This window comes from Pseudomonas sp. GW821-FHT02B10 (assembly GCF_059421865.1).
On record NZ_JBWKVU010000003.1, the window covers coordinates 259182 to 316852 of the forward strand.

Below are 57671 nucleotides of genomic sequence, written 5' to 3' on the forward strand. Positions count from 1 at the left end.
TACGAGCCAGTCGATAAAGACCAGGTGATGTTCTACCGCGAAGACAAGAAGGGCCAGATCCTCGAGGAAGGCATCAACGAAGCGGGCGCCATGAGCTCCTTCATTGCAGCCGGTACCTCGTACTCCAGCCACAACCAGCCGATGCTGCCGTTCTACATCTTCTATTCGATGTTCGGCTTCCAGCGTATCGGCGACCTGGCCTGGGCCGCTGGCGACAGCCGTACCCGTGGCTTCCTGATCGGCGGTACCGCCGGCCGTACCACCCTCAACGGTGAAGGCCTGCAGCACGAAGACGGTCACAGCCACATGCTGGCGGGCACCATCCCGAACTGCCGTACCTTCGATCCGACCTATGGCTACGAGCTGGCGGTGATCATCCAGGACGGCATGAAGAAGATGACCGAAGAGCAACAGGACGTCTTCTACTACATCACCGTGATGAACGAGTCCTACCAGCAGCCAGCCATGCCGGCCGGTGTAGAGGAAGGCATCATCAAGGGCATGTACCTGCTCGAGGAAGACACCCGCGAAGCGGCGCACCACGTACAGCTGATGGGCTCCGGCACCATCCTGCGCGAAGTCCGTGAAGCGGCGAAGATCCTGCGTGAAGAATTCAACGTGGGCGCGGACGTCTGGAGCGTTACCAGCTTCAACGAACTGCGTCGCGATGGCCTGGCAGTCGAGCGCAGCAACCGTCTGCACCCGGGCCAGAAGCCTAAGCTGAGCTATGTCGAAGAGTGCCTGAGCGGCCGCAAGGGCCCGGTCATCGCCTCTACCGACTACATGAAGCTGTTCGCCGAACAGATTCGTCAGTGGGTCCCGTCCAAGGAATTCAAAGTCCTGGGCACCGACGGTTTCGGCCGCAGTGACAGCCGCAAGAAGCTGCGTCACTTCTTCGAAGTCGACCGTCATTTCGTGGTGTTGGCAGCCCTGGAAGCCTTGGCTGACCGTGGTGACATCGAACCTAAGGTCGTGGCCGAGGCCATCACCAAGTTCGGTATCAACCCGGAAAAACGCAACCCACTGGACTGCTGAGGAGATTTTTTGTGAGCGAACTCATTCGCGTACCTGACATCGGCAGCGGTGAAGGTGAAGTAATCGAACTGTTTGTGAAGGTCGGCGACCGTATCGAAGCCGACCAGAGCATCCTGACGCTGGAATCGGACAAGGCGAGCATGGAAGTGCCGGCGCCCAAAGCCGGCGTCATCAAGAGCCTGAAAGTGAAGCTGGGCGATCGCCTGAAAGAAGGCGACGAGCTGCTGGAACTGGAAGTCGAGGGTGCCGCGCAAGCGGCTCCTGCGCCTGCCGCTGCACCGGCTGCCAAAGCCGAGGCCAAACCGGTTGCCGCTCCTGCTGCCGCGCCAGCTGCTCCTGCCGCTGCTTCGGTTCAGCAAGTGCACGTGCCGGACATCGGTTCGTCGGGCAAGGCCCAGATCATCGAGATCCAGGTCAAGGTCGGCGACAAGGTCGAGGCTGATCAATCGTTGATCACCCTGGAATCCGACAAGGCCAGCATGGAAATCCCTTCGCCTGCCGCTGGCGTGGTCAAGGCCATCAGCGTCAAGCTCAACGACGAAGTCGGCACCGGCGACCTGATCCTGGATCTGGAAGTGGCAGGTGCTGCGGCCCCTGTTGCGGCCGCTCCGGCCCAGGCGGCTGCTCCGGCACCTGCCGCTGCGCCTGCTCCTGCGGCAGCTCCGGCTGCTCCAGTGGCCGACAGCGTCCAGGACATCCACGTCCCGGACATCGGTTCGGCCGGCAAGGCCAAGATCATCGAAGTCCTGGTCAAGGCTGGCGACAGCGTTGAAGCCGACCAGTCGCTGATCACCCTCGAGTCCGACAAGGCCAGCATGGAAATTCCATCGCCTGCCGCCGGCATCGTGGAAAGCGTTGCGATCAAGCTGGACGACGAAGTCGGTACCGGCGACCTGATCCTCAAGCTGAAGGTCAAGGGCGCGGCACCTGCTGCCGCCCCGGCTCCAACTGCCGCGGCTGCGCCAAGCGCTCCGGCACCTGCCGCTGCTGCTCCGGCTGCCGCTGCACCTGCTGCCGCCCCGGCCGCTGCACCTGCCAAGCCTGGCGCCAAAGTTCACGCAGGCCCTGCAGTGCGTCAACTGGCCCGTGAGTTCGGCGTCGAGCTGAGCGCTGTTGGCGCCAGCGGTCCGCACGGTCGCATCCTCAAGGAAGACGTGCAGGTTTACGTCAAAGCGATGATGCAAAAGGCCAAGGAAGCGCCAGCTGCTGGCGGCGCAACCGGTGGCGCGGGCATCCCGCCGATTCCGGTGGTGGACTTCAGCCGCTTCGGCGAGATCGAAGAAGTGCCGATGACCCGCCTGATGCAGGCTGGCGCATCGAACCTGCATCGCAGCTGGCTGAACGTGCCCCACGTCACCCAGTTCGACTCGGCCGATATCACCGAGCTGGAAGCCTTCCGGATCGCCCAGAAAGCCGTTGCAGAGAAGGCCGGCGTCAAGTTGACCATCCTGCCGCTGCTGCTGAAATCCTGCGCGCACCTGCTCAAGGAACTGCCGGACTTCAACAGTTCGCTGGCGCCTAGCGGCAAAGCGATCATCCGCAAGAAGTACGTGAACATCGGCTTCGCGGTCGACACTCCGGATGGCCTGCTGGTACCGGTGATCAAGAACGTCGATCAGAAGAACCTGCTGCAACTGGCTGCCGAAGCCGCTTCCCTGGCTGAAAAAGCCCGGACCAAGAAGCTCTCGGCGGACGACATGCAGGGCGCCTGCTTCACCATCTCCAGCCTCGGTCACATTGGCGGCACCGGCTTCACGCCGATCGTCAACGCACCGGAAGTGGCGATCCTCGGCGTTTCCAAGGCAACCATCCAGCCAGTCTGGGACGGCAAAGCCTTCCAGCCGAAGCTGATGCTGCCGCTGTCGCTGTCCTACGATCACCGCGTGATCAACGGCGCCGCTGCCGCACGCTTCACCAAGCGTCTGAGCGATCTGCTGGCGGATATCCGCACTATCCTGCTGTAAGACTCGGCCGGTTTCCCTGTCATGGGGAAGCCGGCCGTTGCACCCTTTTCGAGCGCCACGCTCGTACCTCAACCCCGTCGATTTGGCGGGGCTTTTTTTTGCCGAAAAATCGCTGTAACCAGCCGCCAAAGCCCGGTAAAACACCAGGAAAGATTAGCTTTCAGAAATCTTCCGTTCTGCCGATAGATTCTTATAGCACTTAGCCTTCATCTCACTTGTCAGTCAGTGCCGCATGATGCAACCTTGCCGCAGGCAACAGTAAAGAGGGCGCGAGCCCGGCGCGATCAGCATTTACCAAGCGAGTTTCCCCATGAAAAGCCAACCCGATGCCGCCAGCCGTATGGTGGCCGAGGTAGTGACGCAGTTGCCCGTGCCCTCGCGGCTCGGCATGCTGCGTTTCGAACGGCTGAATGAAGCGAGCTGGGCCCTGCTGTTTCTCGACCCGAACTGTGAACGCCAATTCGGCCTGCCCGCCGTCGAGCTCTGCGCCCTGGTCGGCTCGCCCTATGCCAGCCTGATGGAGCCGGAAGCCCGTTATCAGTTGCACGATGCGATCCAGCAGCAACTGACCCACAGCCCGCATTACCTGATTCGCTACACCCTGCACACCGCCAAGGGCTCACTCAGCCTGCTGGAACTCGGCGAAGCCTACAAACAACACAATCGACACCTGCTGCGTGGCTATTTTCTGGTGGTCGATGGCCTGCTCGACAACGATCAGCCGCTCTCCGCGCCCGACCTGGAAACCCAGAACAGTCGCCTGCAAATCGCCCTGGAACTCAATCAGCGCGCCCAGCAGGAACAACTCCAGCACCTCGAACGGGTGCGCGCCCAGCAAGACCTGATCCTGCTCCTGGCCCGCCAGCGCTATAGCGCCAACAACTCCCTGCTGGAAGCCGCCGAGCTGATCACCCGCAGCGCCTGCGACATCTACGAGATCGACTACGCCAGCATCTGGAACCTCGAAGGCCAGATGCTGGTGCCCATCTGCGTGTATCACCGTGACCTGCAGGAATACATCCTGCCGGAGACGATCGACGCCAGCGACTTCCCCGACTATCTCGAAGCCCTGCACACCAGCCGGGCCATCGATGCGCACAATGCCATGCGCGACCCGCGCACCCGGGAAATGGCCGAGAGCCTGCGCCCGCGCAATATCAACGCCATGCTCGACGCCAGTATCCGCATCGACGGCCAGGTGGTCGGCGTGCTGTGCCTGGAACAAGTGGGCAACACCCGCGCCTGGCAATCCGATGAAATCGCCTTTGCCGGCGAGCTGGCCGACCAGTTCGCCCAGGTCATCAACAACCACAACCGCCGTACCGCCACCAGCGCCCTGCACCTGTTCCAACGTGCGGTCGAGCAAAGCGCCAATGCCTTTCTGCTGGTCAATTGCGACGGCGTGGTGGAGTACGTCAACCCGAGCTTCACCGCGATCACCCAGTACAGCACCGAGGAAGTCCACGGCCATCGGCTGGCGGAACTGCCGGCGCTGGAGAACCTCAGCGAACTGCTGTTCGACGCGCCCTCCAGCCTGGCCAAGAGCAACAGCTGGCAGGGCGAGTTCAAGAGCCGGCGCAAGAACCTGGAGCCGTACTGGGGCCAGCTGTCGATCTCCAAGGTCTATGGCGACAACCGCGAACTGACCCACTACATCGGCATCTATGAAGACATCACCCAGACCAAGCTGGCCCAGCAACGCATCGAGCGCCTGGCCTACACCGACAACCTGACCAACCTGGGCAACCGCCCCGCCTTCATCCGCAACCTCGACGAACGCTTCGCCCGCGACAGCGACAGCCCCATCAGCCTGCTGCTGGTGGACATCGACAACTTCAAGCGGATCAACGACAGCCTCGGCCACCAGACCGGCGACAAGCTGCTGATCAGCCTGGCCCGGCGCCTGCGTAACAGCCTGAGCCCGAGCGGCAGCCTGGCGCGCTTCGCCAGTAACGAGTTCGCCGTGCTGCTGGACGACACCGACCTGGAGGCCGGCCAACAGATCGCCAGCCAGCTGCTGATGACTCTCGACAAGCCGATGTTCGTCGACAACCAACTCATCAGCGTCACCGGTTCCGTGGGCCTGGCCTGCGCACCGCTGCACGGCCGCGACCCGCAGACCCTGATGCGCAACGCCGGCCTGGCGCTGCACAAGGCCAAGGCCAACGGCAAACATCAGGTGCAGGTGTTTACCGAAGCCCTGAACGCCGAAGCCAGCTACAAGCTGTTCGTGGAAAACAACCTGCGCCGCGCCCTGACCCAGAACGAGCTGGACGTGTTCTACCAGCCCAAGCTGTGCCTGCGCAGCGGACGCCTGCTGGGCCTGGAGGCGCTGCTGCGCTGGAACCATCCGGAAAAGGGCATGATCCGCCCGGACCAGTTCATCAGCGTCGCCGAAGAGACCGGCCTGATCATCCCGATCGGCAAATGGATCGCGCGCCAGGCCTGCCGCATGAGCAAGCAGCTCACCGCCGCCGGCCTGGGCAATCTGCAGGTGGCGATCAACCTGTCGCCCAAGCAGTTTTCCGACCCGGACCTGGTGGCTTCCATCGCCAGCATCCTCAAGGAAGAACAGCTGCCCGCCTCGCTGCTGGAGCTGGAACTGACCGAAGGCCTGCTGCTGGAAGCCACCGAAGACACCCACCAGCAACTCGACCAGCTGAAAAAGCTCGGCCTGACCCTGGCCATGGACGACTTCGGCACCGGCTATTCGTCGCTGAGCTACTTGAAGAAATTCCCGATCGACATCATCAAGATCGATCGCAGCTTCATCCATGAAATCCCCGCCAACCAGGACGACATGGAAATCACCTCGGCGGTGATCGCCATGGCCCACAACCTGAAAATCCAGGTGGTGGCCGAGGGCATCGAAACCGCGGAGCAGCTGTCCTTCCTGCGTCGCCACCGCTGCGATGTCGGCCAGGGCTACCTGTTCGACCGGCCGATCCCCGGCTCGGAGCTGATCGACAAGCTCAAACGTTATCCGCGCGGCCCAATCGCCTGACAGCGCTGTAACACTCGGGCAAACTGCGTGTCTGGTTAATTACTCAATCCCACCCTGACTGAGAGGACTGATCATGGTTCTGCGCTCGGAAATTCTGGTGAACAAAAACGTGCTACCTACCAAAGAACAAGCCCTGCCTGGCCGCGAAACCCCGATGACCGTGCCAGCCGAACACTTCGTCAGCGGCAACCCGCTGCTGGGCCCATTCCCGGGCAACGTGGAATTCGCCATCTTCGGCCTGGGTTGCTTCTGGGGCGCGGAACGCAAGTTCTGGCAGCGCGAGGGCGTGTTCAGCACGTCGGTGGGCTACGCCGGCGGCTTTACCCCGAACCCGACCTACGAAGAAGTCTGCTCGGGCTTGACCGGCCACAGCGAAGTGGTGCTGGTGGTCTACGAGCCGGAGAAAGTCAGCTATCAGGAACTGCTGGCGATGTTCTGGGAACTGCACAACCCGACCCAGGGCATGCGCCAGGGCAACGACATCGGCACCCAGTACCGCTCGGTGATCTATGCCACCAACCCGACCCAGCTGGAGCAGGCCAAGGCCAGCGAAAAAGTGTTCCAGGCCGAGCTGACCAAGGCCGGGCTGGGCGCCATCACCACGGAAATCGAAGAAGCCCCGACCTTCTACTACGCCGAGGCCTACCACCAGCAATACCTGGCGAAGAACCCGGAAGGCTACTGCGGGATCGGCGGCACAGGCGTGACCTGCCCGATCTGACCCGTAGCCGCTGCCGAGGCACGAGGCTGCGATGCGGTCCGCAGGAGCGCCCTCGGGGGCCGCTTCGCGGCCCATCGCAGCCTCGGGCCTCGGCAGCGGCCACACCTCACATTATTCGGCGATCAGCCAATCCATCTGCCAGCCGCCCTGGGTCTGGCCCAGTTTCTGCGCCAGCCACGGCAGCAGCTCGCGCAACTCCTCTTCCAGCCCCCACGGCGGGTTGGCAATCGCCAGGCCCGAGCCGTTCAGGCTGTTGGGCGTATCCAGCGGATGCACCAGCAGTTCCACACGCAGCAGCTTCGGCGCGCCGGTACCGGCCAGGTCCTGGTAGAAGCGGCGCAGCGCCCGCTGATCCTTGACCGGGTACCAGATGGCCGCCACGGTCTGGCGCATCCGGCCGATGGCTTCTTTCAACGACGCGGCGCAACGCTGCATCTCGTCGAGCTGTTCGAACGGCGGGTCGATCAGCATCACCGCGCGCTTCTCGGCCACCGGCAGCAGCGCCCGCGCCACATGCCAGCCCTCGCCCAGGTGGACCGCCACCCGGCGATCGCCCTTCATGTTTTCCTTGAGCAGCAACCCGTCTTCCGGATGCTTCTCGTTGAGCAGCACCCGGTCCTGGGAACGGGTCAGGCGCCGCGCCAGCTCGGGCGAGCCCGGGTAATAACGCAGTTCGCCATCGGGGTTCATCTTGTGCAGCACCGCCATGTAGTCGGCGGTCAGCGCTGGCAGGTCCTGCTCGCCCCACAGGCGCGCGATGCCTTCCAGGTACTCGCCGGTGCGGTTGGCCTGATCGCCCTGGAGGTCGTACAGGCCGATGCCGGCATGACTGTCGAGGTAGGCGAACGGCTGCTCCTTGCGCGACATCAGGGCGATGAGGCGGGTCAGGGTCAGGTGTTTGAAGACGTCGGCGTGGTTGCCGGCGTGGAAGGCGTGACGATAGTTCATGGTTGCTCCTGCGCAGGGGGCGAAGTTTACCCTGTGCCACGGCCGGCGTCAGGTCGTGTCGGGAGCTTCCACGGCGCAGGCACGCCCATAAAAAAGCCCGCATCCCAGGGAATGCGGGCTTTTCGAATCACTGCAGGGTTAGCGCCTCAGCGGCTCCCGATCAGTGGTTGAGCTTGTAGTCTTTCTCGGCGGCCTCGAAACGCTGGACCATGCCGGCGCTCGGTGCGCTCATCTTGCTCACCAGCAGGATGGCCAGGCTGGCGAAGATGAAGCCCGGGATGATTTCGTACAGGCCCAGCACATTGAAGTGCTTCCACAGGATCACGGTCACGGCGCCGACGATGATGCCGGCCAGCGCGCCGTCGCGGGTCATGCCTTTCCACAGTACCGAGATCAGCACCACAGGACCGAAGGCTGCGCCGAAACCAGCCCAGGCGTAGCTGACCAGGCCCAGTACGCGGTTTTCCGGGTTGGCGGCCATGGCGATGGCGACCAGGGCAACCAGCAGCACCATTGCACGACCGACCCACACCAGCTCCAGCTGGGAAGCATGTTTACGCAGGAAGGCTTTGTAGAAGTCTTCGGTCAGGGCACTGGAGCACACCAGCAGCTGGCAGCTCAGGGTGCTCATCACCGCCGCCAGGATGGCCGACAGCAGCACACCGGCGATCCATGGGTTGAACAGGATCTTGGCCAGCTCAATGAACACCCGCTCGTGGTTCTCGGTCACGGGACCGGCCACTTCCGGGTGCGCCGAGAAGTAGGCGATACCGAAGAAGCCCACGGCCACGGTGCCGCCCAGGCACAGGATCATCCAGGTCATGGAGATACGACGGGCATTGGCGATCGACTTGACCGAATCCGCGGCCATGAAGCGTGCCAGGATGTGCGGCTGGCCGAAGTAGCCCAGCCCCCAGCCCATCAGCGAGATGATGCCGATGAAGGTGGTGTTTTTCAGCATGTCGAAGTTGCTTGGGTCCTGGGCTTCGATCGCCAGGAAGGTGGTGTCGACGCCACCGGTGGCCAGCAGCACGATGATCGGCGTCAGCAGTAGGGCGAAGATCATCAGGGTGGCTTGTACGGTGTCGGTCCAGCTCACTGCCAGGAAACCACCAACGAAGGTGTAGGCGATGGTCGCCGCGGCACCGGCCCACAGGGCGGTCTCGTAAGGCATGCCGAAGGTGCTTTCGAACAGACGGGCACCGGCGACGATGCCGGAAGCGCAGTAAATGGTGAAGAACACCAGGATCACGATCGCGGAGATGATCCGCAGCAGCCCGCTCTTGTCCTCGAAGCGGCTGGAGAAATAGTCCGGCAGCGTCAATGCATCGCCGTTGTGTTCGGTTTGTACTCGCAGACGACCGGCGACGAACAGCCAGTTCAGGTAGGCACCGACGATCAGGCCGATGGCGATCCAGCTCTCGGACAGGCCGGACATGTAGATGGCGCCCGGCAGGCCCATCAGCAACCAGCCGCTCATGTCGGAAGCACCGGCGGAAAGCGCGGTCACCACGCTACCCAGGCTGCGGCCACCGAGGATGTAGTCAGAAAGGTTGTTGGTAGAGCGATAGGCCATGAAGCCGATCAGCACCATAGCTGCGATGTAGATCACGAACGTGATCAAGGTTGGATTGCTTGCACTCATTGAGTTACGCCCTGGCTTTGTTTTTATGTAGCGGCGGTCAGCACCATCGCTCTCAAACGGCTACGTTTGAGAGACGACTGGGTACTCCGCGCATTTATGACTGATGTTTCCCCAGGAAAGCCATCAGCCGATGAACCGGTCGCGAGGGCCGGTTGCACCTTGGGCGCGAATGCTATTCAACAACTCAAAGAAGGTGCAACCTGTTTCGCGAGAATAAGTTGCACCCAAGCGATTTTTCCGGCGAACGCCCCGTTTTTGCTCCTTTTTGGAGCAAAAACCCATCGCGACAGAATTAAAAGCACCAAGCAGAAGCGCCGCCCAGGGACCGGAAATTAATTCCTGATGAGCTGCCAATTATTCCGATAAAAAACAGGTTGCACCCGGTTGCACCTCTCTCGGCTCACGGCTAATCTTGCCGCCAGCTGATGCCACGCAACCGTGGTAAACATGAGGATAAAAATATGGCTACCACCACCCTTGGGGTCAAACTCGACGACCCGACCCGCGAACGCCTGAAGGCTGCCGCGACCTCGATCGATCGCACGCCGCACTGGCTGATCAAGCAGGCAATTTTCAATTACCTGGAAAAACTCGAGGGTGGTGCAACCCTGACCGAGCTGAGCGGTTCGACCCGCACCGACGGCGATGACGCTGGCGAAGTGCAGACCGACCACGCCCACCAGTGCTTCCTCGAATTCGCCGAAAGCATCCTGCCGCAATCGGTGCTGCGCGCTTCGATCACCGCTGCTTATCGCCGTCCGGAACCGGAAGTGGTGCCGATGCTGCTGGAGCAGGCGCGCCTGCCGGCCACCATGGCCGAAGCCACCAACAAGCTGGCCGCGACCATCGCCGAAAAACTGCGCAACCAGAAGAGCGCCGGCGGCCGTGCCGGTATCGTCCAGGGCCTGCTGCAGGAATTCTCCCTGTCGTCCCAGGAAGGCGTGGCCCTGATGTGCCTGGCCGAAGCCCTGCTGCGCATCCCGGACAAAGGCACCCGTGACGCGCTGATCCGCGACAAGATCAGCACCGGCAACTGGCAGCCGCACCTGGGCAACAGCCCGTCGCTGTTCGTCAACGCCGCCACCTGGGGCCTTTTGCTGACCGGCAAGCTGGTCGCCACCCATAACGAAGCCGGCCTGACCTCGTCCCTGAGCCGCATCATCGGCAAGAGCGGCGAGCCGATGATCCGCAAGGGCGTCGACATGGCCATGCGCCTGATGGGCGAGCAGTTCGTCACCGGCGAAACCATCGCCGAAGCCCTGGCCAATGCGAGCAAGTTCGAAGCCAAGGGCTTCCGTTACTCCTACGACATGCTCGGCGAAGCGGCACTGACCGAGCACGACGCGCAGAAATACCTGGCGTCCTACGAGCAGGCCATCCATTCGATCGGCAAGGCGTCCCACGGTCGTGGCATCTATGAAGGCCCGGGCATCTCGATCAAGCTCTCGGCCCTGCACCCGCGCTACAGCCGCGCCCAGTACGAGCGCGTGATGGACGAGCTGTACCCGCGCCTGCTGTCGCTGACCCTGCTGGCCAAGCAATACGATATCGGCCTGAACATCGACGCCGAAGAAGCCGACCGCCTGGAGCTGTCGCTGGATCTGCTCGAGCGCCTGTGCTTCGAACCGCAGCTGACCGGCTGGAACGGCATCGGCTTCGTGATCCAGGCCTACCAGAAGCGCTGCCCGTATGTGATCGACTATGTGATCGACCTGGCGCGCCGCAGCCGTCACCGCCTGATGATCCGCCTGGTGAAAGGCGCCTACTGGGACAGCGAGATCAAGCGCGCCCAGGTCGAAGGCCTGGAAGGCTATCCGGTCTACACCCGCAAGGTGTACACCGACGTGTCCTATATCGCTTGCGCCCGCAAGCTGCTGTCGGTACCGGAAGTCATCTACCCGCAGTTCGCCACCCACAACGCCCACACCCTGTCGGCCATCTACCACATCGCCGGTCAGAACTATTACCCGGGCCAGTACGAGTTCCAGTGCCTGCACGGCATGGGCGAACCGCTGTACGAACAGGTAGTAGGCAAGGTTGCCGATGGCAAGCTGAACCGTCCGTGCCGCGTGTACGCCCCGGTCGGCACCCACGAAACCCTGCTGGCCTACCTGGTACGCCGCCTGCTGGAAAACGGCGCCAACACCTCGTTCGTCAACCGCATCGCCGACCAGTCGATCTCCATCCAGGAACTGGTGGCCGACCCGGTCAGCCAGATCGAGCAGATGGCGACCCTGGAAGGCGGCTTCGGCCTGCCACATCCGCGCATTCCATTGCCGCGCGACCTGTACGGCAGCGAGCGCGCCAACTCCGCCGGCATCGACATGGCCAACGAACACCGTCTGGCGTCGTTGTCCTGCGCCCTGCTGGCCACCGCCCACAACCACTGGAAAGCCGCGCCGATGCTCGGTTGCGCCTCCAGCAGCGAAACCCCGGCGCCGGTCTTGAACCCGTCCGATCACCGCGACGTGGTCGGCCACGTACAGGAAGCCACGGTCGAGGACGTCGACAACGCCATCCAGTGCGCGCTGAACGCCGCGCCGATCTGGCAGGCCACACCGCCGGCCGAGCGCGCCGCGATCCTTGAACGCGCCGCCGACCTGATGGAAGGCGAGATCCAGCCGCTGATGGGCCTGCTGGCCCGCGAAGCCGGCAAGACTTTCGCCAACGCCATCGCCGAAGTGCGCGAAGCCGTGGACTTCCTGCGCTACTACGCGGTGCAGGCGCGCAACGATTTCAGCAACGACGCGCACCGCCCACTGGGCCCGGTGGTCTGCATCAGCCCGTGGAACTTCCCGCTGGCGATCTTCAGCGGCCAGGTCGCCGCCGCCCTGGCCGCCGGTAACCCGGTACTGGCCAAGCCGGCCGAACAGACGCCACTGGTCGCCGCACAAGCGGTGCGCCTGATGCTCGAAGCCGGCATTCCGGAAGGCGTGCTGCAACTGCTGCCGGGCCGTGGCGAAACCGTCGGTGCCCGCCTGGTCGGCGACGATCGGGTCAAGGGCGTGATGTTCACCGGTTCCACCGAAGTCGCGCGCCTGCTGCAACGCAACGTCGCCGGCCGCCTGGACGCCCAGGGCCGGCCAATCCCGCTGATCGCCGAAACCGGTGGCCAGAACGCGATGATCGTCGACTCCTCGGCCCTGACCGAACAAGTGGTGATCGATGTCGTCTCCTCGGCCTTCGACAGCGCCGGCCAGCGTTGCTCGGCCCTGCGCGTGCTGTGCCTGCAGGAAGACTCCGCCGACCGCGTGATCGAAATGCTCAAGGGCGCCATGGCGGAAAGTCGCCTAGGCAACCCGGAGCGCCTGTCCGTGGACATCGGCCCGGTGATCGACGCCGAAGCCAAGGCCGGCATCGAGAAACACATCCAGGCCATGCGCGACAAAGGCCGCAGCGTGTATCAGGTGGCGATCGCCGATGGCGAAGAGATCAAGCGCGGCACCTTCGTGATGCCGACTTTGATCGAGCTGGAAAGCTTCGACGAGCTGCAACGGGAGATCTTCGGCCCGGTGCTGCACGTGGTGCGCTACAAGCGCAAGGACATCGACCAGCTGATCGCGCAGATCAACGCTTCCGGCTACGGCCTGACCCTGGGCGTGCATACCCGCATCGACGAAACCATCGCCAAGGTGATCGACAACGTCAACGCCGGTAACGTCTACGTCAACCGCAACATCGTCGGTGCCGTGGTCGGCGTGCAGCCATTCGGCGGCGAAGGCCTGTCGGGCACCGGCCCGAAAGCCGGCGGTCCGCTGTACCTGTACCGCCTGCTGTCGACCCGTCCGACCGACGCCATCGAGCAGTCGTTCGCCCGTGGCGACGCCCTGAATGCCCCGGATGTGCGCCTGCGTGACGCCATGAGCAAGCCGCTGAACGTCCTGCAAGCCTGGGCCGACAGCAACAAGCTGGCGGACCTCAGCGCCCTATGCGTACAGTTCGCGGCGCAGTCGCAGAGCGGTGTCACCCGCGTGCTGGCGGGCCCGACCGGCGAACGCAACAGCTACGCCATCCTGCCGCGCGAACACGTGCTGTGCCTGGCGGAAGTCGAAGGCGACCTGCTGACTCAACTGGCTGCGGTCCTGGCCGTGGGTGGTTCGGCGGTCTGGTCGGAAGGTGAACCGGGCAAGGCGCTCTACGCCCGCCTGCCTGCGGAGGTGCAAGCGCGCATCCAGCGCGTGGCCGACTGGACCAAGGACGACGTGGTGTTCGATGCGGTCCTGCATCACGGCGACTCCGACCAGCTGCGCGCGGTCTGCCAGCAAGTGGCCAAGCGCGCCGGCGCCATCGTCGGGGTTCACGGCCTGTCGCAAGGCGAAACCTCGATTGCCCTGGAACGCCTGGTGATCGAACGCGCCTTGAGCGTCAACACCGCGGCGGCCGGCGGTAACGCCAGCCTGATGACCATCGGCTGAAACCGATAGTCAGCGGCATGAAAAAGGGCGCCCTCACCGGCGCCCTTTTTTTGCCCGATGCAATCCCTGTAGCCGCTGCCGCAGGCTGCGATCGGCCGGAACGGCCGTAGTGATTTCATTGCCGCCGAAGTCCCTGCGGGACTTATCGCAGCCTTCGGCAGCGGCTACAGGGGCTGTGCCTGTTTGGCGTCTTTATCACCCGCATCAATCTTGCTATTCAGCGTTTATTCACCCGCCTAGACTCGGCGCATTCCCTATAAAGCAGGTAGGCCGCCATGTCCGAGACGTTGCTCAGTTCCCGCAATCTGGCTTTCGAGCTGTATGAAGTCCTCGATGCCGAGGGTCTGACCCAGCGCGAGCGATTCGCCGAGCACAACCGGGAAACCTTCGACGCCGCCCTCGGCACCGCGCGCAGCATCGCCGAGAAATTCTTTGCCCCGCACAACCGCAAGGGCGACGAAAACGAGCCGCGTTATGAAGACGGCAAGGCGATCCTGATTCCGGAAGTCAAACCCGCGGTCGATGCCTTTCTCGAAGCCGGCTTCCTCAACGCCGCGCGCAGCTTCGAGGCCGGCGGCATGCAGTTGCCGACGCTGTTGTCCCAGGCCTGCTTCGCGCACTTCCAGGCGGCCAACGCAGCCTCCACGTCCTACCCCTTCCTGACCATGGGCGCGGCCAACCTGATCGAAAGCTTCGGCACCGACGAGCAAAAGCAACGCTTCCTGCAGCCGATGATCGACGGGCGCTTCTTCGGCACCATGGCCCTGACCGAACCCCACGCCGGCTCGTCGCTGGCGGACATCCGCACCCGCGCCGAACCGGCGGCGGACGGCACCTACCGGCTCAAGGGCAACAAGATCTTCATCTCCGGCGGCGATCACCCGCTGTCGGAAAACATCGTGCACATGGTGCTGGCCAAGCTGCCGGACGCGCCGGCCGGGGTGAAAGGCATCTCGCTGTTCATCGTGCCCAAGTTCCTGGTCAATGACGACGGCAGCCTGGGCCCGCGCAACGACGTGCTGCTGGCCGGGCTGTTCCACAAGATGGGCTGGCGTGGCACCACCTCCACGGCGCTGAACTTCGGCGATAACGGGGAGTGTGTCGGCTATCTGGTGGGCAAGCCGCACCACGGCCTGAGCTACATGTTCCAGATGATGAACGAGGCGCGGATCGGCGTCGGCATGGGCGCGGTGATGCTCGGCTACGCCGGCTACCTGTACTCCCTGGAATACGCCCGCGAACGCCCGCAAGGTCGCCTACCGGACAGCAAGGACCCGACTACCGCGCCGGTGTCGATCGTCCAGCACGCCGACGTCAAGCGCATGCTGCTGACCCAGAAGGCCTATGTCGAAGGCGCTTTCGACCTCGGCCTGTACGCCGCGCGACTGTTCGACGACACCACCACCCTGCCCAGCGAAGACCAGCGCAAGCAGGCCCACGAACTGCTGGACCTGCTGACGCCCATCGTCAAATCCTGGCCCTCGGAGTTCTGCCTGAAGGCCAACGAACTGGCGATCCAGATCCTCGGTGGCCACGGCTACACCCGTGAATACCCGGTGGAACAGTACTACCGCGACAACCGCCTGAACCCGATCCATGAAGGCACCCACGGCATCCAGTCACTGGACCTCCTGGGGCGCAAGCTGGCGCAGAACGGCGGCGCGGGCCTGAAACAACTGATCCGCCTGATCGCCGACACCAGCGAGCGGGCCCAGGCCCACGACGCCCTGACGGCGCTGCGCCAACCGCTGGAAAAGCTGGTGGCGCGCCTGCAAAGCGTGACCCTGGGCCTGCTCAGCGACCTGGCCCAGGGCAAGGTCAACAGCAGCCTGGCCAACTCGGCGCTGTACCTGAAAGCCTTCGGTCATGCGGTGATCGGCTGGCGCTGGCTGGAACAGGCGATTCGCGCGCAGGAAGGCCTGGCCAGGGACAACCCGGCGGATGTGGGTTTCTACAAGGGCAAGCTGCAGGCGGCGCGTTACTTCCTGACCTGGGAGGTGCCGGCCTGTCATCACGAGCTGGCCTTGCTGGAGGCGCGGGACGATACCTGCCTGGGCATGCAGGACGAGTGGTTCTGAAGCGCTAAAAGCATCGCGAGCAATCGAGCGCCGCCCGGCTGCTCGCGAAAACAATCAGTCCGACACAACCGCAACGGCGTTGCAGGTTGTGGGTAGGCCCATCAGTTCTGGCTGATGGTCTTGGAGATCACTTCGACCGTGGCGCTGACTTGCTCTTGGTAACGGTCGAGCTCCTGCTGATGACGCTTTTGCATCTCGAGCTGCTGGGAGCACAGGTTCATCGCCGCCAGCACCAGCAAGCGGTCACCGATCAGCGTCGGGTATTTCTTCTTGGTCTCGGCCAGGGTGGCCTTCAACATCAACGCGGCGTCCAGCAGGGTCTGCTCTTCCCCGGCCGGCGCCTTGATCGAGTAGTCCTCGCCGAGAATCGAGACGACTTTTACCCCGTCGGCACCCTGCCTCATGCGCTGACAGGACCGGCGCTGACGCGCTCGACCAGGGCCTGGATGCGGGCCGCGGTGGCGCCTTGCTTCTCTTCCTGTTCCATCAGGCTCAGTTGCAGGCTTTCGTTCTCATCCTTGGCCTGGGCCAGTTCTGCCTTGAGGGTTTCGTTCGTGCCCGACAGTTCCTGGTTCTGTTGCACCAGGTCACTGACAAGCTGTTCCAATTGGCTTAGGGATGCTTCCAACATTTTGATTTTCCGAGCATTTTTCAAAGGGCGCGTACGATAAAGAAAAGTCACCCCGGATGCCAGATTTTCCCGGCGCAACGCCTTGATTTGCCTGGCGGGTGACCTTGCCTGCGAACTTTAAAGACTGTCATTCCCCCATCTGGTTCCTGACACTTCGTCGCCCATCAGATCTTTCTGAAACTCTCGCTCCTGCTTCAAGAATCCATTTTTCCGCGCGATAGGTCTGGGGAGCCCTATCAACCACCGCGGCATGGATTGCGCATTCTTGAGGTAGATCCCCATGTCTCTTCGCAACATGAACATTGCACCGAGGGCATTTCTCGGCTTTGCATTCATCGGCTGCCTGATGCTGTTCCTGGGCATCTTCGCCCTGAACCAGATGAGCAAGATTCGCGCGGCGACCGTCACCATTTCCACCGACAACATGCCCAGCATCCAGAGCATCGATGAGTTCACCCAGCAGATGCTGCGCCTGCAAGTGCTGTCCTATCGCCTGGTGATCAACCGCGGTCCCGAGGTGCAGGCCAAGACCCGCGAGTCGCTCGAACTCGGCAACCAGCAGATCGAAAAAATCCGCACCACCTATGAAAAGCTGGTCAGCAGCCCGGAAGAGAGCGAAGCCTACGACCACTACCTCAAGCTGCTGGCCGAATACCGCAAGCTCGAAGAGCGCATCAAAGAGCTGTCGCGCAACAACCAGCTGGGTGAGCTGCAAGAGATGCTGAACAACGAGTTGATGAAGAACTCGCAGCAGATCAACAAGGTTCTGAACCTGCTGGTACAGATCAACAGCCAACGCTCCAGGGACGCCAACGAGCAGGCCGCCGAGGAATATGCTTCGGCATTCAACCTGGTAGTCGCTCTGCTGATCCTGTCCACCACCCTGACCGTGGTGTTTGCCTGGTTGCTGACCCGCAGCATTACCCAACCCATCGCCAGCGCCTTGCATGCCGCGGAACACATCGCCGAAGGCGACCTCACCCAAAGCATCCGGGTCAACGGGCGCGACGAGCCCGGACGCCTGCTGCAGGCCATGGCGAGCATGCAGGAAAAACTGCGCCAGACCCTGTTGCATATTTCCGGCTCCGCCAGCCAGTTGGCTTCCGCCGCGGAAGAACTGAACAGCGTCACCGACGAAAGTGCCCGCGGCCTGACCCAGCAGAACAACGAAATCGAGCAGGCCGCCACCGCCGTGAACGAGATGACCTGCGCCGTCGAAGAAGTCGCGCGCAACGCCGTGAGCACCGCCGAGGCTTCGAACGACGCCACCCAGTCGGCCAGCGAAGGCCGCAACCTGGTGCGCGAGACCGTCAGCGCCATAGAGCTGATGAGCAGCGAAGTGCAGAGTTCGGCCAACAGGATCAGCGAACTGGCCGAGGAATCGCGCGACATCGGCAAGGTGCTGGACGTGATCCGCGGCCTGGCCGACCAGACCAACCTGCTGGCCTTGAACGCCGCGATAGAAGCCGCCCGGGCCGGCGATGCCGGACGCGGGTTCGCCGTGGTCGCCGATGAAGTGCGTGCCCTGGCCCACCGTACCCAGCAGTCCACCAGCGAAATCGAACGCATGATCGGCAGCATCCAGAGCGGCACCGAGCATGCCGTCGAGTCGATGCGCACCAGCACCGAGCGCGCCGACTCGACCCTGAGCATCGCCCGTGGCGCCGGCGGTGCCCTGGACACCATCAACACCGCGGTCAACGAAATCAACGAGCGCAACCTGGTCATCGCCAGCGCCGCCGAGGAGCAGGCCCTGGTGGCCCGCGAAGTGGACCGCAACCTGGTGAACATCCGCGACCTGTCGGTGCAATCGGCCACCGGCGCCAACCAGACCAGCGATGCCAGCCACGAGCTGTCACGCCTGGCCGTGGACCTGAACGGCATGGTGGCGCGATTCACCCTGTAATAAGCCGCCAATAGCGCTGATCGCCACCTGCGCCAGCCACTGCGGAACGCCATGAAGTCCGTCGGTGGCCGGCGCCAGGCGACGCTTTTCCGCCGCCTGTAAACAGGCGCAAAAGCTTTTTGACAGCATCGTATTTCAACAGGTTAGAATCGCTGGCACGCAGACTGCATGGTCAGTTTGTGCCCGCCTTTCTGCTTCTGGAGTACTGCCTTTGAATGCGACGACCATCAACAGCCTGTTCTTGATCGGCGCGTTGCTGGTAGGTGCGAGCATTCTGGTGAGTTCCCTTTCGTCCCGCCTCGGTATCCCGATCCTGGTGATCATCCTGGCCGTGGGCATGGCCGCCGGCGTCGACGGTGGCGGCATCATCTTCAACAACTATCCGACAGCTTACCTGGTGGGTAACCTCGCACTCGCGGTGATCCTCCTCGACGGCGGCCTGCGCACCCGGGTCTCGAGCTTTCGCGTGGCCTTGTGGCCCGCTTTGTCGCTGGCCACCGTCGGCGTGATGATCACCACCGGCCTGACCGGCATGGCGGCCGCCTGGCTGTTCGACCTGAACCTGATCCAGGGCCTGCTGATCGGCGCCATCGTCGGCTCCACCGACGCCGCGGCGGTGTTCTCGCTGCTGGGCGGCAAGGGCCTGAACGAACGGGTCACCGCCAGCCTGGAGATCGAGTCAGGCAGTAACGATCCGATGGCGGTGTTCCTCACCGTGACCCTGATCGACATGCTCGCCAGCGGCCAGACCGGCCTGCACTGGAGCCTGCTGGGGCATCTGCTGCGCGAGTTCGGCATCGGCGGCCTGATCGGCCTGAGCGGCGGCTGGCTGATGCTGCAACTGGTGAACCGCATCAACCTGGCCACCGGCCTGTACCCGATCCTGGTAATCGCCGGCGGCCTGGTGGTCTTCGCCCTGACCAACGCCCTGCACGGCAGCGGCTTCCTCGCGGTGTACCTGTGCGGCCTGGTGATCGGCAACCGCCCGGTGCGCAGCCGCCACGGCATCCTGCATATGCTCGACGGCATGGCCTGGCTGTCGCAGATCGGCATGTTCCTGGTGCTGGGCCTGCTGGTCACGCCCCACGACCTGCTGCCCATCGCCCTGCCGGCGCTGGGCCTGGCGCTGTGGATGATCCTGTTCGCCCGTCCGCTGTCGGTGATGGTCGGCCTTTTGCCGTTCAAGGCCTTCCACGGCCGTGAGAAAGCCTTTATTTCCTGGGTCGGCCTGCGCGGCGCGGTACCGATCATTCTCGCGGTGTTCCCGTTGATGGCCGGGCTGCCCGAGGCCCAGCTGTACTTCAACCTGGCCTTCTTTATCGTGCTGGTGTCCCTGTTGGTTCAAGGCACCAGCCTGCCGTGGGTCGCCAAGCTGCTGAAAGTCACGGTGCCACCGGAGTCGGCGCCGATCTCCCGCGCCGCCCTGGAGGTGCATGTCACCAGCGAATGGGAGCTGTTTGTCTACCGCCTCGGCGCGGAAAAATGGTGCATCGGCGCGGCGTTGCGCGAGCTGAAAATGCCCGAAGGCACCCGTATCGCCGCCCTGTTTCGTCACCAGCAACTGCTCCATCCGTCGGGTAGTACGGTGCTGGAAGCCGATGATTTGCTCTGCGTCATCGGCCATGAGCACAACCTGCCGGCCCTTGGAAAACTCTTCAGCCAGGCGCCGCAACGGGGCCTCGATCTGCGCTTCTTCGGCGACTTCGTTCTCGAAGGCGACGCCCAGCTGGGCGCGGTTTCGGCGCTGTACGGGCTCAAGCTCGAAGGGCTCGATCCGGACATGCCGCTGAGCCGCTTCATCACCCAGAAAGTGGGCGGCGCTCCAGTGGTCGGCGACCAGGTGGAATGGAACAACACCATCTGGACGGTTGCCGTGATGGAGGGGAACAAGATCAGCAAAGTGGGCGTCAGATTCCCCGAAGGAAGTCGCCCGGGCCCCGGACTCTTCCTCTAAACTGCCTAACTTCTCATCCAGCTTGACCGGTCTCTATGCCAACCCTGCGTACCCTTTTCGCCATTGCCCTGCTGGGCCTGAGCCTTTCTGTCGGTCCACTGCAAGCGGCCGAGCCGCCCAGTGCCGAGTCCGTCCAGCAGAGCCTGGATAAAATCGCCGAGCGCAAATTGCCGGAGGCCGATCAAAAGGCCCTGCAAGCGGTGCTGCAACAGACGCTGACCCAGCTGTCGAACAAGCAGGATTACGAACAGCGCCTGAACGACCTCAAGCAGCAGCTGAGCAATGCACCGCGCCAGACCAGCGAAAACCAGCGCGAGCTGACCCGCCTGAAAGCCACCAAGGTGGTGCCCGTGGCCCAGCGCTACGCCAACCTGCCGGTGTCGCAGCTCGAACAACTGCTGACCGAACGCACCACCCAGCAGGGCGACATGCAGAAAGCCCTGGCCGAGGCCAACAGCCTGGCCATTACCGCGCAGACCCGCCCCGAACGCGCCCAGGCCGAGATCAGCAGCAGCCAGACCCGCACCCAGCAGATCAATACGATCCTCAAGAACGGCAAGGACTCCGGCAAGCCGATCAACGCCGACCAGCGCAATCAGCTCAATGCCGAACTGGCGGCGATCAACGCGCTGATCCCGTTGCGCCGCCAGGAGCTGGCCGGCAACAGCCAGCTGCAGGACCTGGGCAACAGCCAGCATGACCTGCTGATGGAAAAGACCGCGCGCCTGGAGCAGGAAATCCAGGACCTGCAGACCCTGATCAACCAGAAGCGCCTGGCCCAGTCCCAGGAAACCGTCACCCAGCAATCGATCGAAGCGCAAAAGGCCGGCAGCAGCAGCCTCCTGGCCACCGAAAGCGCGGCCAACCTGAAGCTCTCCGACTATCTGCTCAAAAGCACCGACCGCCTCAATGAGCTGACCCAGCAGAACCTGCAGACCAAGCAGCAACTCGACAGCGTGACCCAGAGCGATGCCGCGCTGGACGAGCAGATCAGCGTGCTCAAGGGCAGCCTGCTGCTGTCGAAGATCCTCTATAAACAGAAGCAGGCGCTGCCGCACCTGCGGCTCGACCGCGACCTGGCGGACCAGATCGCCGACATCCGCCTGTATCAGTTCGAGGTCAACCAGCAACGCGAGCTGATCAGCAGCCCCAGCAGCTATGTCGACAACCTGCTGGCGACCCAGCCGTCCGAGCAAATCACCCCGCAGCTGCGCAAAACCCTGCTGGACCTGGCCATCACCCGTGCCGACCTGCTGGAACGCCTGAGCCGCGAGCTGAGCGCCCTGCTCAACGAATCCATCACCCTGCAGCTCAATCAGAAGCAGCTGCTGAGCACCTCGCAAAGCCTGCGCGCGACCCTCGACGAACAGATGTTCTGGATTCCCAGCAACAAGCCGCTGGACGGCGAATGGCTGCAAGCTGTGCCGCTGCGCCTGGAAAAACAGGTCACCACCCTGCCCTGGTCGTCCAGCCTGAGCGAGCTGGCCGACGGCCTGGCGCAACGGCCGCTGCTGTTCCTGCCATTGCTGCTCCTGATCGCGGCCCTGCTGTGGCGGCGCAAGAACCTGTACCAGCGCCTGACCAAGGTTCACAAGGACATCGGTCACTTCAAGCGCGACAGCCAATGGCACACGCCGCAGGCGATCCTGGTCAACATCCTGCTGGCGATGCCGGTCGCTCTCGGCCTGGCGCTGTGCGGCCTGGCCTTGCAGATCGACGCCCGCGGACAGAACGCCAACCTCGGCGCGGCGCTGTTGCAGATGGCCCAGGCCTGGCTGGTGTTCTATACCGCCTACCGGATCCTCGCCCCCGGCGGCGTGGCGGAACTGCACTTTCGCTGGGAAAAGCCCCAGGTCGAATTCCTCCAGGGCTGGATCCGCCGCCTCGGACTGGTGGTCATGGCCCTGGTGGCCGTGGTCGCTGTGGCCGAACATCAACCAGCGGCACTGGCCGATGACGTACTCGGCATCGCCGTGGTCCTGACCTGCTACGCCCTGATGGCCTGGCTGCTCAGCCGCCTGCTGCTGAGCAGCCCGACGCACCAGAACGCCTCGCTGTTCCGCAAGGCGGTGGCGGTGCTGTTCACCGCGCTGCCGATCGCCTTGTTCATCGCCGTGTGCTTCGGCTACTACTACACCGCGCTGAAGCTCAGCGACCGCCTGATCAATACCCTGTACCTGCTGATGTTCTGGCTGGTGATCGAAGCCACTTTTGTCCGTGGACTGGGCGTCGCCGCCCGGCGCCTGGCCTACCAGCGGGCCCTGGCCAAACGCCAGGCCGCCAAGGAAAGCGGCGACGGCGAAGCGGTGGTCGAAGAGCCGACCCTGGACATCGAGAAGGTCAACGAACAGTCCCTGCGCCTGATCCGCCTGGCCCTGCTCGGTGGTTTCATGGCCGGGCTGTACTGGGTCTGGTCGGACCTGATCAGCGTGTTCTCCTACCTGGACAACATCACCCTCTACGAATACACCAGCGGCACCGGCGCCAACATGAGCATGGTGCCCATCAGCATCGGCGACATGCTCGGCGCGCTGATCATCGTCGGCATCACCTTCGCCCTGGCGCGCAACCTGCCGGGGCTGCTGGAGGTGCTGGTGTTGTCCAGGCTGAACCTGGCCCAGGGCAGCGCCTACGCGACCACCACGCTGCTGTCCTATGTGATTGCCGGCGTCGGCTTCGTCTCGACCCTGTCGACCCTCGGCGTCAGCTGGGACAAGTTGCAGTGGCTGGTAGCTGCGCTGTCGGTGGGCCTGGGCTTCGGCATGCAGGCGATCTTCGCCAACTTCATCTCCGGCATCATCATCCTGTTCGAGCGGCCAGTGCGCATCGGCGACACCATCACCATCGGCAACCTGTCGGGCACGGTGAGCAAGATCCGCATCCGCGCCACCACCATCACCGACTTCGATCGCAAGGACATCATCGTCCCGAACCAGACCTTCATCACCGGGCAACTGATCAACTGGTCGCTGACCGACACCGTCACCCGGGTGACCCTCAAGCTCGGTGTCGACTACGGCTCGGACCTGGACCTGGTCAAGGAACTGCTGCTCAAGGCGGCCCGCGATAACCCGCGGGTACTGAAAGAACCCGAGCCCCATGTGTACTTCCTCAACTTCGGCGAAAGCACCCTGGACCACGAATTGCGCATGCACGTGCGCGAGCTGGGGGACCGCAACCCGGTGCTCGACGAGGTCAACCGCTTCATCAACCGCGAGTTCAAGAAGCAGCACATCAACATCTCGTTCCGCCAGATGGAGGTCTACCTGAAGAACCTCCATGGCCAGGAATACAAGATGGTGCCCATCGAGCCGGAGACCAAGACCATTGTCCCGCTGCCCGACGACAAACCGCTGCAGCAACCGCCTCCCAGCAGGCTCGACTAAGGGCGCTATCCCTAGCAGAATGCTCGGACATTCTGCTGGAGATGGCCGTTGAAAGCCCTCGACGAACTGACCTTCGACAATCGCTTCGCCCGCCTGGGCGATGCGTTCTCAACCCATGTGCTGCCCGAGCCGATCGACCGCCCACGCCTGGTGGTGGCCAGCCCGGCGGCCATGGCGCTGCTGGACCTGGACCCCGAGGCCGCGCAAAGCCCGGTGTTCGCCGAACTGTTTGGCGGGCACAAGCTGTGGGCCGAAGCCGAGCCCCGGGCGATGGTCTATTCCGGGCATCAGTTCGGCTCCTACAACCCTCAGTTGGGCGATGGTCGCGGCTTGCTGCTGGGCGAGGTGTACAACGCCGCCGGCGAGCACTGGGACCTGCACCTCAAGGGCGCCGGCCAGACCCCCTACTCGCGCATGGGCGATGGCCGCGCCGTACTGCGTTCGTCGATCCGCGAGTTCCTGGCTTCCGAGGCGCTGCACGCCCTGGGTATTCCGACCACCCGGGCGCTGTGTGTGATCGGCTCCGACACCCCGGTCTGGCGCGAGAAGCAGGAGCGCGCGGCGATGCTGCTGCGCATGTCGCCCAGCCATGTCCGCTTCGGCCACTTCGAATACTTCTATTACACAAAACGCCCCGAGCAGCAGAAACAGCTGGGCGAGCACGTGCTGGCCATGCACTTTCCCGCGTGCCTGGAGCAGCCCGAACCCTACCTGGCGATGTTCCGCGAAGTGGTCGAGCGCAATGCCGAACTGATCGCCAAGTGGCAGGCCTACGGTTTCTGCCACGGGGTGATGAACACCGACAACATGTCGATCCTCGGCGTGACCTTCGACTTCGGGCCGTTCGCCTTCCTCGACGATTTCGATGCGCATTTCATCTGCAACCATTCCGATGACCAGGGGCGCTACTCGTTCAGCAACCAGGTGCCGATCGGCCAGTGGAACCTCAGCGCCCTGGCCCAGGCGCTGACGCCCTTCATCAGTGTCGAGGCCCTGCGGGAAACCCTCGGCCTGTTCCTGCCGCTGTTCCAGGCCCATTACCTGGACCTGATGCGCCGCCGCCTCGGCCTGACCAGCGCCGAAGAGGAGGATCAGAAGCTGGTGGAACGGCTGCTGCAACTGATGCAGGGCAGCGGCGTGGACTACAGCCTGTTCTTCCGTCGCCTGGGGGATGAGCCGGCGGAACTGGCCGTGGCCCGGCTGCGCGACGACTTCGTCGACCGCCAGGGCTTCGATGCCTGGGCCGATCTGTACAAGGCCCGGGTCGCCCGTGATCTGGTCCAGGGTCAGGAGCTGCGCCGGGAACGCATGCATGCGGTCAACCCGCTGTACATCCTGCGCAATTACCTGGCACAGAAGGCCATCGACGCCGCCGAACAAGGGGATTACTCCGAGGTGCGCCGCCTGCACGCGGTACTGAGCAAGCCGTTCGAACAACAGGCCGGCATGGACAGCTACGCCGAACGACCGCCCGAATGGGGCAAGCACCTGGAAATCAGTTGCTCGTCCTGAGGGGTCAGATAAAGGTTTCCATCGAGACCTTGAAACGTTCGGCCAGCCAGCGGATCTGCCGCAGGTTGAGCTGACGCTTGCCGCTCAGGATCTCCGAGACTACCGACTGCGCGCCGACACCGGGCAGCTCGCTCTGGGTCAGGCCGTGTTCGCGCATCATGTAGCGCAACACATCTACTCCGCTGGCGACAGGCATCGGGCGATGTTCAAGATCGTAGGCTTCGATCCAGTCCCCGATGATGTCCACCAGGCTGTTGAGAGGATGGGCCTCGTCTTCCCCCGTCAGGTCCAGCAACTCGTCAAGGGCCTGAACCAGCCTGTCGTAATCCGCCTCGGTTTTCGGCTTGCGCAGCAATGGCGCAACGAACTGCCAGTGTTCGGCCACTTGCTCGATCAATGCACTCATCCTCGATCCTCCTTCCACTTACCCCGGTCATATTCACGGTGGTCCAACACATGGCGGATATAGAGCTTTTGCGTCGTGTAACGGACCAATGCAATCAGCCGTATCTTGTTGCCACCGATATCGAACACATGCAGCGGCCCGACCTTGTCCACCGCCGGAAACATCGCCTTCATCGCGGCAAAATCCGCAAGCCGATTGCGTTTAAGCGCGCGATACCAATCATCCAACGCCTTGGCCGAGTGTGGCCATTTTTCCTTGGCATCCCAAATTCGTTTAGCCGTGATTACACGCATGCAAAGTCCTTATCGCATACTGCTATGGCAGCCTAGAGGGTGGAGCAACTTATCGCAAGTTGCTATAAATGCTCTCGGACCAATGGCACGGAGCATCGTCTCTCTCCAGCCTAGAACCGAGCCGACGGTTGCCGCGCAAAGATGTATGAGCGCATGCAACAGCTTGATAAACCGGCCCACAGCCTCCAGATCGGAGCTATTGGCCACTTATCCCGGAGCCCCCTCATGTCCGATCCACTGCTGATCCCCTGCCCCCATTGCAATGGGTTGAACCGCATCCCCGCCGAGCGCGTGGGCGATCAGCCCAAATGCGGGCGCTGCAAAGGCCAGGTGTTGCTGAACCAGCCTTTCGAACTGAAACAAGGCGACTACGCCAGCCAGATCAAGGGCGACCTGCCGCTGCTGGTGGATGTCTGGGCGGATTGGTGCGGGCCGTGCAAATCCTTCGCACCGGTATTCGAGCAGGCGGCGGCGCAATTGGCAGGCAAGTGCCGGCTGGCCAAGCTCGACAGCCAGGCCAACCAGCAATTGTCGGCGCAGTTGGGAATTCGCTCGATTCCGAGCCTGATTCTGTTCAAGAACGGACGGGAAGTGGCACGCCAGAGTGGCGCCTTCCCGTTACCGCAGCTGATGAGCTGGCTGCGCAGCCAGGGCATCTGACCGCTATCGAAATCGCCTTGAACTATAGGAGCGAGGCTTGCCCGCGATAACGGTCTGACAGCCGACGACGATGTTGAATGTCAGGCACTCATCGCGGGCAAGCCCCGCTCCTACGGAAGAAGGTCAGGCGCTTTCCAGCAGGTTGTGCAGGTCGACGAACTGCTGGGTCAGCTTGTGCCGGGGGTCGAGGTGGATCAGCGGCAGGCTGGCCTGGTGGGATTCGCGCATGCGCACCGAACTGGCCAGGTACACCGGCAATACCGGCAGGCCCTCGGCGATCAGCTCATCAAGCATTTGCTGGGGCAGGCTGGCGCGGGCCTGGAACTGGTTGACCACGATACCCTCGACCTGCAAATCCTCGTTATGGTCGTCCTTGAGCTCTTCGATTTCCGCCAGCAGGCCGTACAGCGCCTGGCGGGAAAAGCTGTCGCAGTCGAAAGGAATCAATACGCGATCGGCAGCAATCAGCGCCGAAACTGCGTAGAAGTTCAAGGCCGGCGGGGTGTCCAGGTAGATCCGGTCGTAGTCCTCGGCCAACTCGTCCAGCAGTTTGCGCAGCTTGTTGATCTTGTGCTTCGCCTCAAGCTTGGGCTGCAGATCCGCCAACTCGGCGGTGGCCGTCACCACATGCAGGTTGTCGAACGGCGTTTCGTAGATATCGACCTGATTCTTCTTCGAGAACGGTCCGGAAGACAGGGTCTGCTTGAAGAAGTCGGCGATCCCCATGGGGATGTCGTCGCCGGTCAGGCCGGTGAGGTATTGAGTGGAGTTGGCCTGGGCATCCAGGTCCACCAGCAGCGTGCGATACCCCTCGCTGGCACTTACGGCCGCCAGATTGCAGGCAATGCTCGACTTGCCGACTCCCCCTTTCTGATTGAACACCACGCGCCGCATGTCAGAACCTCCCTGCATCAAAGATCACCGAGTGTAGTAGCCAGTACCGTCGCTTCGCTACCTCGCTGACGGCAGACCGCCAAACCAGTTCCAGTGGCCAGAATCAGCCTAGACTTTCTTGTAAAGCCCCCGCGCTCCCGACCTGTACCATTCGATAATGGCCAAATGACACTTTTCTGCTGTCGAGCGGGTCATTTTCACTGAGCGAAACATAACCAATGTTTGCTACCAGCCAGTCACACCGGGATAATGCGCGCCACTCGGCTGTAGCTCCGTGGCAGGTGAGTCGCGATCGAAACGCCTGACCACGTCAAGTAAGCCCGCAGGGGCGGGATGAATTTTCAAGTGATCAACTTCAACATCGCTCAATGGCGCGCGTGGGCCCCTGGGCTCGAAAGCGTGGACGATTGGCAGGCCTGGAGCCGACAACCGGTCGTGCTCCAGAGCAGTGATGCGGCCCCGGACGTGTCGTTTCTACCGGCCATGCAGCGCCGGCGCCTCAGCCGTCTGGCCCGCATGGCCTTCAGCGTGGGCTGGCCGCTGGCCGAAGGCCTGGAACAGCTACCGTTGGTCTTTATTTCCCGGCATGGCGAAACGCCGCGCACCTTCGACATCCTCAGCGACCTGGCGGCCGACCAGCCGTTGTCCCCGACCCAGTTCAGCCTCTCGGTGCACAACGCGGTGATCGGCCTGTGGTCGATCATGCGTGGCGAGACCAGCGAAATGACCGCCCTCGCCGCTGCCGGCGACGGCCTCGAACATGGCATGCTAGAGGCCGCGGCGCTGCTTGAGGAAGGCGCCCCGGCGGTGCTGCTGGTGGTCACCGAAGAGCAGCCGCCCGCCGCCTATGCCACCTGGATCGACGACGTGCCGTTCCCCTATGCGGTGGGCCTGTTGCTGACCCCCGGCAAAGAGTGGCAACTGACGCTCGATACCGCCACCGAGGAAGCGCCACGCGCCGAGTGGCCCCATGCCCTGAATCTCTTGCGTACCCTGCTCGGCGAGCAGACCTCCTGCCAACATGCCTGGAAGAACCGTGTATGGAACTGGCAACGCAACCTGTAAACACAAAACCCCGCGACGCCTACTACTGGCGCCTGGTCGCCACGGCAGCGAGCTTCGCCTTGTTCGGCCTGGGTGGCCTGTGCCTGCGCCTGGTGATTTTCCCGCTGCTCGCCTGCCTGCCCGGCGACGCCGAAGCGCATCGCCAGCGCGCACGTCGCACCATTGGCCGGCTGTTCTGGCTGTTCATTCGCTTCATGGCCCGCAGCGGCGTGCTGACCTATGAAGTCGAAGGCGCACAAAAGCTCGGCCGCCCCGGACAAATGATCATTGCCAACCACCCATCGCTGATCGACGTGGTCTTTCTCATCGGCCTGGTGCGCAACGCCAACTGCGTGGTCAAGCAGAGCCTGTGGCAGAACCCGTTCACTCGCGGCCCGATACGCGAAGCCGAATACATCAGCAACGACGGCAGCATGGACATGCTCGACGCCGCCGGCGAAGCCCTGCGCAACGGCCAGACCCTAGTGATCTTCCCCGAGGGCACCCGCACCCCACCGGGCCAGGCGCCGGCCTTTCATCGGGGGGGCGCGGCAATCGCCTTGCGGGGTGCGAGAATCATCACCCCGGTGGTCATCAAGGTCAGCCCGACCACCCTGACCAAGGCCGAACCCTGGTATCGCATCCCGATGCGCCGCGTGCACTTCAGTTTTCGCGTCGGAGCCGATATAGACCCGTATGCCTTTGCCGCCCAAGGCCCCGCACCGCAGGCCTCGCGCAAGCTCAACGATTATTTGCATCACTACTTCATTAAGGAGCTCGCCGAAGATGAGCGATCTGCACCAGGAAATTAAAATGCTGATCATCGATGCCCTGGGCCTCGAAGACATCAGCGTGCAAGACATCGGCAACGAGCAGACGCTCTTCGGTGAAGGCCTGGGCCTGGACTCGGTCGACGCCCTGGAGCTGGGCCTGGCGATCCAGAAACGCTACGGCATCAAGATCGACGCCGACGCCAAGGACACCCGCAATCACTTCACCAACGTGGCGAGCCTTGCGGCGTTCGTCACTGCAAAACAGGCAGCTTGAGACCGGACCATGCAAACTCGTGACGACATCTTCAACACCCTGCGTGATGCCCTGGTGGAACTCTTCGAACTGGAACCGGAACGCGTAAGCCTGGAATCCAATCTGTATCAGGACCTGGAAATCGACAGCATCGACGCCGTCGACCTGATCGATCACATCAAGCGCAAGACCGGCAAGAAAATCGCCGCCGAGGAATTCAAGTCGGTGCGTACCGTCAATGACGTGGTCGAGGCGGTATACCGTCTGGTCCAGCCGGCCGCATGAGCCGGCTGATCGGCCTTGGCCTGCTGCTGGCGGGCCTGTTGTATCCCTTTGCGGTGTATTTCGGCATGGAGCATTTCGCTCCCTGGCAGTTCGGCCTGTTGCTCGGCGGCCTGTGGCTGGCCCGGGCGCTGACCGGCGAACGGCGTCCCGGCAGCCTGTGGATGGCGGGCGTCGCCCTGGCCTTCTGCCTGCTGCTGGCGCTGTTCGATAACCCGTTGTTACTGCGCTGGTACCCGGTGCTGATCAGCGGCTTCATGCTCACGCTGTTCGGCCTGAGCCTGAAATACGGCCCGCCGGTGGCTGAACGCCTGGCTCGCCTCAGCGAGCCTGCTCTGCCGGAAAAGGCGATTCGCTATACCCGCCAGGTGACTGTCGCCTGGAGTGTGTTTTTCCTCTGTAACGGATTGCTCGCCGCGGCCCTGACCCTATGGGCGCCGCTGAGCTGGTGGACGTTGTACAACGGCCTGATCTCCTACGGGTTGATGGGTTTGCTGTTTGCCATTGAATGGCTGTTACGACAACGCGTACGAGGCCGCGCATGAATTGGATAAAACTTGAGCAGCTGCTGCTCAAGTCGCTGCCGGAACGGGCCGTCACGGTCGAACCGGCACTCGATCACAGCCACCTGCGGCACCAGGCCCTGAGCCTGGCCGCGGGCTTGCAGGCCAGGGGCGTACAGCGCCTGGCCCTGCACCTGGAAGATGCCGCCGAACTGGCCATCGCCCTGCTCGGCGCCTGGCGCGCCGGGGTCAGCGTACTGCTGCCCGCCGACCTGCAACCGCAGACCCGGCAACGCTGGTCGACCCAGGTCGATCTGTGGCTGACCGACCAGCCGGGCGATGCCCACTTGGCCGACTTCGACCAGCCACCATTGCCCGCCGCCGAACTCGATCTCGACGGCTGCCGCCTGAGCCTGTGCACCTCCGGCTCCAGCGGCGAACCCAAGCGCATCGACAAATCCCTGCGCCAGCTGGCCAACGAAGTCGAGGCCCTGGAGCAACTGTGGGGCGAGGGATTGGGCCAGGCCTGCATCATCGGCAGCGTCGCCACCCAACATATCTACGGCCTGCTGTTCCGTGTGCTCTGGCCGCTCTGCGCCGGGCGCACCTTCGTGCGTCGGCAACTGCCGTTCCCGGAAGACCTGCAGCGCGCCAGCCGCGAACACCTGGCCTTTGCCTGGGTCGCCAGCCCGGCCTTGCTCAAGCGCATGGGCGACAACCTCGACTGGCCGGCCCTGAGCCCGGTGCGCCGGGTGTTTTCCTCCGGCGGCGCACTGCCTGCCGACGCCGCGCAAGGCCTGCACCAGCGTCTTGGACAATGGCCAACGGAGATCCTCGGCAGCTCGGAAACCGGCGGCATCGCCTGGCGCCAGGGCGACAGCCTGTGGCAAGCCTTCGCCGGGGTCGAGCTGAGCCAGGACAGCGACGGCGCCTTGCTGATCGCTTCGCCCTACCTGCCGGCCGGGCATATCGAACACACCGCCGATGCCGCGCGCATCGCCGCCGATGGGCGTTTCGAGCTGCTCGGGCGCCTGGACCGGATCGTCAAGCTGGAAGAAAAGCGCATTTCCCTGCCGATGCTGGAACAGGCCCTGGCCGGGCATGCCTGGGTCGCCGAAGCGCGCCTTGGGGTGGTCCGGGAAAACCGCGCTTCCCTCGGCGCGCTGCTGGTCCTCAGCGAACAAGGCCTGCACGCCTTGCGCAATCAGGGTCGTCGGGCCCTCACGCAAGCGTTGCGCCAGCACCTGAGCCAGCATTGCGAGGCCCTGGCGCTACCGCGCCGCTGGCGCCTGCTGCGCCAGTTGCCCCTGAACAGCCAGGGCAAGCTACCCCAGGCCGATGTCGAAGCCCTGCTGCTGGCCCCGCGCCCACGGGCGCCGGAAGTGCTGGAACAGCTCGAGGCCGACGGCGAATGGAGCCTGCAACTGGCGATCCCACCGGACCTGGCCTACTTCAGTGGCCACTTCCCCCAGACCCCGGTGCTACCGGGCGTGGTCCAGGTGGACTGGGCATTGGCCCTGGGCCAGCAGTTGCTCGATCTGCCGGGGCGCTTTGCCGGCATGGAAGTACTGAAGTTCCAGCAACTGGTGCGCCCCGGCGACCAGGTGCAATTGCACCTGCGCTTCGATCATGAGCGCGGCAAACTCTACTTCGCCTATCGCAATGACAGCGCCGCCTGCTCCAGCGGCCGCATCCTGCTGGAGAACGCCTGTGGATAAGTTATTGACCCCAGGCAAGCGCAGCCCCCAGCGGCTTCTTGTAGCCGCTGCCGAAGGCTGCGATCGGCCGCGCAGCGGACGCCCGGGAGGCAACCCCCATGCATAACCCCTGCGCCGTGATCCCGGTCTACAACCATGAAGCCGCCGTGCCGGCGGTGGTCGATGCCCTGCTCGCCAGCGGCCTGCCCTGCGTGCTGGTGGACGACGCCAGCAGCCCGGCCTGCGCCGCCGTGCTGGAGCAGCTGGCCGAGCGCGAACAGGTGTTCCTGGTCAAGCTCGCGGTCAACCAGGGCAAGGGTGGCGCGGTGATGGCCGGGCTGCGCGAAGCCTCGCGCCTGGGTTTCAGCCACGCCCTGCAAGTGGACGCCGACGGCCAGCACGACCTGCGCGATGTGGATAACTTTATCGCCACCTCCCGCACCCACCCCGAAGCGCTGGTCTGCGGTTATCCACAGTACGACGCCAGCGTGCCCAAAGGCCGTTTTTACGCGCGCTACCTGACCCACGTCTGGGTCTGGATCAATACCCTGTCGTTGCAGATCCCCGACTCCATGTGCGGCTTCCGGGTCTACCCCCTGCCGCCCATCCTGGCGCTGATCGACTCGGTGAAGATCGGCCAGCGCATGGATTTCGACACCGATATCCTGGTGCGCCTGTCCTGGCGCAACCAGCCGATGCGCTGGTTGCCGACCCAGGTCCGTTACCCGGCGGATGGCCTTTCGCACTTTCGCCTGTTCCACGACAACCTGCTGATTTCCAGCATGCACGCCCGGCTGTTCTTCGGCATGTTGCTGCGCGCGCCGCTGATCCTCTGGCGACGGTGGCAAGCATGACGGCGCTACACGACAAGCAGGACAAGCAACATTGGGCCGAGCACAAAGAGCGCGGCAGCTTCTGGCTGATGAAGCTCACCGCCTTCGGCGTGCGCGTGCTCGGCCGCCGGGTGTTAAGCCCGGTGCTGTACATCATCGTGTTCTATTTCTTCCTGTTCGGCCGCGGTGCCCGCCACAGCGCCTGGTTGTACCAGCAGCGCCTGGCCGACTGGAGCGGCAAGGCCGAACTGCGCCCCAGCCACTGGCGGGTATTCGGCCAGTTCATGGCATTCGCCGATTCCCTGCTGGACAAGCTCGACGTGTGGAACGGCAAGCTGCGCCTGGAACAGATCGAGATCGTCGACCCGGCCCGGCTGCGCGACCAGTTGCGCGGCACCCGCGGACAGATGCTGGTGGGCGCGCACCTGGGCAACCTGGAAGTCTGCCGCGCCCTGGCCGAGCTGGGCGAGAAGGTCACCATGAACGTGCTGGTGCACACCAAGCACGCCGAGCGTTTCAATCGCCTGCTGGGCGAGGCCGGAGCCACCAACCTGCGGCTGGTCCAGGTCAGCGAGCTGGATCCGGCGGTCATGCTGCAACTGAGCCAGCGCCTGGATCGCGGTGAGTGGCTGGCGATTGCCGGCGACCGTGTACCGCTGCATGGCGGGCGCAACGTACGGGTGGATTTCCTCGGCCATCCGGCCCCTTTCCCACAAGGGCCGTGGCTGCTGGCGGGCCTGTTGAAATGCCCGGTCAACTTGCTGCTGTGCCTGAAAAACAATGGCCACTATCGAGTGTTCCTCGAACCCTTCACCGAGGCCGTGGCGTGGAAGCGCAGCGACCGCGAACAGGTCATCGCCCAGTGGACTGCCCGCTACGCCGAGCGCCTGGGCCAGTACTGCCTCGAAGCGCCCCAACAATGGTTCAACTTTTACCCTTTCTGGAAGACCGATGACGACGCATCCGCTTGAGCCGGTAACCTTCGGCGAACTCCCTTTGCGCATCGAAGACGTGCTGGCCCTGGCCAACCGTCAGGCGCCGACCCGACTGCAAGGCGACAGCGCATTCCGCCAGCGCATCGCCAAGGGCGCGCAATTCCTCGATTCGCTGCTGGACAAGGAAGGTGTGATCTACGGCGTGACCACCGGCTATGGCGACTCCTGCGTGGTCGCGGTGCCGCTGCAGCACGTCGAGGCGCTGCCCCGTCATCTGTACACCTTCCACGGCTGTGGCCTGGGCAAGCTGCTGGACGCGCAAGCCACCCGCGCGGTGCTGGCGGCGCGCTTGCAGTCGCTGTGCCATGGCGTGTCCGGGGTCCGCGTGGAGCTGCTGGAGCGCCTGCAGGCGTTCCTCGAACACGACATCCTGCCGCTGATCCCCGAAGAAGGTTCGGTGGGCGCCAGCGGCGACCTGACACCGTTGTCCTACGTGGCCGCGACCCTGTCCGGCGAGCGTGAGGTGATGTTCCGCGGCGAGCGCCGGACCTCGGCCGAGGTGCACCGCGAGCTGGGCTGGGAACCGCTGGTGCTGCGCCCGAAAGAAGCCCTGGCATTGATGAACGGCACCGCGGTGATGACTGGCCTGGCCTGCCTGGCCTTCGCCCGCGCCGACTACCTGCTGCAACTGGCCACGCGCATCACCGCGCTGAACGTAGTCGCCTTGCAGGGCAACCCGGAGCATTTCGACGAGCGCCTGTTCGCCGCCAAGCCGCACCCGGGGCAGATGCAAGTCGCCGCCTGGCTGCGCCAGGACCTGGCCATCGACGCGCCGACCGCGCCGTTGCACCGCCTGCAGGACCGCTACTCGCTGCGTTGCGCGCCCCATGTGCTGGGCGTGCTGGCCGACAGCCTGGGCTGGCTGCGCGGTTTTATCGAGACCGAGCTGAACAGCGCCAACGACAACCCGATCATCGACGCCGAAGCCGAGCGTGTGCTGCACGGCGGGCACTTCTACGGCGGGCATATCGCCTTCGCCATGGACAGCCTGAAGAACCTGGTGGCCAACGTCGCCGACCTGCTGGACCGCCAGCTCGCGCTGCTGGTGGACGAGCGCTACAACCACGGCCTGCCGAGCAACCTGTCCGGCGCCCCGGCGGACCGCGCCATGATCAACCACGGCTTCAAGGCGGTGCAGATCGGCACCAGCGCCTGGACCGCCGAGGCGCTGAAAAACACCATGCCGGCCAGCGTGTTCTCGCGCTCCACCGAATGCCATAACCAGGACAAGGTGAGCATGGGCACCATCGCCGCCCGCGATGCAATCCGCGTGCTGGAGCTGACCGAACAGGTCGCCGCCGCTACCCTGCTGGCCGCCAACCAGGGCGTCTGGCTGCGCGGCCGGGCCGAGGACGCGCGGCCGTTGCCGCCGGCCCTGGCCGCCATGCACCAAGAGCTGGCCAAGGACTTCCCGCCGGTGATCGAGGACCGCGCCCTGGAAGGCGAACTGCGCCTGTGCCTGCAACGCATTGCCGAGCAACACTGGAGGCTGCATGCGTAGTCGGGGCGTGCTGCACGCGGACACCGAGATCCAGGTGCCGTTTTTCGACGTAGACACCATGCATGTGGTCTGGCACGGGCATTACGTGAAGTACCTGGAAGTGGCGCGCTGCGCCCTGCTCGACAAGCTCGGCCACAACTACCAGCAGATGCGCGATTCCGGCTACGCCTGGCCGGTGATCGACCTGCAACTGCGTTATGTGCGCGGCGCAGTGTTCGGCCAGAAGCTCAAGGTCCGCGCCAGCCTGGTGGAGTGGGAAAACCGCCTGAAGATCAACTACCTGATCAGCGACCTGGAAACCGGCGAACGCCTGACCCGCGCCAGCTCGGTGCAGGTGGCGGTGGAGATCGCCAGCCGCGAGATGCAGCTGGCCTCGCCCAAAGTGTTTGTGGACGCCGTTACGAAGGTTCTGTCATGAGCCCGATCTTGTGCCTTCGTAACCTCTGTAGCCGCTGGCGCAGCCTGCGATCGGCTGCGCAGCAGCCGCAAAACCTGAGCCCACGATGCCAGGCCGATAACGCCGGGCGCCCGCTGCACAATCGATCGCAGCCAGGCGGCAGCGGCTACAGGCTGTTGGGCCTGTTGTTGGCGCTCGGCTTCAGCTCGTTGGCCAATGCCTTCGACCTGCAACAGCTCAGCGACCAGCTGGCCAAGCCCGAGGTGATCCACGGCAGCTTCGTCCAGGAGAAACACCTGCGCGCCCTGCCCCAGCCGCTGACCAGCAAGGGCAGCTTCGTCCTGGCGAAAAACCATGGCCTGCTGTGGCTGCTGAAAACACCGCTGCAACAGGACTACCGCATCACCGGCCAAGGCATCGCCCGCCGGGACGGCAGCGCCTGGCAAATGCTGCCGAACAAGAGCGCTGGGGCCGAACAGAACCGCCTGTTCCTCGCCGTGCTGCAAGGCGACAGCAGCGGCCTGCAACGGGACTTCGAGCTGGCCCTGGCCGGCGACGCCAAGGCCTGGAAACTGACCCTGACCCCACGTTCGCTGCTGCTCAAGCAGGTGTTCAACCAGATCAACATCGACGGTGGCGAACTGGTGCAGCGCATCGAGCTGCTGGAAACCCAGGGCGACAGCACCGTGCTGCAGATGCACGACAGCATCAGCAACCAGCCTTTGAGCGACGCGGAGCAACATGACTTTGCCGAGTGAACGCTGGTGGCCGCGGCTGTTCCTGCTCCTGCTGGTGGCCGTGCTGGCCCTGGCCGGCTGGCAATGGCGTCATGGCGCGCCGCTGTCGGCCAACCTCATGGAGCTGGTGCCGGGCACCGACCCCGATGCCCTGGAGCTCAAGGCCGAGCAACGCATGCAGGAGCCGCTGAACCGCGAAATGCTGGTGCTGGTGGGTCACGCCGAGCGCCAGCAGGCCATTGCCATGGCCCAGCGCCTGGGTGAGCAATGGCAGGCCAGCGGGCTGTTCGAGAAGGTCCAGTGGAACCTGCAGGCCGACCTGCCGGCGCTGCGCACCCAATTGCTGCAAGGGCGCCTGGCGATGCTTAGCACCGCCGACCGCCAGCAGTTGATCGAGCACCCCGACGCTTTTATCCAGCAACGCGTCCAGGCGCTGTTCGACCCCTTCAGCAGTTTCAGCCTGGTCCCGAGCCAGGACGACTGGCTGGGCCTGACCGGACGAATCCAGAACAGCCAGCCGCAACGTGGCGCGGTGCAACTGGACATCGGCAGCGGCACCCTGGTCGCCGATGCCGACGGCAAGAGCTGGGTGCTGCTGCGAGCACGCACCACCGGCAACGCCTTCGACATGCAGTTGCCGCTGCAGGTGGCGGCCCTGCTCCAGCACAGCCGCGAACAGGCCGCCGAGGCCGACGTCCAGTTGCTGGCCGCCAGCGGCCTGCTCTACGCCGCCAACGGCCAGCAACAGGCCTCCCGCGAGATCACCTGGGTCGGCGGCGGTGCCACCGTCGGCATTCTCCTGCTGCTGTTGCTGGCTTTCCGGCGCTGGCGGGTGTTGCTGGCGTTCGTGCCGGTGCTGGTGGGCATGCTGTTCGGCGCGGTGGCCTGCGTCGCCCTCTTCGGCCATATGCACGTGATGACCCTGGTGCTGGGCTCGAGCCTGATCGGCGTCGCCGTCGACTACCCGCTGCACTACTTGTCCAAGAGCTGGAGCCTGCGCCCCTGGCACAGCTGGCCGGCGCTGCGCCTGACCCTGCCGGGGCTGAGCCTGAGCCTGGCCACCAGTTGCATCGGCTACCTGGCATTGGCCTGGACACCGTTCCCGGCCCTGACCCAGATCGCCGTGTTCTCCGCCGCCGGGCTGCTGGGTGCTTACCTGAGCGCGGTCTGCCTGTTGCCGGCGCTGCTGCGCGGCGTCGAGCTGCAACCGGCGCAATGGCCGCTGCGGGTAGCCGAGTGGCTGCTGAACCTGCGCACGCAATTGCTCAAACGTGTGTCCAGCCCCTGGCTGCTGGCGCTGGTGATCGCCTTCTGCGCCGGTGGCCTGTGGCAGCTGGAGAGCAAAAACGATATCCGCCAGTGGATCGGCGCGCCGCCACAACTGCTCAACGAAGCCCAGGCCATCGCGCGGATCACCGGCTACCAGCCCACCAGCCAGTTCTTCCTGGTGCGCGGCGCCGATCAGCCACAGCTGCTCGAACGCCTCGGCGCCCTGAGCGAGCGCCTGGAGCAACTGGTCAACCTGGAGAAACTCCAGGGTTACCTGTCGCTCAACCAGCTGGTGAGCCTGCCCAGCGAGCAACAGCGCCTGCGCCAGGCCCTGGACGAGCTGCCACGGCACTGGCAGCCGCTGCTGGATCTCGGAGTACCGGTGGCGGCCCTGAACGCGGAACTCGCGCAATTGCGTGCGCTGCCCAGCGAAGACATCGACGCGGCCCTGCAAGGCCCGCTGGCCGAGCCTTACCGCACCCTGTGGCTGGGCCCCACCGATAACGGTGTGGCGGCCATGGTCAGCCTGCAGGGGCTGAACAACCCGCAGTTGCTGCGGATACAGGCGCAGGATCTGCCGGGGGTGCAACTGGTGGACCGCCTGGGCGAGCTGAACCAAGTGTTCGCCGCCACCCAGGTCAGCGCCGCCGAGCTCAAGCTCGCTTCCTGCGTGCTGATCGTTGTGCTGCTGATCCTGCCGTTCGGCCTCGGCGGCGCCCTGCGCCTGGTCGCCCTGCCGCTGCTGGCGGCCCTGTGCAGCCTCGCAAGCCTGGGCTGGCTGGGGCAACCGCTGACCCTGTTCAGCCTGTTCGGCCTGTTGCTGGTGACCGCCATCAGCGTCGACTACGCCATCCTCATGCGTGAACAGGTCGGCGGGGCCGCCGTGAGCCTGCTCGGCACCTTACTTGCAGCGCTGACCACCTGGCTGTCGTTCGGCCTGCTGGCGATTTCCAGCACCCCGGCGGTCAGCAACTTCGGCTTGTCGGTGAGCCTGGGCCTGGCCTTCAGTTTTATCCTGGCGCCCTGGGCCGGTCGCCAGCGCCATCGCCAACCCGTTACGGAGCCCGTCCTGTGATGACCGCCCTGTTCTGGCTCATGGCGCTACTGCTGTTCGCGCTCGCCACCCGTATCGGCAGCGGTTTTGGCCTGATCCCGATCGTCAGCCAGTTGCTGCTGGCGACCTTCGGCCTGCCGCTGCTGATGCTGCTCTGGATCGAGCCGCACTGGCATCTGAGTGGCGCCCAACTGGTCTCGCCGGTCTGGCTGAAGAACCTGTACGGCTTGAGTTTCGCCCTGCTGCTGGGGCATATCCTCAGCGACGTGATCGACCTGCGCCTGGACCGCCAGAGCCTGAAGATCGCCCTGCCGAGCTTCGCCATTCCCTTCGCCTGCGGCCTGGCCACGGCGATCTGGCTGTTGCCGGCGCAACCCTGGCTGAGCTCCCTGGCGGTCGGCCTGCTGTTCGCCATTACCGCGATTCCGGTGCTGTACCTGTACCTGCGGCACATCGACTACCCGCCGCTGGCCACCCGACGCCTGGTACAGACCGCGATCCTCATCGACCTCAGTTGCTGGACCCTGTTCGGCATCGCCCAGGGCAGCCTGCACCTGAGCAGCCTGCTGCTACCACTGGCCGGAGCCTGCCTGCCGCTGCTCCTGCGCGGCCTCGGCCTGCGCCAGCCGCTGCTGCACAGCCTGGGTTTCTTCGGCCTGCTGGTGGTGGCCGAGCACTACAAGCTCAACGCGCTGATTTTCGGCATCGGCTACCTGCTGTGCATGGCCGCCCTCAAGGTGCCGCTGGTGCTGCCGTTAAAGGCAGCCTGGATGAACCGTTTGCAGACCTTTATCGCCATCCCGCTGATCCTTACGTTCGGCATCGTGCAGATCAACGTGCACAGCGCCATGGACAGCCTCGGCTGGGTGCAGTTGGGGGCCCTGCTGCTGTTGCCGATTGCCAGCAAGCTGCTCGGCAACTGGCTCGGCCTGGGCTGGGCCGGCGCCTCCTTCAAGGGCGCCAGCCGCTGGCGGGAAAGCCTGCTGCTGAACATTCGCGGGCTGAGCGAGATCGTCTTTCTCAACCTGCTGCTGCAACAACAGCTGATCAGCCCGGCGCTGTACTTCGCGCTGATGCTCATGGGCCTGATCGCCACCCTGATGCCGGCCCTGGCCGGGCTGCACCGAACACCTTTGGTCCCTTTGAACCCGAACATCGCCGAACCGGCAAGGAGCCCCAGTGCCAACAGTTGAAATGGAACGCCGCCAGATTGTGGTGATCGGCGCTGGCCCATCGGGCGCCATCGCCGCCGCGCTGCTCAAGGGCAAAGGCCACGACGTGCTGATCGTCGAGCGCCAGCATTTCCCACGGTTTTCGATCGGTGAAAGCCTGCTGTCCCACTGCCTGGATTTCGTCGAAGAGGCCGGCATGCTCGAGGCGGTCAACGCCGCGGGCTTCCAGCGCAAGAACGGCGCCGCGTTCGCCTGGGGCGAGCGCTACAGCGCTTTTGATTTCGGCGACACCTTCAGCGAGGGCAAGCCCACCACCTTTCAGGTGCAACGCGCCGACTTCGACAAGCTGCTGGCCGATCAGGCCGCCCTGCAAGGCGTTGAACTGCGTTATGGCGAGGCCATCGTCAGCGCCGACTTCAACCTGCCCAGGCCGCAGCTGCAGGTGCTGCGCGAAGACGGCAGCGAGTACCGCGTGGAAGCGGACTTCGTCCTCGACGCCAGCGGCTACGGCCGCGTACTGCCACGCCTGCTGGACCTGGAGGCGCCCTCGAACTTCCCGGTCCGCCAGGCGGTGTTCACCCACATTGAAGACCGTATCGACAGCCCGGCCTTTGAGCGGGAAAAGATCCTCATCACCACTCACCCCAGCAAACGCGATGTGTGGTTCTGGACCATCCCGTTCAGCAACGGCCGCTGCTCGGTCGGCGTGGTGGCGGCCAAGGAGCATTTCGACGGCCGTGGCGACGACCTGGACCAGTGCCTGCGCGGTTTCATCGAGGAAACCCCGAGCCTGGCCAAGGTCCTGCACAACGCCGTCTGGGACACCCCGGCGCGGGCCATCGGCGGCTACTCGGCCAACGTCAAGACCTTGCACGGCCCGAGCTTCGCGCTGCTGGGCAACGCCGCGGAATTCCTCGACCCGGTGTTCTCCTCCGGCGTGACCATCGCCATGCGTTCGGCGAGCATGGCCGCCGCCGTGCTGCATCGGCAGATGCAGGGCGAAAGCGTGGATTGGGAAAGCGAATTCGCCATCCCCCTCAAGCGCGGCGTCGACACCTTCCGCTGCTACGTCGAAGGCTGGTACGCCGGCACCTTCCAGGACGTGATCTACCACCCGGGCAGCTCACCGGAAATTCGCCGGATGATCAGTTCGATCCTCGCCGGTTATGCCTGGGACGAACGCAACCCGTTCGTCAGCGAACCCAAGCGCCGGCTGCGCATGCTCTCGGAAATCTGCGCCATGGAGGCTCCATGAGCGACGCCCAGCCGCAGTACCTGAGCGCCAGCTACGTCGAGGAAACCCGCTTCGGCTTCTGGTTCCTGCGCAGCCATACCTGGCAGCACCATGTGCTGCGGGTGGCGATCAACGACCTGCGCCGCCTGTTCGACAACCAGCCGCCGAGCAACCCGGTGCTGCTGGATGCCGGCTGCGGCCAGGGCAAGTCGTTCCAGTACCTGCGCCAGGTGTTCGCCCCGCGGCGCCTGATCGGCCTGGACGCCGACCCGCACAGCCTCAGGCTCAGCAGCGAAGAAGCGGCGCGCCAGGGCTTGCAGGTCGAGCTGATCGGCAGCGACTGCGCGACCCTGGACGTGGCCGATGCCAGCGTCGACCTGCTGTTCTGCCACCAGACCTTTCACCACCTGGTGGAACAGGAAAAAGCCCTGGCCGAGTTCTATCGCGTGCTCAAACCGGGCGGTTACCTGCTGTTCGCCGAATCCACCGAGGCCTACATCGACACCTGGGTGATCCGCTGGCTGTTCCGCCACCCGATGCACGTGCAGAAAAGCGCCGCGCAGTACCTGGAAATGATCCGCCGACAGGGTTTTGAATTCACCCCGCGCAATGTGTCTTATCCCTATCTGTGGTGGAGCCGTGCCAAGGATTTCGGGCTGCTCGAACGCTTCGGCCTGCGCCGCCCGAAACCCTTTGGCCAACGGGAAGAAACCCTGGTCAATGTGGTTGCCCGCAAACCCCTGCACGAAGGTGCCGCTGGATGATCCGTGCCCTGCTCGTCGGCTGCCTGCTGTTGCTGAGCGCCTGCGCCAGCCAGCCGCCGCTGCCCGAGAAAACCCCGAGCCTGGCCCTGCCGCTGCAACTGCACGTCGAGCGGCAACAGGCCGGGCAGCGCCAGGACTGGCTGCTGGTGATCCAGGCCGAAGGGCCGGGCATCCGTTGGTCGCTGATCGACCCGCTGGGCATTCCCCTGGCGCGCCAGCAACTGATCGCCGGTCGCTGGCAGGCCGACGGCCTGTTGCCGCCGAACCCGGAGGCCCGCGAACTGTTCGCCGCATTGCTGTTCGCCCTGACGCCCGCGGGCGAACTGCGAGATAATTATCCAGCCGCCCGGCAGCACGGCGCGCAGCGTGACCTCGTCCCGCACTGGCAGGTCCGCTATCGCCAGGCTCTGGATTTCCGTCTGGAGTTGCCTCGTGGCTTGCACTACCACATCAGCCCGCTGACCGCCGAGAACGCCTCATGACGGCCTACCTGAATGCCCTCGGGGTGATCTGTGCCCTTGGGCGCGACAAGCAGCAAGTGGCCCGCAGCCTGTTTGCCGGCGACTGCTCCGGCATGCGCGCCGAAGCCGGCTGGGTGCCGGAGCGCAGCGTGCCGGTGGCCGCCGTCCAGGGGCCGCTGGCGAGCATTCCGCCAGAGCTGGGGCAGCAGGGCAGCCGCAACAACCAGCTGCTGCTGGAGGCCGCCCTGCAGATCCGTGGCGACATCGACCAGGCCATCGCCCGCTACGGCCACAGCCGCATCGGTATCGTCCTCGGCACCAGCACCTCGGGCATCGACGAAGCCAGCCGCGGCATCGCCCATTACCTGCGCGACCGGCACTTCCCGGCCGATTACGACTACCGGCAGCAGGAACTCGGCGCGCCGGCGAATTTTCTCGCCGACTGGCTCGACCTCAGTGGCCCGGCCTATGTGATTTCCACCGCCTGCACCTCCAGCGCCCGCGCCCTGATGAGCGCCCGCCGCCTGCTCGACCTGGGCCTGTGCGACGCGGTGCTGTGCGGTGGCGTCGACAGCCTGTGCAAGCTGACCCTCAACGGCTTCTCGGCCCTGGAGGCGGTGTCCGCGCAGCGCTGCAATCCGTTCTCGGTCAACCGCGACGGCATCAATATCGGCGAAGCCGCCGTGCTGTTCCTGATGAGCAAGGAAACCCTCGGCGCGCAACCGATCGCCTTGCTCGGCGGCGGCGCCAGCTCCGACGCGCACCATATTTCCGCCCCCGAACCCAGTGGCCGCGGCGCCCTGCAAGCCATGCAGAAGGCCTTGCACAACGCCGGCCTGCACGCCGCACAGATCGGCTACCTGAACCTGCATGGCACGGCCACCCAGCACAACGACGCCATGGAAAGCCTGGCGGTCGACCAGTTGTTCCCGGCCGGTGTGCCTTGCTCGTCGACCAAACCCATGAGCGGCCATACCCTGGGCGCCGCCGGGGCCCTGGAAGCGGCGTTCTGCTGGCTGAGCCTGTCCAGCGACAACGCCGCACATGCCCTGCCGCCCCATGTCTGGGACGCCCAGGCCGACCCGCAACTGCCGCCGCTGCATTGGGTCACCGCCACCACACGTCTGGAGCAGAACGCTCCGCGCTGCCTGATGAGCAACTCCTTTGCCTTCGGCGGCAACAACGTCAGCCTGATTATCGGAGACGCCCCATGATTGACTGGCCGCTCGCCGAACTGCTGCCCCACGCGGGCGACATGATCCTGATCGATCAGGTCCTGGGGTTCGATGAAGAGCAGATCCGCACCCGCCTCACCGTCAAGCCCGATGGCCTGTTCAACCGTGCCGACGGCAGCCTGCCGGCCTGGGTCGGCATCGAGCTGATGGCCCAGAGCGTCGCCGCCTACGCCGGTTGCCATGCGCGCCAGAAAGGCCAGGCCGTCGAGCTGGGGTTCCTGCTCGGCACGCGCAAGTTCGAATGCAATGTGGAACACTTCCCCGCCGGCAGCGAACTGCAGATTCACGCCTTGCGCTCCCTGCAAGACGACAACGGCATGGGCGTATTCGAATGCCACCTGAGTGCCCCCGGCATTCAGGCCGTCGCCCGCCTCAACGTGTTCTGTCCGCCACAGGCGGACAGCTACCTGAACGAATCACCCGCTTTATCAACAGGAGTCCAGCCATGACTGAATCCATATTGGTCACCGGCTCCAGCCGCGGTATCGGCCGTGCCATCGCCCTGCGCCTGGCCCAGGCCGGCTATGACCTGATCCTGCATTGCCGCAGTGGCCGCGGCGAAGCCGAAGCCGTGCAGGCCGAAATCGAGGCCCTGGGGCGCCAGGCGCGCATCCTGCAATTCGATGTGACCGACCGCGCCAGCTGCAAGGCCGTTCTCGAAGCCGACGTGGAAGCCCATGGCGCCTACTACGGCGTGGTGCTCAATGCCGGCCTGACCCGCGACGGTGCGTTCCCGGCCCTGAGCGAAGACGACTGGGACACCGTGCTGCGTACCAACCTCGACGGTTTCTATAACGTGCTGCATCCGCTGATCATGCCGATGATCCGGCGCCGCGCGGCCGGGCGCATCGTCTGCATCGCCTCGGTGTCCGGGCAGGTCGGCAACCGTGGCCAGGTCAACTACAGCGCTTCCAAGGCCGGCCTGATCGGCGCGGCCAAGGCCCTGGCCATCGAGCTGGGCAAACGCAAGATCACCGTCAACTGCGTGGCGCCAGGCTTGATCGACACCGCCATGCTCGACGAGAACGTGCCGGTGGACGAGCTGCTGAAGATGATCCCGGCCCAGCGCATGGGCACCCCGGAGGAAGTCGCCGGCGCGGTGAACTTCCTGATGTCCGCCGAGGCCGCCTACATCACCCGCCAGGTGCTGGCGGTCAACGGAGGCCTGGTCTGATGAAACGTGTGGTCGTCACCGGCATGGCCGGCATCACTTCGCTGGGCAGCGACTGGGACACCATCGTCGCCAACTTCGGCGCCAACCGCAGCGGCATTCGCCGGATGGACGAATGGGATCGCTTCAGCGAGCTCAATACCCGCCTGGCCGGCCCCGTGGACGACTTCAAGGTACCGGCGCACTGGACCCGCAAGCAGCTGCGCAGCATGGGTCGGGTGTCGCGGCTCGCGGTGGGGGCCGCCGAGCAAGCCCTGGCCGCTGCCGGCCTGCTGGGCGACGAGTCGATCAAGGACGGGCGCATGGGTGTGGCCTGTGGCTCGTCCACCGGCAGCACCGACGAGATCAAGGCGTTCGGCAACATGTTGCTGAACTCGGTGGCCGAAGGCCTCAACGCCAACTCCTACGTGCGCATGATGCCGCACACCACCGCGGCCAATATCAGCATCTTCTTCGGCCTCACCGGCCGGCTGATCCCGACGTCCAGCGCCTGCACCAGCGGCAGCCAGGGCATCGGCTACGCCTATGAGGCGATCAAGTTCGGCCGCCTGCCGCTGATGCTCGCCGGCGGCGCCGAAGAGCTGTGCCCGACCGAAGCCATGGTGTTCGACGCGCTTTACGCCACCAGCCTGAAAAACGATGCCCCGCACACCAGCCCGCGGCCCTACGACAGCGACCGCGACGGCCTGGTGATCGGCGAGGGCGGCGGCATGCTGGTGCTCGAAGAGCTGGAGCACGCCCTGGCCCGTGGCGCGCATATCCATGCCGAGATCGTCGGCTTCGGCAGCAACGCCGATGGCCAGCACACCACCCGTCCGGAGCAGGCCACCATGCGCCGGGCCATGGAGCTGGCCCTGGAAGACGCCAGCCTCGAGCCTTCGGCCATCGGTTACGTCAACGGCCACGGCACCGCTACAGAACAGGGTGACATTGCCGAAACACTGGCCACCAGCAGCCTGTTCGGCAGCCGGATGCCCATCAGTTCGCAGAAGAGTTTCCTCGGCCACACCCTGGGAGCCTGTGGCGCGCTGGAGTCCTGGTTCAGCATCGAGATGCTCAACCGCGACCTCTACGTGCACACCCTCAACCTCGACACGGTGGACCCGCGTTGCGGCGAGCTGGATTACCTGCGCGGCGAGTTTCGGCAGATGAGCTGCGAATACGTGATGAACAACAACTTTGCCTTTGGCGGCGTCAACACTTCGCTGATTTTCCGCCGCTGGCCTCAATGACGTTACCCTCGGAGAAAATGGAATGTCTTCCCTGCTTCGCGCCTGCCTGATCGTGCTGGCCCTGCTGACCTGTGTCTCGTGCACCAGCAAGCGCATGTACACCCCGGACCGGGTCCTGCCCGCCACCCTCAAGGCCGACCACGAGGAAATGAAACAGGCGATCCTGAAAAACCTGGTCGCCCGCAAGTGGACCGTGCAGCGCATCAGCCCGGAGCTGATCCAGGCCGAGATCACCGTGCGCGAGCAGTACCACGTGGAAATCGACATCCAGTACACACCGACTCACTACAAGATCCTCTACCGCGACAGCCGTGGCATGAACTACGCGGACGGCAAGATCCACAAGAACTACATCCGCTGGGTACACCTGCTGGACAAGGGCATCCTGCGCGAGCTGAAGGACAACCAGAACGAGCGGACCGCGCAACAGCTGTCCAGCTCGGCCCAGGCGATTGCCGCGCCTAATTGAGCGCCAGCCGCCGCCCCCCCTTTCTATGTCAAGGAGACCACCATGCAACTGAAGACCCTGGCCGCTGCCGCCACCCTGCTGCTCTGCACCCTGCCCGGCGTCAGCCAGGCCCGTGATACCGCGCTGTACCTGCCGTTCGACAAGGTCGTCGCCGAAGCCATCAGCACCGGCAAGATCGACGGCAGCGTGAAGTTCTACCTGGCCGGCAACAAGCCAGCCGGCAAGGTCACGGTGGTCAGCGCCGGCGCAGTCACCAACAAGAAGACCAATGCCTTCAACAAGAGCGACGAAGTGGCTTGCGAATGGGTCCTGCAATCGGCGCTGATCACCCTGCACCAGGCAGCCAAGAAAGTCGGCGCCAATGCCGTGACCGACATCGCCAGCTTCTACAAGAGCAACGAGCGCAAGGACGCGAAAACCTACGAATGCCACGCGGGCGCCCTGATGGCAGGCGTCGCGCTGCGCGGCGACCTGGCGAAGGTGGAGTAAGGCGCCTGCCGGTGAAATCGGCATGACCTGATCCACAGTTTCCTTCCCTCGGAAACGACAAAGGGCGCCTTTCGGCGCCCTTTCACTTACAACTCGGCCTTGCGGGTCAGCAGCTCGACAAAGGCCTTGGCCATTGGCGAGCGCTGATCGGTGCGCTGCGCCAGCCACACCGCCGAGACCGCCTCGGGGTCCAGCAGCGGTCGGTAGACCACGCCGTCGATGCGCATGCGCTGGTAGGACGCTGGCAACACCGAGACACCCAGCCCCGCCGCCACCAGGCCGATGATGGTCATGGCCTCGCCCGCTTCCTGGGCAAAGTGCGGGGTGAAGCCGACATCCCGGGCCAGGGTCAGCAACTGCGCGTACAGGCCGCTGCCGTAGCTGCGCGGGAAGAACACGAAGGGCTCGTGGGCCAGGGCCGACAGCGCCAGGCCGGCTTCGCTGCCGGCCACCAGCGGGTGCTTGGAACTCAGCACCGCCACCAGCGGTTCGCGCAGCAACTCCACCACGCTCAAGGAATCCGGCAGCGGCAACGGCCGCATGATCCCGACCTGGATCGACTCGTCCAGCAGCGCCTCGGCCACCTGGGTGCTGCTCATCTCGCGCAGCTTCAGGTGCACGTCGGGAAAGCGCTGGCGAAAGGCGAAGATCGCCTGGGGGATGCTCGAGTTGAAAGGCGCCGACGAGGTGAAGCCAATTTTCAGCTCGCCCAGCTCCCCCAACTGCGCCCGACGGGCCACATCCGCGGCCTTGTCGACCTGGGCCAGCACCTGTCGTGCCTCATCCAGGAACAGCCTGCCGGCCTCGCTGAGCTCGACCCGACGATTGGTACGCTCGAACAAACGCGCGCCGACCTCCTGCTCCAGCACCTGGATCTGCTGGCTCAAGGGCGGCTGGGAGATGCCCAGGACCTGGGCGGCGCGGCCGAAATGCAGCTCTTCGGCCACCGCGATGAAGTAACGCAGGTGACGCAATTCCATGATCGCCTCATTAGGTCGTAAAACATATCAATCAGGTCGAACAATATATTGGAAAGAAACATTAGCCAGCTATATGCTTTTTTCCATTACCTGCCCGGCCGCGCTCCCCCGAGGTCCCCCGTGAAAACCGCTGTCGCTCCACTCGCCCACGAACTCCCTCCCACCGCCCTCGATGAGGTGGTCGCGCAACTGAACGAGGTCTACATCGAAAAAGGCACGCCGATGTTCATGCGCACGGTGCTGGCGCTGTTCAGCGGCGGTTTCGCCACCTTCGCCCTGCTCTACTGCGTACAACCGATGATGCCGCTGCTGTCCCGGGAATTTTCCATCAACGCCGCGCAGAGCAGCCTGATCCTCTCGGTCGCTACCGGCCTGCTGGCTGTCGGTCTGCTGGTCACCGGACCGATTTCCGACCGCATCGGCCGCAAACCAGTGATGGTGGTCGCCCTGTTCGCCGCCGCGCTGTGCACCATTGCCAGCGCCCTGATGCCGAGCTGGCACGGCGTGTTGCTGATGCGCGCGCTGGTGGGGCTGTCCCTGAGCGGCCTGGCGGCGGTGGCGATGACCTACCTGAGCGAGGAGATCCACCCGCAGCACATCGGCCTGGCCATGGGCCTGTACATCGGCGGCAACGCCATCGGCGGCATGAGCGGACGCCTGATCACCGGGGTACTGATCGACTTCGTCAGCTGGCACACGGCGATGCTGGTGATCGGTGGCCTGGCGCTGATCGCGGCGGCGGTGTTTTGGAAAATCCTCCCCGAATCGCGCAACTTCCGCGCCCGCTCGCTGCACCCGCGCAGCCTGCTGGACGGCTTCACCATGCACTTTCGCGACGCCGGCCTGCCGTTGCTGTTCCTCGAGGCCTTCGTGCTGATGGGCGCGTTCGTCACGCTGTTCAACTACATCGGCTATCGCCTGCTGGCCGCGCCGTATCACATGGATCAGGCCTTCGTCGGCCTGCTGTCGGTGGTGTACCTGTCGGGGATCTACAGCTCGGCGAAAATCGGCGCCCTGGCCGACCGCCTGGGGCGGCGCAAAATGCTCTGGGCCACCATCTCGCTGATGCTCGCCGGCCTCGCGCTGACCATGCTCAGCGCGTTGCCGGTGGTGATCATCGGCATGCTGATCTTCACGTTCGGCTTCTTCGGCGCCCACTCGGTCGCCAGCAGCTGGATCGGCCGGCGCGCCCTCAAGGCCAAGGGCCAGGCCTCATCGCTGTACCTGTTCAGCTATTACGCCGGGTCGAGCATCGCCGGGACGGCGGGCGGGGTATTCTGGCACATGGCCGGGTGGAACGGCATCGGCCTGTTTATCAGCGCCCTGCTGGTGGTGGCACTGCTGGTGGCGTTGAAGCTGGCCAAACTGCCGCCACTGGCCACTCGGTAGTCGCAAACCAACATGCCGGCGACCAACCCCCGCGATCCATACGCAGGGGCCGGTCGCCGGCATGGCGATAGCTGAAGACTGTCGATCGGCTTACTTGACGATCTCCACCAGGTCGACGTCGATCTCACGCTTCATCAACCCCTTCTCGACCTCACCGGTCAGCCTGACCTGGGTCTTCTCGTTGAACGCCACTGGCGGCAGGTCTTCGTCGTCGATCTCGACGGTGATGGTGCCGCTGGCATCCTTGAATTCGTACTTGTCGTCATTGTTCAGCTTCTTGACCACATGGCCCTGCAACACGACCGGCGTATCGTCCGCGGCATCGTTGGCCGCCGCGACGCTGGTGACGGCCTGGGCACCAGGACCGGTGTAGCCGACAGCCAGGGCGGCGGTGCTGAACAGCGGAGCGAGCAACAGAACGAGGTAACGGGTTTTCATGGCAGTGATCCAATGTGGGTTTCGATAGCGCCAGATTAACCATTCAGGCTGAATTGAAACTTAATCCGCCAGGCCGTTTCCCGGGCGCAAAAAAAGGCCCGGCGAATGCCGGGCCTGGTTATCGGGTCGCGATCACTGGTGATACTGCGCCGACAGTTCGTGCACCGCGCGCAGGAAAGCGCCGGCGTGCTCTGGGTCGACTTCCGGAGTGATGCCGTGGCCAAGGTTGAACACATGGCCGCTGCCCTTGCCGTAGCTGGCGAGGATGCGCCCGACTTCGGCACGGATCGCTTCCGGCTTGGCGTAGAGCACGGTCGGGTCCATGTTGCCTTGCAGGGCGACTTTGTTGCCGACCCGCCGGCGCGCTTCGCCGAGGTCGCAGGTCCAGTCCAGGCCCAGGGCATCGGCACCGGCGTCGGCGATGCTTTCCAGCCACAGGCCGCCGTTCTTGGTGAACAGGATCACCGGCACCTTGCGCCCTTCGTGCTCGCGGATCAGGCCACTGACGATCTTGCGCATGTAGGCCAGGGAGAACTCCTGGTAGGCCGCCGCCGACAGGTTGCCGCCCCAGGTGTCGAAGATCTGTACCGCTTGCGCGCCGGCCTTGATCTGGCCGTTGAGGTAGCTGACGACCGACTGCGCCAGCTTGTCCAGCAGCAGGTGCATGGCTTGCGGGTTGTCGTAGAGCATCGCCTTGGTCTTGCGGAAGTCTTTCGACGAGCCGCCCTCGACCATGTAGGTAGCCAAGGTCCAGGGGCTACCGGAGAAGCCGATCAACGGCACGCGGCCGTTGAGCTCGCGGCGGATGGTGCTGACCGCGTCCATCACATAGCCCAGGTCCTTGTGCGGGTCCGGGATCGGCAGGGCCTCGATATCGGCCAGGGTGCTGACGACCTTCTTGAAACGCGGGCCTTCGCCGGTTTCGAAGTACAGGCCCTGGCCCATGGCGTCGGGGATGGTCAGGATGTCGGAGAAGAGGATGGCCGCATCCAGTTGTGGATAGCGGTCCAGCGGTTGCAGCGTGACTTCGCAGGCGAACTCCGGGTTCATGCACAGGCTCATGAAGTCACCGGCGTTGGCACGGCTGGCGCGGTATTCAGGCAGGTAGCGCCCAGCCTGACGCATCATCCACACCGGGGTGACGTCTACGGGTTGCTTGAGCAGGGCACGAAGGAAACGGTCGTTCTTCAGGGCAGTCATGTCGGCATCCGGAAAAAAAGTGCGGGCATTTTCTCAGAGCGCGACGCAAAAGGCACGGCGAGAGCCGTGCCTTTTATCTATCGGGTCAATTTGTCGCGCCACAAGTGCCGCTTCTGTAGCCGCTGCCGAAGGCTGCGAACGACCGCAACGCGGGCGCAGGATCGTGAGATCGCTGAAGGCCTGCGGCCTTATCGCAGCCTGCGGCAGCGGCTACAGGGATGGCCTTTGCTGTATCAGACGCCCAGGTAGTCGAGGATCCCTTCGGCGGCGTTGCGGCCTTCGAAGATCGCCGTCACCACCAGGTCGGAACCGCGCACCATGTCGCCACCGGCGAAGATCTTCGGGTTGCTGGTCTGATGCTTGTACTGACCCTGTTCCGGCGCCACGACGCGGCCCTGGCTGTCAGTCTGGATGCTGAACTGCTCGAACCACGGCGCCGGGCTCGGGCGGAAACCAAAGGCGATGACCACGGCGTCGGCCGGGATGACCTCTTCGGAACCCGGGATCGGCTCGGGGCTGCGACGGCCACGGGCGTCCGGCTCGCCGAGACGGGTCTCGACCACCTTCACGCCTTCGACCTTGTCTTCGCCGACGATGGCAATCGGCTGGCGGTTGTAGAGGAACTTCACGCCTTCTTCCTTGGCGTTCTTCACCTCTTTGCGCGAGCCGGGCATGTTCGCTTCGTCACGACGATAGGCGCAAGTCACCGCCTTGGCGCCCTGGCGGATCGACGTGCGGTTGCAGTCCATCGCCGTGTCGCCGCCACCGAGGACCACGACCTTCTTGCCCTTCATGTCGACGAAGTCTTCCGGCGACTTTTCAAAGCCCAGGTTGCGGTTGACGTTGGCGATCAGGAAGTCCAGCGCGTCGTGCACGCCCGGCAGGTCCTCACCGGCAAAGCCGCCCTTCATGTAGGTGTAGGTGCCCATGCCCATGAATACCGCATCGTATTCTTCGAGCAGTTGCTCCATGGTCACGTCTTTGCCCACCTCGGTGTTGAGGCGGAACTCGATGCCCATGCCGCTGAAGACTTCGCGACGATTGCTCAGCACGGTCTTTTCCAGCTTGAACTCGGGGATGCCGAAGGTCAGCAGGCCACCGATTTCCGGGTTCTTGTCGAACACCACCGGGGTCACGCCACCGCGTACCAGCACGTCGGCGCAGCCCAGGCCCGCCGGGCCCGCGCCGATCACCGCGACCCGCTTGCCGGTCGGCTTGACCTTGGACATGTCCGGGCGCCAGCCCATGGCGAAGGCGGTGTCGGTGATGTACTTCTCCACCGAACCGATGGTCACCGCGCCGAAGCCGTCGTTGAGGGTGCAGGCACCCTCGCACAGGCGGTCCTGCGGGCACACCCGGCCGCAGACTTCCGGCAGGGTGTTGGTCTGGTGCGACAGCTCGGCGGCGGCGAGGATGTTGCCCTCGGCCACCAGCTTGAGCCAGTTGGGAATGAAGTTGTGCACCGGGCACTTCCATTCGCAGTACGGGTTACCGCAACCCAGGCAGCGGTGGGCCTGGTCGGCCGACTGCTGGGGTTTGAAGGGTTCGTAGATCTCCACGAACTCTTTCTTGCGTTGACGCAACAGTTTCTTCTTCGGATCCTTGCGCCCGACCTCGATGAACTGGAAGTCATTATTCAGACGTTCAGCCATAGTTAAAACCTCATCAAACTCTTCAGGCGCATATCACTGCGGGTTGGCACGGGTGCTGGAAAGCAACGATTTCAAGCTGGCAGCCTTCGGCTTGACCAACCAGAAACGACGCAGGTAGTCATCGAGGTTCTCGGCCAGGTTACGGCCCCACTCGCTACCGGTTTCCTCGACGTATTCGTCCAGCACGCGCTGCAGGTGGCTGCGATAGGCTTCCATCGCTTCGCCGCTGATCCGCTGGATTTCCACCAGCTCGTGGTTGACCCGGTCAACGAAGGTGTTGTCCTGGTCGAGCACGTAGGCGAAACCGCCGGTCATGCCTGAGCCGAAGTTGTAACCGGTCTTGCCCAGCACGCAGACAAAACCACCGGTCATGTATTCGCAGCAGTGATCGCCAGTGCCTTCCACCACGGTGTGGGCACCGGAGTTGCGCACGGCGAAACGTTCGCCCGCGGTGCCGGCGGCGAACAGCTTGCCGCCGGTAGCGCCGTACAGGCAGGTGTTGCCGATAATCGCGCTGTCCTGAGTCTTGTAGGCGCTGCCTTTGGGCGGAACGATCACCAGCTTGCCACCGGTCATGCCCTTGCCGACGTAGTCGTTGGCGTCGCCTTCGAGGTAGAGGTTCAGGCCGCCGGCGTTCCACACGCCGAAGCTCTGACCGGCAGTGCCCTTGAAGCGGAAGGTGATCGGCGCCTTGGCCATGCCTTGGTTACCGTGGACCTTGGCGATTTCGCCGGAGATCCGCGCACCGATGGAACGGTCGCAGTTGCAGATGTCGAGCGCGAACTCGGCACCGCTGAGGTCGGCGATCGCAGGCTTGGCCATGGCGACCATTTTCTCGGCCAGCAGGCCCTGGTCGAACGGCGGGTTGCGATCGACCTGGCAGAACTGCGGCTTGTCCGCCGGGATATGGTCGCTGCCCAGCAGCGGGGTCAGGTCCAGGTGATGCTGCTTGGCGGTCTGGCCTTCGAGGATTTCCAGCAGATCGGTGCGACCGATCAGCTCTTCCAGCGAACGCACGCCCAGCTTGGCCAGCCACTCACGGGTTTCCTCGGCGACGTAGGTGAAGAAGTTCACCACCATCTCCACGGTACCGATGTAGTGGTCCTTGCGCAGCTTCTCATTCTGAGTCGCCACGCCGGTGGCGCAGTTGTTCAGGTGGCAGATACGCAGGTACTTGCAACCCAGGGCGATCATAGGCGCGGTGCCGAAGCCGAAGCTTTCGGCGCCGAGGATCGCCGCCTTGATCACGTCGAGGCCGGTTTTCAGGCCACCGTCGGTCTGCACCCGGACCTTGCCGCGCAGGTCGTTGCCGCGCAGGGTCTGGTGGGTTTCCGCCAGGCCCAGTTCCCACGGCGCGCCGGCGTACTTGATCGAGGTCAGCGGCGAGGCGCCGGTGCCACCGTCGTAGCCGGAGATGGTGATCAGGTCGGCGTAGGCCTTGGCCACGCCAGCGGCGATGGTGCCGACGCCGGCTTCCGCCACCAGCTTCACCGAAACCAGCGCCTGTGGGTTGACCTGCTTCAAGTCGAAGATCAGCTGCGACAAGTCTTCGATGGAATAGATGTCGTGGTGCGGCGGTGGCGAAATCAGGGTCACGCCAGGTACCGCGTAACGCAGCTTAGCGATCAGGCCGTTGACCTTGCCGCCCGGCAGCTGGCCGCCTTCGCCGGGCTTGGCGCCCTGGGCCACCTTGATCTGCAACACTTCGGCATTGACCAGGTATTCCGGGGTCACGCCGAAACGGCCGGTGGCCACCTGCTTGATCTTCGAACTCTTGATGGTGCCGTAGCGCGCCGGGTCTTCGCCGCCTTCACCGGAGTTGGAACGCGCACCCAGGCGGTTCATGGCTTCGGCCAGGGCTTCGTGGGCCTCCGGCGACAGCGCGCCCAGGGAGATACCGGCGGAGTCGAAACGCTTGAGGATCGATTCCAGCGGCTCGACTTCGCTGATGTCCATCGGCGTGTCCAGGGTCTTCACCTTGAACAGGTCGCGGATCATCGATACCGGGCGGTTGTCCACCAGCGCGGTGTATTCCTTGAACTTGGCGTAGTCGCCCTGCTGCACGGCGGCTTGCAGGGTGTTGACCACATCCGGGTTGTAGGCGTGGTATTCGCCACCGTGGACAAACTTCAGCAGGCCGCCTTGCTGGATCGGCTTGCGCGGGCTCCAGGCTTCGGTAGCCAGGGCTTTCTGCTCGGCTTCGATGTCGACGAAACGCGCGCCCTTGATGCGGCTCGGCACGCCACGGAAGCTCAGCTCGCAGACTTCCTCGGACAGGCCGATGGCCTCGAACAGCTGCGCACCGCGGTAGGACGCGATGGTCGAGATACCCATCTTCGACAGGATCTTCAGCAGGCCCTTGGTGATGCCCTTGCGGTAGTTCTTGAACACCTCGTAGAGGTCGCCCAGCACTTCACCGGTACGGATCAGGTCGCCCAGCACTTCATAGGCCAGGAACGGATAGACCGCCGAGGCGCCGAAACCGATCAGCACCGCGAAGTGATGCGGATCGCGCGCGGTGGCGGTTTCCACCAGGATGTTGGAGTCGCAGCGCAGGCCCTTCTCGGTCAGACGGTGGTGCACCGCGCCGGTGGCCAGGGACGCGTGGATCGGCAACTTGCCCGGAGCGATATGGCGGTCGCTGAGGACGATCTGGGTACGACCGGCGCGCACGGCTTCTTCGGCCTGGTCGGCGACGTTGCGGATCGCCGCTTCCAGGCCGAGGCTTTCCTCGTAGTTCAGGTCGATGACCTGACGCTCGAAGCCCGGACGGTCGAGGTTCATCAGCGAGCGCCACTTGGCGGGCGAGATCACCGGCGAGCTGAGAATCACGCGGGAAGCGTGCTCAGGCGATTCCTGGAAGATGTTGCGCTCGGCACCGAGGCAGATCTCCAGGGACATGACGATGGCTTCGCGCAGCGGGTCGATCGGCGGGTTGGTGACCTGGGCGAACTGCTGGCGGAAGTAGTCGTACGGCGTGCGCACACGCTGGGACAGCACGGCCATCGGCGTGTCGTCGCCCATGGAGCCGACCGCCTCGTAGCCTTGCTCGCCCAAGGGACGCAGCACCTGGTCGCGCTCCTCGAAGGTGACCTGGTACATCTTCATGTACTGCTTGAGCTGGTCGACGTCGTAGAACGCCGAACCGTGGTCGTTGTCTTCCATGGTCGCCTGGATGCGCAGGGCGTTCTTGCGCAGCCATTGCTTGTACGGATGACGGGACTTCAGGCGGTTGTCGATGGCGTCGGTGTCGAGGATCTGCCCGGTTTCGGTGTCCACGGCGAAGATCTGGCCCGGGCCGACACGGCCCTTGGCGATCACCTCTTCAGGCTGGTAGTTCCAGACGCCGATTTCCGATGCCAGGGTGATGAAACCGTTCTTGGTGGTGACCCAGCGCGCCGGGCGCAGGCCGTTACGGTCGAGCAGGCAGACGGCGTAGCGGCCGTCGGTCATGACCACGCCCGCGGGGCCGTCCCACGGTTCCATGTGCATGGAGTTGTATTCGTAGAACGCACGCAGGTCGGCGTCCATGGTCTCGACGTTCTGCCACGCCGGCGGAATGATCATCCGCACGCCACGGAACAGGTCGATGCCGCCGGTGACCATCAGCTCCAGCATGTTGTCCATGCTCGAGGAGTCGGAACCCACGCGGTTGACCAGCGGGCCGAGTTCTTCCAGATCCATCAGGTCGTTGGTGAACTTGGTGCGCCGGGCCTGGGCCCAGTTGCGGTTGCCGGTGATGGTGTTGATCTCGCCGTTGTGGGCGAGGAAGCGGAACGGCTGCGCCAGCGGCCATTTCGGCAGGGTGTTGGTGGAGAAGCGCTGGTGGAACACGCAGATCGCGGTTTGCAGGCGCGGGTCACCCAGGTCCGGATAGAAGGCGGCGAGGTCCGCCGGCATCATCAGGCCTTTATAGATGATGGTCTTGTGGGAAAAGCTGCAGATGTAGTGGTCGGTATCGGCGGCGTTGGCCACCGACGAACGACGACGGGAACTGAACAGCTTGACTGCCATGTCCTGGTCGCTCAGGCCTTCGCCGCCGATGTAGACCTGTTCGATCTGCGGCAGGCGCTCCAGGGCCAGGCGGCCGAGAACGCTGGTATCGATCGGCACTTTGCGCCAGCCGATCAGTTGCAGGCCTTCGGCCAGGATCTCGCGGTTCATGTTCTCGCGAGCGGCTTCGGCCTTGGCCGGATCCTGGTTGAAGAAGACCATGCCCACGGCATATTGCTTGGGCAATTCGACACTGAAGGTTTCCTGGGCAATGGCTCGCAGGAACGCGTCAGGCTTCTGAATCAGCAGACCGCAACCGTCGCCGGTCTTGCCGTCCGCGTTGATCCCACCGCGGTGGGTCATGCAGGTCAGGGCCTCGATGGCCGTTTGCAAAAGGGTATGACTGGGTTCGCCCTGCATATGGGCTATCAGACCGAAACCGCAGTTATCCTTGAATTCATCTGGTTGGTACAGACCTGCTTTCATAGACACTTTCTCACCAGGCTGCCTCTTATCGAGACAAATTTCTTTTCAATTCAACCAGTTACCATCCACGCCGAACGTACGCCGGCTTTGCGGGGGCAAAAGGGAGGTCATTGTACACACCGACACAGACGCTCACAAATTTGGCGACGAAATGTCGCAAATCTATGTCGCATTTATGAAAGGTTTAAAGCGATATGCTGTGCTAGTCAAAACTTTTTTAGTTCGGACCGCGACGACTCAAAAGCTACTGTGACGCAGACACCACAAGGCACGCGGCCTTGAAGGCAGCATGCGCATGCGGATTTTTTTGAGGTGCTGGGAGAGGCGGCCTGGGTAAGGCCGCCGAATCTTCAGCGAGTTGCTGCCAGTTCCTGTTGGACGCTGGCGACAGTGCGAGGCCAAGGTTTACCAGCCTGAACCTTCGCTGGCAAGGCCTTGATAGCGGTAACGGCTGCATCACGGCTGCTGAAGCTGCCGTAAGTGATCACATACAGCGGTTTGCCGTTGAGGACTTTC

Annotated in this window: 47 protein-coding genes and 1 pseudogene (2 of these 48 cut by a window edge); 35 read left to right on the top strand and 13 right to left on the bottom strand. The window is 64.1% G+C overall.

What is annotated here, in order from left to right; genetic code table 11:
• The 4 genes from aceE to msrA form a co-directional block, all read left to right on the top strand.
• Positions 1–1035, top strand: partial view of a pyruvate dehydrogenase (acetyl-transferring), homodimeric type gene (gene aceE, locus AC07VU_RS08610; RefSeq protein WP_007926801.1) — the 3' end only. Its footprint begins 1611 nt before the window's first position; 1035 of the gene's 2646 nt are visible here — the last part of the coding sequence; its start codon lies beyond the left edge, outside the window; its stop codon occupies positions 1033–1035.
• A gap of 11 nt (positions 1036–1046) precedes the next feature.
• On the top strand, positions 1047–2999 hold the full coding sequence (aceF, locus tag AC07VU_RS08615) for a dihydrolipoyllysine-residue acetyltransferase (protein WP_274305334.1): 1953 nt from the start codon (positions 1047–1049) through the stop codon (positions 2997–2999).
• 310 nt (positions 3000–3309) lie between these two features.
• Positions 3310–6003 (top strand): putative bifunctional diguanylate cyclase/phosphodiesterase, encoded by a 2694-nt coding sequence (locus AC07VU_RS08620; RefSeq protein ID WP_053259386.1) that lies wholly within the window; start codon positions 3310–3312, stop codon positions 6001–6003.
• Between the two features lie 73 nt (positions 6004–6076).
• Complete coding sequence (gene msrA, locus AC07VU_RS08625) at positions 6077–6724, top strand: peptide-methionine (S)-S-oxide reductase MsrA (protein ID WP_495029733.1); 648 nt, start codon at positions 6077–6079, stop codon at positions 6722–6724.
• A gap of 111 nt (positions 6725–6835) precedes the next feature.
• Here msrA and AC07VU_RS08630 read toward each other — a convergent pair whose 3' ends face one another.
• Both AC07VU_RS08630 and putP read right to left on the bottom strand, forming a co-directional pair.
• Positions 6836–7672, bottom strand: a complete 837-nt coding sequence (locus AC07VU_RS08630) for a 23S rRNA (adenine(2030)-N(6))-methyltransferase RlmJ (RefSeq protein ID WP_007926805.1) — start codon at positions 7670–7672, stop codon at positions 6836–6838.
• 160 nt (positions 7673–7832) lie between these two features.
• On the bottom strand, positions 7833–9317 hold the full coding sequence (gene putP / locus AC07VU_RS08635; RefSeq protein ID WP_007926806.1) for a sodium/proline symporter PutP: 1485 nt from the start codon (positions 9315–9317) through the stop codon (positions 7833–7835).
• A gap of 461 nt (positions 9318–9778) precedes the next feature.
• On the opposite strand from putP, the gene putA reads away from it, so the two are divergent.
• Both putA and AC07VU_RS08645 read left to right on the top strand, forming a co-directional pair.
• Entirely contained in the window at positions 9779–13732 is a 3954-nt protein-coding gene (putA, locus tag AC07VU_RS08640; RefSeq protein ID WP_495029734.1) for a trifunctional transcriptional regulator/proline dehydrogenase/L-glutamate gamma-semialdehyde dehydrogenase, read from the top strand.
• Between the two features lie 275 nt (positions 13733–14007).
• A complete protein-coding gene (locus tag AC07VU_RS08645; RefSeq protein ID WP_495029735.1) occupies positions 14008–15810 on the top strand; it encodes an acyl-CoA dehydrogenase in 1803 nt (600 codons plus the stop codon).
• Positions 15811–15911: 101 nt separating this feature from the next.
• Here the strand turns inward: AC07VU_RS08645 and AC07VU_RS08650 are convergent, their stop codons facing one another.
• Together AC07VU_RS08650 and AC07VU_RS08655 are read right to left on the bottom strand one after the other, a co-directional pair.
• On the bottom strand, positions 15912–16214 hold the full coding sequence (locus tag AC07VU_RS08650; RefSeq protein ID WP_009041856.1) for a cell division protein ZapA: 303 nt from the start codon (positions 16212–16214) through the stop codon (positions 15912–15914).
• Positions 16211–16441: a hypothetical protein gene (locus tag AC07VU_RS08655; protein ID WP_007926810.1), complete on the bottom strand. Its 231-nt coding sequence runs from the start codon at positions 16439–16441 to the stop codon at positions 16211–16213. Before AC07VU_RS08655 ends, AC07VU_RS08650 begins: the two co-directional genes overlap by 4 nt.
• A gap of 295 nt (positions 16442–16736) precedes the next feature.
• Between AC07VU_RS08655 and AC07VU_RS08660 the strand changes: the two are divergent.
• The 5 genes and pseudogenes from AC07VU_RS08660 to selO all read left to right on the top strand — a co-directional run.
• Positions 16737–17492 (top strand): annotated as a pseudogene (locus AC07VU_RS08660) (MCP four helix bundle domain-containing protein); the annotation flags it as partial.
• Entirely contained in the window at positions 17484–18347 is an 864-nt protein-coding gene (locus AC07VU_RS08665; protein ID WP_371925236.1) for a methyl-accepting chemotaxis protein, read from the top strand. The pseudogene AC07VU_RS08660 and the gene AC07VU_RS08665, both read left to right, overlap by 9 nt.
• 211 nt (positions 18348–18558) lie before the next feature.
• Positions 18559–20301 (top strand): potassium/proton antiporter, encoded by a 1743-nt coding sequence (locus AC07VU_RS08670; protein ID WP_495029736.1) that lies wholly within the window; start codon positions 18559–18561, stop codon positions 20299–20301.
• Positions 20302–20336: 35 nt separating this feature from the next.
• Positions 20337–23687 (top strand): mechanosensitive channel MscK, encoded by a 3351-nt coding sequence (gene mscK / locus AC07VU_RS08675; protein ID WP_495029737.1) that lies wholly within the window; start codon positions 20337–20339, stop codon positions 23685–23687.
• 48 nt (positions 23688–23735) lie between these two features.
• On the top strand, positions 23736–25199 hold the full coding sequence (gene selO / locus AC07VU_RS08680) for a protein adenylyltransferase SelO (protein ID WP_274305329.1): 1464 nt from the start codon (positions 23736–23738) through the stop codon (positions 25197–25199).
• A gap of 4 nt (positions 25200–25203) precedes the next feature.
• Here selO and AC07VU_RS08685 read toward each other — a convergent pair whose 3' ends face one another.
• Complete coding sequence (locus AC07VU_RS08685) at positions 25204–25605, bottom strand: helix-turn-helix domain-containing protein (RefSeq protein ID WP_274305328.1); 402 nt, start codon at positions 25603–25605, stop codon at positions 25204–25206.
• A complete protein-coding gene (locus tag AC07VU_RS08690) occupies positions 25602–25898 on the bottom strand; it encodes a type II toxin-antitoxin system HigB family toxin (protein WP_023970158.1) in 297 nt (98 codons plus the stop codon). Before AC07VU_RS08690 ends, AC07VU_RS08685 begins: the two co-directional genes overlap by 4 nt.
• Positions 25899–26123: 225 nt before the next feature.
• On the opposite strand from AC07VU_RS08690, the gene trxC reads away from it, so the two are divergent.
• Positions 26124–26558: a thioredoxin TrxC gene (gene trxC / locus AC07VU_RS08695; RefSeq protein ID WP_274305327.1), complete on the top strand. Its 435-nt coding sequence runs from the start codon at positions 26124–26126 to the stop codon at positions 26556–26558.
• 123 nt (positions 26559–26681) lie between these two features.
• Here the strand turns inward: trxC and AC07VU_RS08700 are convergent, their stop codons facing one another.
• Positions 26682–27452 carry a ParA family protein gene (locus tag AC07VU_RS08700; RefSeq protein WP_007926828.1) on the bottom strand — a complete coding sequence of 257 codons (771 nt, stop codon included), beginning with the start codon at positions 27450–27452 and terminating at the stop codon, positions 26682–26684.
• A 333-nt stretch (positions 27453–27785) separates the two neighbouring features.
• Here AC07VU_RS08700 and AC07VU_RS08705 point away from each other — a divergent pair, with 333 nt between their 5' ends.
• The 22 genes from AC07VU_RS08705 to AC07VU_RS08810 all read left to right on the top strand — a co-directional run bounded on the left by AC07VU_RS08705 (position 27786) and on the right by AC07VU_RS08810 (position 47017).
• Positions 27786–28517 carry a beta-ketoacyl synthase chain length factor gene (locus AC07VU_RS08705; protein ID WP_274305326.1) on the top strand — a complete coding sequence of 244 codons (732 nt, stop codon included), beginning with the start codon at positions 27786–27788 and terminating at the stop codon, positions 28515–28517.
• Complete coding sequence (locus tag AC07VU_RS08710) at positions 28493–29308, top strand: lysophospholipid acyltransferase family protein (RefSeq protein WP_101336638.1); 816 nt, start codon at positions 28493–28495, stop codon at positions 29306–29308. The genes AC07VU_RS08705 and AC07VU_RS08710 overlap by 25 nt, the downstream gene beginning before the upstream one ends.
• Positions 29283–29543, top strand: coding sequence for a phosphopantetheine-binding protein (locus AC07VU_RS08715; protein ID WP_007926834.1), 261 nt, complete (start codon positions 29283–29285; stop codon positions 29541–29543). Before AC07VU_RS08710 ends, AC07VU_RS08715 begins: the two co-directional genes overlap by 26 nt.
• 9 nt (positions 29544–29552) lie before the next feature.
• Positions 29553–29807, top strand: coding sequence for an acyl carrier protein (locus AC07VU_RS08720; RefSeq protein WP_007926835.1), 255 nt, complete (start codon positions 29553–29555; stop codon positions 29805–29807).
• Positions 29804–30349 (top strand): COG4648 family protein, encoded by a 546-nt coding sequence (locus AC07VU_RS08725; protein ID WP_495029738.1) that lies wholly within the window; start codon positions 29804–29806, stop codon positions 30347–30349. Before AC07VU_RS08720 ends, AC07VU_RS08725 begins: the two co-directional genes overlap by 4 nt.
• Entirely contained in the window at positions 30346–32025 is a 1680-nt protein-coding gene (locus AC07VU_RS08730) for an ApeI family dehydratase (protein ID WP_495029739.1), read from the top strand. The genes AC07VU_RS08725 and AC07VU_RS08730 overlap by 4 nt, the downstream gene beginning before the upstream one ends.
• Before the next feature lie 98 nt (positions 32026–32123).
• On the top strand, positions 32124–32858 hold the full coding sequence (locus tag AC07VU_RS08735; protein WP_053259377.1) for a glycosyltransferase family 2 protein: 735 nt from the start codon (positions 32124–32126) through the stop codon (positions 32856–32858).
• Entirely contained in the window at positions 32855–33808 is a 954-nt protein-coding gene (locus AC07VU_RS08740) for a lysophospholipid acyltransferase family protein (protein WP_495029740.1), read from the top strand. The genes AC07VU_RS08735 and AC07VU_RS08740 overlap by 4 nt, the downstream gene beginning before the upstream one ends.
• Positions 33789–35333, top strand: coding sequence for an HAL/PAL/TAL family ammonia-lyase (locus AC07VU_RS08745; protein ID WP_277587706.1), 1545 nt, complete (start codon positions 33789–33791; stop codon positions 35331–35333). The genes AC07VU_RS08740 and AC07VU_RS08745 overlap by 20 nt, the downstream gene beginning before the upstream one ends.
• Positions 35326–35751, top strand: coding sequence for an acyl-CoA thioesterase (locus tag AC07VU_RS08750; protein WP_274305322.1), 426 nt, complete (start codon positions 35326–35328; stop codon positions 35749–35751). Before AC07VU_RS08745 ends, AC07VU_RS08750 begins: the two co-directional genes overlap by 8 nt.
• Positions 35748–36488, top strand: a complete 741-nt coding sequence (locus AC07VU_RS08755) for an outer membrane lipoprotein carrier protein LolA (RefSeq protein ID WP_274305321.1) — start codon at positions 35748–35750, stop codon at positions 36486–36488. The genes AC07VU_RS08750 and AC07VU_RS08755 overlap by 4 nt, the downstream gene beginning before the upstream one ends.
• Positions 36472–38811 (top strand): MMPL family transporter, encoded by a 2340-nt coding sequence (locus AC07VU_RS08760; protein ID WP_495029741.1) that lies wholly within the window; start codon positions 36472–36474, stop codon positions 38809–38811. The genes AC07VU_RS08755 and AC07VU_RS08760 overlap by 17 nt, the downstream gene beginning before the upstream one ends.
• Positions 38808–39983: a cation:proton antiporter gene (locus tag AC07VU_RS08765; RefSeq protein WP_457275486.1), complete on the top strand. Its 1176-nt coding sequence runs from the start codon at positions 38808–38810 to the stop codon at positions 39981–39983. Before AC07VU_RS08760 ends, AC07VU_RS08765 begins: the two co-directional genes overlap by 4 nt.
• Positions 39970–41217 (top strand): NAD(P)/FAD-dependent oxidoreductase, encoded by a 1248-nt coding sequence (locus tag AC07VU_RS08770; RefSeq protein ID WP_274305318.1) that lies wholly within the window; start codon positions 39970–39972, stop codon positions 41215–41217. Before AC07VU_RS08765 ends, AC07VU_RS08770 begins: the two co-directional genes overlap by 14 nt.
• Positions 41214–41960 (top strand): class I SAM-dependent methyltransferase, encoded by a 747-nt coding sequence (locus AC07VU_RS08775; RefSeq protein WP_150048607.1) that lies wholly within the window; start codon positions 41214–41216, stop codon positions 41958–41960. The genes AC07VU_RS08770 and AC07VU_RS08775 overlap by 4 nt, the downstream gene beginning before the upstream one ends.
• Positions 41957–42442: a DUF3261 domain-containing protein gene (locus tag AC07VU_RS08780; RefSeq protein ID WP_007925820.1), complete on the top strand. Its 486-nt coding sequence runs from the start codon at positions 41957–41959 to the stop codon at positions 42440–42442. Before AC07VU_RS08775 ends, AC07VU_RS08780 begins: the two co-directional genes overlap by 4 nt.
• A complete protein-coding gene (locus AC07VU_RS08785; protein ID WP_277587702.1) occupies positions 42439–43635 on the top strand; it encodes a beta-ketoacyl-[acyl-carrier-protein] synthase family protein in 1197 nt (398 codons plus the stop codon). The genes AC07VU_RS08780 and AC07VU_RS08785 overlap by 4 nt, the downstream gene beginning before the upstream one ends.
• Entirely contained in the window at positions 43632–44105 is a 474-nt protein-coding gene (locus tag AC07VU_RS08790) for a hotdog family protein (RefSeq protein WP_085533540.1), read from the top strand. The genes AC07VU_RS08785 and AC07VU_RS08790 overlap by 4 nt, the downstream gene beginning before the upstream one ends.
• Entirely contained in the window at positions 44102–44830 is a 729-nt protein-coding gene (gene fabG / locus AC07VU_RS08795) for a 3-oxoacyl-ACP reductase FabG (RefSeq protein WP_277587701.1), read from the top strand. The genes AC07VU_RS08790 and fabG overlap by 4 nt, the downstream gene beginning before the upstream one ends.
• Entirely contained in the window at positions 44830–46059 is a 1230-nt protein-coding gene (locus AC07VU_RS08800; RefSeq protein ID WP_274305314.1) for a beta-ketoacyl-ACP synthase, read from the top strand. Before fabG ends, AC07VU_RS08800 begins: the two co-directional genes overlap by 1 nt.
• A gap of 22 nt (positions 46060–46081) precedes the next feature.
• Entirely contained in the window at positions 46082–46528 is a 447-nt protein-coding gene (locus AC07VU_RS08805) for a hypothetical protein (RefSeq protein ID WP_495029742.1), read from the top strand.
• 42 nt (positions 46529–46570) lie between these two features.
• The gene (locus AC07VU_RS08810; protein WP_007925830.1) at positions 46571–47017 is read left to right on the top strand and encodes a hypothetical protein; all 447 of its coding nucleotides are present in this window, start codon (positions 46571–46573) and stop codon (positions 47015–47017) included.
• An 86-nt stretch (positions 47018–47103) separates the two neighbouring features.
• Here the strand turns inward: AC07VU_RS08810 and AC07VU_RS08815 are convergent, their stop codons facing one another.
• Entirely contained in the window at positions 47104–47997 is an 894-nt protein-coding gene (locus AC07VU_RS08815) for a LysR family transcriptional regulator (RefSeq protein ID WP_274305313.1), read from the bottom strand.
• 177 nt (positions 47998–48174) lie between these two features.
• Between AC07VU_RS08815 and AC07VU_RS08820 the strand changes: the two genes are divergently transcribed.
• Entirely contained in the window at positions 48175–49386 is a 1212-nt protein-coding gene (locus AC07VU_RS08820; RefSeq protein WP_495029830.1) for an MFS transporter, read from the top strand.
• A 90-nt stretch (positions 49387–49476) separates the two neighbouring features.
• Here the strand turns inward: AC07VU_RS08820 and AC07VU_RS08825 are convergent, their stop codons facing one another.
• The 5 genes from AC07VU_RS08825 to AC07VU_RS08845 form a co-directional block, all read right to left on the bottom strand.
• A complete protein-coding gene (locus AC07VU_RS08825; RefSeq protein WP_007925834.1) occupies positions 49477–49824 on the bottom strand; it encodes a YgiW/YdeI family stress tolerance OB fold protein in 348 nt (115 codons plus the stop codon).
• A 132-nt stretch (positions 49825–49956) separates the two neighbouring features.
• Entirely contained in the window at positions 49957–51024 is a 1068-nt protein-coding gene (gene hemE / locus AC07VU_RS08830; RefSeq protein ID WP_007925835.1) for a uroporphyrinogen decarboxylase, read from the bottom strand.
• Between the two features lie 233 nt (positions 51025–51257).
• A complete protein-coding gene (locus AC07VU_RS08835) occupies positions 51258–52676 on the bottom strand; it encodes an FAD-dependent oxidoreductase (protein WP_007925837.1) in 1419 nt (472 codons plus the stop codon).
• Between the two features lie 33 nt (positions 52677–52709).
• On the bottom strand, positions 52710–57155 hold the full coding sequence (gltB, locus tag AC07VU_RS08840) for a glutamate synthase large subunit (RefSeq protein WP_495029743.1): 4446 nt from the start codon (positions 57153–57155) through the stop codon (positions 52710–52712).
• 350 nt (positions 57156–57505) lie between these two features.
• Positions 57506–57671 carry the 3' end of an SPOR domain-containing protein gene (locus AC07VU_RS08845; protein WP_495029744.1) on the bottom strand. The gene runs 1424 nt beyond the window's last position, so only the last 166 of its 1590 coding nucleotides appear in the window; its start codon lies off the right edge, out of view — the gene reads right to left on this strand; it ends in the stop codon at positions 57506–57508.

Excerpts from the sequence above, each read along its gene's own strand:
- fabG (WP_277587701.1), top strand. The coding sequence starts at position 44,102 with ATGACTGAATCCATATTGGTCACCGGCTCCAGCCGCGGTATCGGCCGT.
- AC07VU_RS08780 (WP_007925820.1), top strand. The coding sequence starts at position 41,957 with ATGATCCGTGCCCTGCTCGTCGGCTGCCTGCTGTTGCTGAGCGCCTGC.
- AC07VU_RS08805 (WP_495029742.1), top strand. The coding sequence starts at position 46,082 with ATGTCTTCCCTGCTTCGCGCCTGCCTGATCGTGCTGGCCCTGCTGACC.
- AC07VU_RS08725 (WP_495029738.1), top strand. The coding sequence starts at position 29,804 with ATGAGCCGGCTGATCGGCCTTGGCCTGCTGCTGGCGGGCCTGTTGTAT.
- gltB (WP_495029743.1), bottom strand. The coding sequence starts at position 57,155 with ATGAAAGCAGGTCTGTACCAACCAGATGAATTCAAGGATAACTGCGGT.
- AC07VU_RS08620 (WP_053259386.1), top strand. The coding sequence starts at position 3,310 with ATGAAAAGCCAACCCGATGCCGCCAGCCGTATGGTGGCCGAGGTAGTG.
- AC07VU_RS08665 (WP_371925236.1), top strand. The coding sequence starts at position 17,484 with ATGCAGGAAAAACTGCGCCAGACCCTGTTGCATATTTCCGGCTCCGCC.
- AC07VU_RS08655 (WP_007926810.1), bottom strand. The coding sequence starts at position 16,441 with ATGTTGGAAGCATCCCTAAGCCAATTGGAACAGCTTGTCAGTGACCTG.
- AC07VU_RS08775 (WP_150048607.1), top strand. The coding sequence starts at position 41,214 with ATGAGCGACGCCCAGCCGCAGTACCTGAGCGCCAGCTACGTCGAGGAA.
- AC07VU_RS08645 (WP_495029735.1), top strand. The coding sequence starts at position 14,008 with ATGTCCGAGACGTTGCTCAGTTCCCGCAATCTGGCTTTCGAGCTGTAT.
- AC07VU_RS08755 (WP_274305321.1), top strand. The coding sequence starts at position 35,748 with ATGAGCCCGATCTTGTGCCTTCGTAACCTCTGTAGCCGCTGGCGCAGC.
- hemE (WP_007925835.1), bottom strand. The coding sequence starts at position 51,024 with ATGACTGCCCTGAAGAACGACCGTTTCCTTCGTGCCCTGCTCAAGCAA.
- AC07VU_RS08730 (WP_495029739.1), top strand. The coding sequence starts at position 30,346 with ATGAATTGGATAAAACTTGAGCAGCTGCTGCTCAAGTCGCTGCCGGAA.
- putA (WP_495029734.1), top strand. The coding sequence starts at position 9,779 with ATGGCTACCACCACCCTTGGGGTCAAACTCGACGACCCGACCCGCGAA.
- AC07VU_RS08810 (WP_007925830.1), top strand. The coding sequence starts at position 46,571 with ATGCAACTGAAGACCCTGGCCGCTGCCGCCACCCTGCTGCTCTGCACC.
- AC07VU_RS08835 (WP_007925837.1), bottom strand. The coding sequence starts at position 52,676 with ATGGCTGAACGTCTGAATAATGACTTCCAGTTCATCGAGGTCGGGCGC.
- msrA (WP_495029733.1), top strand. The coding sequence starts at position 6,077 with ATGGTTCTGCGCTCGGAAATTCTGGTGAACAAAAACGTGCTACCTACC.
- AC07VU_RS08760 (WP_495029741.1), top strand. The coding sequence starts at position 36,472 with ATGACTTTGCCGAGTGAACGCTGGTGGCCGCGGCTGTTCCTGCTCCTG.
- AC07VU_RS08735 (WP_053259377.1), top strand. The coding sequence starts at position 32,124 with ATGCATAACCCCTGCGCCGTGATCCCGGTCTACAACCATGAAGCCGCC.
- AC07VU_RS08815 (WP_274305313.1), bottom strand. The coding sequence starts at position 47,997 with ATGGAATTGCGTCACCTGCGTTACTTCATCGCGGTGGCCGAAGAGCTG.
- AC07VU_RS08740 (WP_495029740.1), top strand. The coding sequence starts at position 32,855 with ATGACGGCGCTACACGACAAGCAGGACAAGCAACATTGGGCCGAGCAC.
- AC07VU_RS08630 (WP_007926805.1), bottom strand. The coding sequence starts at position 7,672 with ATGAACTATCGTCACGCCTTCCACGCCGGCAACCACGCCGACGTCTTC.
- AC07VU_RS08785 (WP_277587702.1), top strand. The coding sequence starts at position 42,439 with ATGACGGCCTACCTGAATGCCCTCGGGGTGATCTGTGCCCTTGGGCGC.
- AC07VU_RS08685 (WP_274305328.1), bottom strand. The coding sequence starts at position 25,605 with ATGAGTGCATTGATCGAGCAAGTGGCCGAACACTGGCAGTTCGTTGCG.
- AC07VU_RS08650 (WP_009041856.1), bottom strand. The coding sequence starts at position 16,214 with ATGAGGCAGGGTGCCGACGGGGTAAAAGTCGTCTCGATTCTCGGCGAG.
- AC07VU_RS08750 (WP_274305322.1), top strand. The coding sequence starts at position 35,326 with ATGCGTAGTCGGGGCGTGCTGCACGCGGACACCGAGATCCAGGTGCCG.
- mscK (WP_495029737.1), top strand. The coding sequence starts at position 20,337 with ATGCCAACCCTGCGTACCCTTTTCGCCATTGCCCTGCTGGGCCTGAGC.
- AC07VU_RS08790 (WP_085533540.1), top strand. The coding sequence starts at position 43,632 with ATGATTGACTGGCCGCTCGCCGAACTGCTGCCCCACGCGGGCGACATG.
- AC07VU_RS08800 (WP_274305314.1), top strand. The coding sequence starts at position 44,830 with ATGAAACGTGTGGTCGTCACCGGCATGGCCGGCATCACTTCGCTGGGC.
- AC07VU_RS08700 (WP_007926828.1), bottom strand. The coding sequence starts at position 27,452 with ATGCGGCGCGTGGTGTTCAATCAGAAAGGGGGAGTCGGCAAGTCGAGC.
- AC07VU_RS08825 (WP_007925834.1), bottom strand. The coding sequence starts at position 49,824 with ATGAAAACCCGTTACCTCGTTCTGTTGCTCGCTCCGCTGTTCAGCACC.
- AC07VU_RS08690 (WP_023970158.1), bottom strand. The coding sequence starts at position 25,898 with ATGCGTGTAATCACGGCTAAACGAATTTGGGATGCCAAGGAAAAATGG.
- putP (WP_007926806.1), bottom strand. The coding sequence starts at position 9,317 with ATGAGTGCAAGCAATCCAACCTTGATCACGTTCGTGATCTACATCGCA.
- AC07VU_RS08715 (WP_007926834.1), top strand. The coding sequence starts at position 29,283 with ATGAGCGATCTGCACCAGGAAATTAAAATGCTGATCATCGATGCCCTG.
- AC07VU_RS08705 (WP_274305326.1), top strand. The coding sequence starts at position 27,786 with ATGAATTTTCAAGTGATCAACTTCAACATCGCTCAATGGCGCGCGTGG.
- AC07VU_RS08710 (WP_101336638.1), top strand. The coding sequence starts at position 28,493 with ATGGAACTGGCAACGCAACCTGTAAACACAAAACCCCGCGACGCCTAC.
- trxC (WP_274305327.1), top strand. The coding sequence starts at position 26,124 with ATGTCCGATCCACTGCTGATCCCCTGCCCCCATTGCAATGGGTTGAAC.
- AC07VU_RS08745 (WP_277587706.1), top strand. The coding sequence starts at position 33,789 with ATGACGACGCATCCGCTTGAGCCGGTAACCTTCGGCGAACTCCCTTTG.
- AC07VU_RS08720 (WP_007926835.1), top strand. The coding sequence starts at position 29,553 with ATGCAAACTCGTGACGACATCTTCAACACCCTGCGTGATGCCCTGGTG.